Annotated in this window: 53 protein-coding genes and 3 pseudogenes (1 of these 56 only partly in view); 17 read left to right on the forward strand and 39 right to left on the reverse strand. The window is 60.7% G+C overall.

Annotation, left to right across the window (positions count from 1 at the left end):
• Positions 1 to 115: 115 nt before the first annotated feature.
• From ACFSOZ_RS16420 to ACFSOZ_RS16490, 15 genes and pseudogenes are all read left to right on the forward strand, one after another.
• A pseudogene (locus ACFSOZ_RS16420) lies at positions 116 to 439 on the forward strand (hypothetical protein); the annotation flags it as partial.
• Between the two features lie 142 nt (positions 440 to 581).
• Complete coding sequence (locus ACFSOZ_RS16425) at positions 582 to 785, forward strand: hypothetical protein (protein WP_379100012.1); 204 nt, start codon at positions 582 to 584, stop codon at positions 783 to 785.
• A 90-nt stretch (positions 786 to 875) separates the two neighbouring features.
• Complete coding sequence (locus ACFSOZ_RS16430; RefSeq protein WP_379100014.1) at positions 876 to 2,036, forward strand: coiled-coil domain-containing protein; 1,161 nt, start codon at positions 876 to 878, stop codon at positions 2,034 to 2,036.
• 154 nt (positions 2,037 to 2,190) lie between these two features.
• Positions 2,191 to 2,475 (forward strand): flotillin domain-containing protein, encoded by a 285-nt coding sequence (locus tag ACFSOZ_RS16435; RefSeq protein WP_379100471.1) that lies wholly within the window; start codon positions 2,191 to 2,193, stop codon positions 2,473 to 2,475.
• A complete protein-coding gene (locus ACFSOZ_RS16440) occupies positions 2,472 to 2,639 on the forward strand; it encodes a hypothetical protein (RefSeq protein ID WP_379100016.1) in 168 nt (55 codons plus the stop codon). Before ACFSOZ_RS16435 ends, ACFSOZ_RS16440 begins: the two co-directional genes overlap by 4 nt.
• A 102-nt stretch (positions 2,640 to 2,741) precedes the next feature.
• The gene (locus ACFSOZ_RS16445; protein ID WP_379100018.1) at positions 2,742 to 3,116 is read left to right on the forward strand and encodes a hypothetical protein; all 375 of its coding nucleotides are present in this window, start codon (positions 2,742 to 2,744) and stop codon (positions 3,114 to 3,116) included.
• The gene (locus ACFSOZ_RS16450) at positions 3,113 to 4,990 is read left to right on the forward strand and encodes a hypothetical protein (protein ID WP_378921778.1); all 1,878 of its coding nucleotides are present in this window, start codon (positions 3,113 to 3,115) and stop codon (positions 4,988 to 4,990) included. Before ACFSOZ_RS16445 ends, ACFSOZ_RS16450 begins: the two co-directional genes overlap by 4 nt.
• A 12-nt stretch (positions 4,991 to 5,002) precedes the next feature.
• Complete coding sequence (locus tag ACFSOZ_RS16455) at positions 5,003 to 5,584, forward strand: LysR family transcriptional regulator (RefSeq protein WP_379100020.1); 582 nt, start codon at positions 5,003 to 5,005, stop codon at positions 5,582 to 5,584.
• Between the two features lie 803 nt (positions 5,585 to 6,387).
• Positions 6,388 to 7,887 (forward strand): IS21 family transposase, encoded by a 1,500-nt coding sequence (istA, locus tag ACFSOZ_RS16460; protein ID WP_095085188.1) that lies wholly within the window; start codon positions 6,388 to 6,390, stop codon positions 7,885 to 7,887.
• Complete coding sequence (gene istB, locus ACFSOZ_RS16465; RefSeq protein ID WP_206073656.1) at positions 7,877 to 8,653, forward strand: IS21-like element helper ATPase IstB; 777 nt, start codon at positions 7,877 to 7,879, stop codon at positions 8,651 to 8,653. The genes istA (ACFSOZ_RS16460) and istB (ACFSOZ_RS16465) overlap by 11 nt, the downstream gene beginning before the upstream one ends.
• Entirely contained in the window at positions 8,650 to 8,871 is a 222-nt protein-coding gene (locus ACFSOZ_RS16470) for a hypothetical protein (protein ID WP_379016657.1), read from the forward strand. Before istB (ACFSOZ_RS16465) ends, ACFSOZ_RS16470 begins: the two co-directional genes overlap by 4 nt.
• A gap of 131 nt (positions 8,872 to 9,002) precedes the next feature.
• Positions 9,003 to 9,326: a LysR substrate-binding domain-containing protein gene (locus tag ACFSOZ_RS16475; protein WP_379100473.1), complete on the forward strand. Its 324-nt coding sequence runs from the start codon at positions 9,003 to 9,005 to the stop codon at positions 9,324 to 9,326.
• 153 nt (positions 9,327 to 9,479) lie between these two features.
• The gene (locus ACFSOZ_RS16480) at positions 9,480 to 10,235 is read left to right on the forward strand and encodes a LysR family transcriptional regulator (protein ID WP_379100022.1); all 756 of its coding nucleotides are present in this window, start codon (positions 9,480 to 9,482) and stop codon (positions 10,233 to 10,235) included.
• 335 nt (positions 10,236 to 10,570) lie between these two features.
• Positions 10,571 to 10,939 (forward strand): CoA transferase, encoded by a 369-nt coding sequence (locus ACFSOZ_RS16485; RefSeq protein WP_379100024.1) that lies wholly within the window; start codon positions 10,571 to 10,573, stop codon positions 10,937 to 10,939.
• A 259-nt stretch (positions 10,940 to 11,198) separates the two neighbouring features.
• Positions 11,199 to 11,498 (forward strand): CoA transferase, encoded by a 300-nt coding sequence (locus tag ACFSOZ_RS16490; protein WP_379100026.1) that lies wholly within the window; start codon positions 11,199 to 11,201, stop codon positions 11,496 to 11,498.
• Positions 11,499 to 12,381: 883 nt separating this feature from the next.
• Here ACFSOZ_RS16490 and ACFSOZ_RS16495 read toward each other — a convergent pair.
• The 31 genes from ACFSOZ_RS16495 to ACFSOZ_RS16645 all read right to left on the reverse strand — a co-directional run bounded on the left by ACFSOZ_RS16495 (position 12,382) and on the right by ACFSOZ_RS16645 (position 46,856).
• Positions 12,382 to 13,548, reverse strand: a complete 1,167-nt coding sequence (locus ACFSOZ_RS16495; RefSeq protein ID WP_095090511.1) for a CaiB/BaiF CoA transferase family protein — start codon at positions 13,546 to 13,548, stop codon at positions 12,382 to 12,384.
• Between the two features lie 120 nt (positions 13,549 to 13,668).
• Complete coding sequence (locus ACFSOZ_RS16500; protein WP_378921782.1) at positions 13,669 to 14,631, reverse strand: LysR family transcriptional regulator; 963 nt, start codon at positions 14,629 to 14,631, stop codon at positions 13,669 to 13,671.
• A gap of 77 nt (positions 14,632 to 14,708) precedes the next feature.
• Positions 14,709 to 15,137, reverse strand: a complete 429-nt coding sequence (locus ACFSOZ_RS16505; protein ID WP_379100475.1) for a LysR substrate-binding domain-containing protein — start codon at positions 15,135 to 15,137, stop codon at positions 14,709 to 14,711.
• Positions 15,138 to 15,238: 101 nt separating this feature from the next.
• Positions 15,239 to 15,460 (reverse strand): hypothetical protein, encoded by a 222-nt coding sequence (locus ACFSOZ_RS16510; RefSeq protein ID WP_379016657.1) that lies wholly within the window; start codon positions 15,458 to 15,460, stop codon positions 15,239 to 15,241.
• Positions 15,457 to 16,233: an IS21-like element helper ATPase IstB gene (istB, locus tag ACFSOZ_RS16515; protein ID WP_206073656.1), complete on the reverse strand. Its 777-nt coding sequence runs from the start codon at positions 16,231 to 16,233 to the stop codon at positions 15,457 to 15,459. Before istB (ACFSOZ_RS16515) ends, ACFSOZ_RS16510 begins: the two co-directional genes overlap by 4 nt.
• Positions 16,223 to 17,722: an IS21 family transposase gene (gene istA / locus ACFSOZ_RS16520; RefSeq protein WP_095085188.1), complete on the reverse strand. Its 1,500-nt coding sequence runs from the start codon at positions 17,720 to 17,722 to the stop codon at positions 16,223 to 16,225. The genes istB (ACFSOZ_RS16515) and istA (ACFSOZ_RS16520) overlap by 11 nt, the downstream gene beginning before the upstream one ends.
• A gap of 803 nt (positions 17,723 to 18,525) precedes the next feature.
• Entirely contained in the window at positions 18,526 to 19,107 is a 582-nt protein-coding gene (locus ACFSOZ_RS16525) for a LysR family transcriptional regulator (protein ID WP_379100020.1), read from the reverse strand.
• A 12-nt stretch (positions 19,108 to 19,119) separates the two neighbouring features.
• Positions 19,120 to 20,997 (reverse strand): hypothetical protein, encoded by a 1,878-nt coding sequence (locus ACFSOZ_RS16530; RefSeq protein ID WP_378921778.1) that lies wholly within the window; start codon positions 20,995 to 20,997, stop codon positions 19,120 to 19,122.
• Positions 20,994 to 21,440: a hypothetical protein gene (locus ACFSOZ_RS16535; protein ID WP_095090196.1), complete on the reverse strand. Its 447-nt coding sequence runs from the start codon at positions 21,438 to 21,440 to the stop codon at positions 20,994 to 20,996. The genes ACFSOZ_RS16530 and ACFSOZ_RS16535 overlap by 4 nt, the downstream gene beginning before the upstream one ends.
• Positions 21,441 to 21,468: 28 nt before the next feature.
• Positions 21,469 to 23,664, reverse strand: a complete 2,196-nt coding sequence (locus ACFSOZ_RS16540; protein ID WP_095090197.1) for a flotillin family protein — start codon at positions 23,662 to 23,664, stop codon at positions 21,469 to 21,471.
• Between the two features lie 60 nt (positions 23,665 to 23,724).
• Positions 23,725 to 24,414 carry a bacteriorhodopsin gene (locus ACFSOZ_RS16545; RefSeq protein WP_095090198.1) on the reverse strand — a complete coding sequence of 230 codons (690 nt, stop codon included), beginning with the start codon at positions 24,412 to 24,414 and terminating at the stop codon, positions 23,725 to 23,727.
• 9 nt (positions 24,415 to 24,423) lie between these two features.
• Complete coding sequence (locus ACFSOZ_RS16550) at positions 24,424 to 25,827, reverse strand: ABC transporter permease (RefSeq protein WP_095090199.1); 1,404 nt, start codon at positions 25,825 to 25,827, stop codon at positions 24,424 to 24,426.
• Positions 25,824 to 27,200, reverse strand: a complete 1,377-nt coding sequence (locus ACFSOZ_RS16555) for an ABC transporter permease (protein ID WP_379100028.1) — start codon at positions 27,198 to 27,200, stop codon at positions 25,824 to 25,826. The genes ACFSOZ_RS16550 and ACFSOZ_RS16555 overlap by 4 nt, the downstream gene beginning before the upstream one ends.
• Positions 27,201 to 27,223: 23 nt before the next feature.
• Positions 27,224 to 28,180, reverse strand: coding sequence for an alpha/beta fold hydrolase (locus tag ACFSOZ_RS16560; RefSeq protein ID WP_095090200.1), 957 nt, complete (start codon positions 28,178 to 28,180; stop codon positions 27,224 to 27,226).
• A gap of 21 nt (positions 28,181 to 28,201) precedes the next feature.
• Positions 28,202 to 28,489, reverse strand: coding sequence for a hypothetical protein (locus ACFSOZ_RS16565; RefSeq protein WP_095090201.1), 288 nt, complete (start codon positions 28,487 to 28,489; stop codon positions 28,202 to 28,204).
• 153 nt (positions 28,490 to 28,642) lie between these two features.
• Entirely contained in the window at positions 28,643 to 30,817 is a 2,175-nt protein-coding gene (locus ACFSOZ_RS16570) for a YbhB/YbcL family Raf kinase inhibitor-like protein (RefSeq protein WP_379100030.1), read from the reverse strand.
• A 97-nt stretch (positions 30,818 to 30,914) separates the two neighbouring features.
• A complete protein-coding gene (locus tag ACFSOZ_RS16575) occupies positions 30,915 to 32,075 on the reverse strand; it encodes an ABC transporter substrate-binding protein (RefSeq protein ID WP_095090203.1) in 1,161 nt (386 codons plus the stop codon).
• Between the two features lie 470 nt (positions 32,076 to 32,545).
• On the reverse strand, positions 32,546 to 33,649 hold the full coding sequence (locus ACFSOZ_RS16580) for a cyclase family protein (RefSeq protein WP_143748876.1): 1,104 nt from the start codon (positions 33,647 to 33,649) through the stop codon (positions 32,546 to 32,548).
• 208 nt (positions 33,650 to 33,857) lie between these two features.
• Positions 33,858 to 34,082, reverse strand: coding sequence for a hypothetical protein (locus tag ACFSOZ_RS16585; RefSeq protein WP_095090206.1), 225 nt, complete (start codon positions 34,080 to 34,082; stop codon positions 33,858 to 33,860).
• A gap of 4 nt (positions 34,083 to 34,086) precedes the next feature.
• The gene (locus ACFSOZ_RS16590; RefSeq protein WP_143748878.1) at positions 34,087 to 34,332 is read right to left on the reverse strand and encodes a hypothetical protein; all 246 of its coding nucleotides are present in this window, start codon (positions 34,330 to 34,332) and stop codon (positions 34,087 to 34,089) included.
• Positions 34,333 to 34,428: 96 nt separating this feature from the next.
• Complete coding sequence (locus tag ACFSOZ_RS16595) at positions 34,429 to 35,853, reverse strand: amidohydrolase family protein (protein WP_167392288.1); 1,425 nt, start codon at positions 35,851 to 35,853, stop codon at positions 34,429 to 34,431.
• A gap of 199 nt (positions 35,854 to 36,052) precedes the next feature.
• Complete coding sequence (locus ACFSOZ_RS16600; protein WP_379100032.1) at positions 36,053 to 37,972, reverse strand: TRAP transporter large permease; 1,920 nt, start codon at positions 37,970 to 37,972, stop codon at positions 36,053 to 36,055.
• A gap of 7 nt (positions 37,973 to 37,979) precedes the next feature.
• Positions 37,980 to 39,032, reverse strand: coding sequence for a TRAP transporter substrate-binding protein (locus ACFSOZ_RS16605; protein ID WP_095090209.1), 1,053 nt, complete (start codon positions 39,030 to 39,032; stop codon positions 37,980 to 37,982).
• Between the two features lie 431 nt (positions 39,033 to 39,463).
• On the reverse strand, positions 39,464 to 40,540 hold the full coding sequence (locus tag ACFSOZ_RS16610) for an SDR family oxidoreductase (protein WP_379100034.1): 1,077 nt from the start codon (positions 40,538 to 40,540) through the stop codon (positions 39,464 to 39,466).
• A 29-nt stretch (positions 40,541 to 40,569) separates the two neighbouring features.
• Complete coding sequence (locus ACFSOZ_RS16615; RefSeq protein ID WP_378976998.1) at positions 40,570 to 41,457, reverse strand: carboxymuconolactone decarboxylase family protein; 888 nt, start codon at positions 41,455 to 41,457, stop codon at positions 40,570 to 40,572.
• 63 nt (positions 41,458 to 41,520) lie between these two features.
• Entirely contained in the window at positions 41,521 to 42,360 is an 840-nt protein-coding gene (locus tag ACFSOZ_RS16620; protein WP_095090212.1) for a fumarylacetoacetate hydrolase family protein, read from the reverse strand.
• A 53-nt stretch (positions 42,361 to 42,413) separates the two neighbouring features.
• Positions 42,414 to 43,823 (reverse strand): FAD-binding oxidoreductase, encoded by a 1,410-nt coding sequence (locus ACFSOZ_RS16625; protein WP_379100036.1) that lies wholly within the window; start codon positions 43,821 to 43,823, stop codon positions 42,414 to 42,416.
• A gap of 99 nt (positions 43,824 to 43,922) precedes the next feature.
• Positions 43,923 to 44,720, reverse strand: a complete 798-nt coding sequence (locus ACFSOZ_RS16630) for an IclR family transcriptional regulator (RefSeq protein ID WP_379100038.1) — start codon at positions 44,718 to 44,720, stop codon at positions 43,923 to 43,925.
• A 26-nt stretch (positions 44,721 to 44,746) separates the two neighbouring features.
• Entirely contained in the window at positions 44,747 to 45,631 is an 885-nt protein-coding gene (locus ACFSOZ_RS16635; protein ID WP_379100040.1) for a beta-keto acid cleavage family enzyme, read from the reverse strand.
• 500 nt (positions 45,632 to 46,131) lie between these two features.
• Complete coding sequence (locus ACFSOZ_RS16640) at positions 46,132 to 46,497, reverse strand: hypothetical protein (protein WP_379100042.1); 366 nt, start codon at positions 46,495 to 46,497, stop codon at positions 46,132 to 46,134.
• A gap of 92 nt (positions 46,498 to 46,589) precedes the next feature.
• Positions 46,590 to 46,856 carry a hypothetical protein gene (locus ACFSOZ_RS16645; protein WP_379100044.1) on the reverse strand — a complete coding sequence of 89 codons (267 nt, stop codon included), beginning with the start codon at positions 46,854 to 46,856 and terminating at the stop codon, positions 46,590 to 46,592.
• Between the two features lie 325 nt (positions 46,857 to 47,181).
• Here ACFSOZ_RS16645 and ACFSOZ_RS16650 point away from each other — a divergent pair, with 325 nt between their 5' ends.
• On the forward strand, positions 47,182 to 48,357 hold the full coding sequence (locus ACFSOZ_RS16650; RefSeq protein ID WP_379100046.1) for a Fic family protein: 1,176 nt from the start codon (positions 47,182 to 47,184) through the stop codon (positions 48,355 to 48,357).
• 223 nt (positions 48,358 to 48,580) lie between these two features.
• Here ACFSOZ_RS16650 and ACFSOZ_RS16655 read toward each other — a convergent pair whose 3' ends face one another.
• Positions 48,581 to 49,705: an IS630 family transposase gene (locus ACFSOZ_RS16655; RefSeq protein WP_095081716.1), complete on the reverse strand. Its 1,125-nt coding sequence runs from the start codon at positions 49,703 to 49,705 to the stop codon at positions 48,581 to 48,583.
• 45 nt (positions 49,706 to 49,750) lie between these two features.
• Here ACFSOZ_RS16655 and ACFSOZ_RS16660 point away from each other — a divergent pair, with 45 nt between their 5' ends.
• Positions 49,751 to 50,056: a LexA family protein gene (locus tag ACFSOZ_RS16660; protein WP_245330990.1), complete on the forward strand. Its 306-nt coding sequence runs from the start codon at positions 49,751 to 49,753 to the stop codon at positions 50,054 to 50,056.
• A gap of 27 nt (positions 50,057 to 50,083) precedes the next feature.
• Here ACFSOZ_RS16660 and ACFSOZ_RS16665 read toward each other — a convergent pair.
• From ACFSOZ_RS16665 to ACFSOZ_RS16695, 7 genes and pseudogenes are all read right to left on the reverse strand, one after another.
• Positions 50,084 to 50,344: pseudogene (locus tag ACFSOZ_RS16665) on the reverse strand (transposase); the annotation flags it as partial.
• Positions 50,345 to 50,718: 374 nt separating this feature from the next.
• On the reverse strand, positions 50,719 to 51,888 hold the full coding sequence (locus ACFSOZ_RS16670; protein WP_095081722.1) for an IS110 family RNA-guided transposase: 1,170 nt from the start codon (positions 51,886 to 51,888) through the stop codon (positions 50,719 to 50,721).
• Between the two features lie 179 nt (positions 51,889 to 52,067).
• Positions 52,068 to 53,435 (reverse strand): annotated as a pseudogene (locus ACFSOZ_RS16675) (ISKra4 family transposase); the annotation flags it as partial.
• A gap of 406 nt (positions 53,436 to 53,841) precedes the next feature.
• Positions 53,842 to 54,879 (reverse strand): maleylacetate reductase, encoded by a 1,038-nt coding sequence (locus ACFSOZ_RS16680; protein ID WP_379100048.1) that lies wholly within the window; start codon positions 54,877 to 54,879, stop codon positions 53,842 to 53,844.
• Positions 54,876 to 55,892, reverse strand: a complete 1,017-nt coding sequence (locus ACFSOZ_RS16685; RefSeq protein ID WP_095090220.1) for a branched-chain amino acid ABC transporter permease — start codon at positions 55,890 to 55,892, stop codon at positions 54,876 to 54,878. The genes ACFSOZ_RS16680 and ACFSOZ_RS16685 overlap by 4 nt, the downstream gene beginning before the upstream one ends.
• Positions 55,889 to 56,755: a branched-chain amino acid ABC transporter permease gene (locus tag ACFSOZ_RS16690; RefSeq protein ID WP_379100050.1), complete on the reverse strand. Its 867-nt coding sequence runs from the start codon at positions 56,753 to 56,755 to the stop codon at positions 55,889 to 55,891. The genes ACFSOZ_RS16685 and ACFSOZ_RS16690 overlap by 4 nt, the downstream gene beginning before the upstream one ends.
• Positions 56,756 to 56,759: 4 nt before the next feature.
• Positions 56,760 to 57,333 carry the 3' portion of an ABC transporter ATP-binding protein gene (locus ACFSOZ_RS16695; protein ID WP_206073793.1) on the reverse strand. It continues 131 nt past the right edge of the window, so the window shows 574 of its 705 coding nt (coding positions 132-705); its start codon lies beyond the right edge, outside the window; the stop codon is at positions 56,760 to 56,762.

Below are 57,333 nucleotides of genomic sequence, written 5' to 3' on the forward strand. Positions count from 1 at the left end.
CGGTGTCTCTGGCGGACACTGGCCGCGCAATCTGATGGTGCTTGCTCGCTACCTCGTGATGCACGGCTTTTCCACCCCAACCCTGGCGTAGCTACGCTGTCGAGTCGCGTTCTGGCTTTATATCATGGCGAATTGTATTCGCGCCATGGCAGATGCCGTTGGCAAGTCCGACGCGCCCAGCACGGCTCGGTTATTCTGGATCAGGCTGATCATGACCATCGGTTGGGTGATTTACCCGATCCTGCATTTCGTGGATGTCGTTATCGGCACGGGACACGTGGCACCGATCATTGTGCTCTACACCGTTGCTGACCTTATCAATCTCATCGCTGTCTCAATGATCGTCCTCGCCGTCGCGGCGAGGAGCGTTTCTGAAGGCTGTCAATCTTTCGCGCCAACCTGCTCGGCGCCCGCGGTTAAGTGGAGGATCGTCCCATGAATGGCTCTGATGTGATCGCAGTCGTTATTCTCATAAACGATCATCATCGCGATCGGTGTCTATCTGCTGCACTGGCTTTACAGACACTCGTCAAAAGACCAGTCCTTCGTCCGAACCGGCCTCGGCGGCGAGCGGGTTGGTCATGGGCGGTGGTGCGCTGATCATCCCGATTGTCCACGACATCACGCGCGTCAACATGAACGCGATCCCGGTGGAGATCCGGAGGCTCGGCGAGCAATCCCTGATCACCAGGAACAAAATGCGCATCGACATCATCGCCGAGTTCTTCGTGCGGGGTGGTGCCGACGGAAGCCGGGGTGTCGACTGCGGCCCGCACCCTCGGTGACCGCACCCAGAAACCCTGCCGCGCTGAAGGAGATCGTTCAGGGCCGGTTCATCGATGCGATGTCGGCCATCGCCTCCACGATGACCATGGATGAAATCCACACCAATCGCGGGCCGCTACATGAGTGAGGCGGCCGCCCTGGCGGCGACGACCCTGGGGTCGAATGGCCTCGAGCTTGAAAATGCCTCTCTGACGAGCCTCAACCAGACCGACATCTCCGTATTTGATCCCTCCAATGCGTTCGATGCCGAAGGCCTGACGCAGCTGGACCGAGCAGATCGAAGAGCGCCGCCAGCTTCGCAACCGCATCGAAAACGAATCGCGGGATCGGCATCAAGCTCAAGGATTTCGAGACCGAGCAGCGGTCTCTGGAGATCGAGCGTGACCTCGAATACGCCCGCATCGAAACAGACGCAAGCGATCGAAATCCGTAAAGCCGCCCAACTGGCCGAGATTGAGGCCGAGAGATCTAGTTCCACAATCAGTATTCAGAACGCCAGGATCCGCAGCGAACAAGAAGGCGAGCGGATTCGTATCGCCAAGGACCGGCTCATCGATTCCGAACGGATCAACACTCAGTCGGAGGTGCGGTCATTGGAGATCAGGAAACAGCAAGAGACCGAATTGACGGAGATTATGTCGCGCCGTGAGCTCGAGATGCAGAGGATCCAGAACCGCCGGGAAGTTGAGGCGGAGCGGATCGACAACGAGCAGCATGTGAAGGAGTTTGAAATCCGTTCGCGTCAGGAGCTGTCGATCATCGAGACGACGTCATCGGCAGAGATCGACCAGGCCAAACTGGAGAACCAGCGGATAACCGAGTCGCACCGTATTGAAACCGATAAAACCATTGAATTGCTCGCCGTGGCGAAGTCGAAAGAGGTTCGCATCAGCAACGAACTTGCTGAGGCTGACCAGGAAAAGGCGCGCCTGAAGAAACGTTACGATGTCGATGTCGAACGCTTGAGGGTCGACGAGGAAATCGTGCAGCTCGAGATCGAGAAAAACCAGAAGATCAAGCTCGCCGAAAACAAGGCGTTTCAGGAGATTCAGGACGCGTCGATCGCCGCCAACCGCCAGATCGACGAGTTGCGCATCGCTGCGCGGAAGTTTGTCGATAAGTTTGAGATCGAGCAGCAGAAGGAAGTCGAAATCATCGACAAGGAGCGCCTGATCGCGGTGATCAACAAGTCGATCGAGGAAGCCTACGCAAAGACCGAGGCTGCGGAAGCCCTGAAAAAAACAGGTTGAACAGGAAGAGCAGGTCAACAGCGCACGCGAAGAAGAGGTGGCCGAACGCATCAAGCGGATCGAGCTTCATTCAGTCCTCGTCCAGGGTCGAGCGTGACGCCCAACGCGTCGTTTCTTCGGCAAAGGCGAGAAGGAAGCCACGGAACTCAGGGCGCTGGCGGAAATCGCCGACTCCAATGCGGCCGAGGTCCGCTATGCCAAGGACGCCGCCGGGAAGCGCATGCTCAACGAGTCCGAAAACACCCGTTCGGATGCCAGCAGACGCAGTGCCATCTACGAAAACCTCGTCAGCAATCTGCCGAGCATCATCCGCGAAACGGTCAAGCCGATGGAAAACATCGAATCGATCAAGATCCTCCAGGTCGACGGGCTGCCGGGTCTCAACAGCCGTCCGAGATGGGTGGCGGGGGAGAGGGCGGCTCTGGCGGCGGCAACATGACAGACCGTGTGGTGAATTCCGCCATGAAGTATCGCACTCAGGTCGCCTTCGTAGACGGTCTCATGAAGGACCTGGGACTGCCGATCGAAAACCTCGGAAGCGCCGGCGGCATGTCGTTCCGGAACTTCCAGGGTCCGGATGCGCCGAAGGACAAGGACGACTGAGCGCGTACGAAACTAGCGAGAGCAACCGATGACCCCGCTCGGCAAAAAAACGAAGCGCTGGACCGCCACGCCTTGGTCATGGCCTGCTGGTTGGCAGCGGCCATGCCCGCCGCGATCCTGTTTGAGTATGGATTTGGCCGGGGCGGAACACCCTATATCCTTGCCGGGTTCGCGGCCATTCTGGCAGGCTTTGTCGCCCACGTGATCGTCAATGTGGTCTACGGGACGGGTTTCTCGCCCCGAGAACTGGGGCTCGGCCTGGTCATCTACGGACTCGCGCTTGTGTTGTTCGTTGTCCTCTCGCTGGTTAGCGCGTCGTTTGCCGCGCACAACTTCTTGCCGCTGAGCATCGGTTTTATCACAACGGGGGCCGTGGTCGTTTTCTACCTGATCACCCGGTACGGGGCACGGCAGGCCTTCGCAGCGTTCGACGTTATCCGGGACTTCCGCTCACGCTCGCCGGGAGACCATATATGACCCCGCTCTTGGTTTCCGTGCTCGGCATTGTCGCGGTCCTGGGCCTTTACCTTGCGACCATCAGCGGCCGTCACACCCAGCAACCCGGTGATTTCGTCGACGCGGGCCTGGCATTGCCGCCATGGGTGACCATCTTCGCCGGCGCCGGCATCACCTTGGCCAGCCTCAGCCTTCCCGATCACCTGCTTTTACTCGCCACCTTCGGCCTTCAATATAACCAGGTTGCAGTCGGTCTCATCTGTATCGCCCTTTGCGCTGCCATCACGCAGAAGCGGGTCTGGCTTGCCGCCCGGCTGACCTCGCTGCGCACGCTTGGTGACCTGCTGGGCGATTACTTCGGTAGCACGACCCTTCGCATCTATTTGCTGCTCGTGCTGTTCCTTTTCAGCATCCCCTTTGCAGCGATGTGCCTGTCTCAGGCGGGTGCCCTGGTGAGCGCCGCGACCGCCAACGACGTTCCGTCCGGTCTCGCAATCTGGTCGATCGCGTTCGTCCTGTTCCTCTGCAGCGTGATCGGAGGCTGGCGCGGGATTGCCTATCTTGTCGCCGCCCAGTCCCTGCTGGTCCTGGCCCTCATGGTATTTTTCGGCGGGTTCACGGGCATTACGCTCGACAAATTGGCATTCGCCGTCAACGGGATTGGTACAGCCAGCGGTGTGCTGCCGGACAAGATCCCGGGCGTGATCCAGTTTAGCGCCGGCATTGGCAAGGAGCTGCCGGCCGGGGGGCTCTGGACCACCTTCGCGGGACTGACGTTCGCCCTGTCTCTGGGCGGCATCGCCATCAGTCCCGGCTTCAGCTTTCTGGGCGTGACAAGTGCGCCGCGCCGCGGCCTTGCATTTGGCCAGGTCTGGATGATCGCGGGCCTCGCGGCTGGCACCCTGATACTGATCGGGCCGGTTCTGGCCGCGGAGATTGCGGCCAGTGGCTCGCTGACAGCCTTCACGACACGACTGGCAACGCTCGATCCGATGGTGGCGGTGGGCTTTACACTTCTTCTGGTCGCGTCGAGCCAGATCGCCGTCGCATTCTTTGCCGGATCAGGTGCATCGGTGTGCACCATCGAGCTGACGTCACGATACATTATCCCGGGCATGGACCAGCGTTCGACGCGGTTTGCCGCGCGCGTGACCCTGGCGCTCGTCTACGGAGCAGTCGCTGCCGTCGCGAGCTTTGCGCCCCTCAGCGCTACAATCTTCTCATCCCTCACGCTCAGCCTGTCCATGCAGCTGCTGCCTGCGGTGCTCGGGTTGTGCTGGATGCGTTGGATCAGCCGCAGCGGTGTTCTGGCCGGTTTGATTGTCGGAAGCCTTTGTGTGGTGTTCACCGAGAGCTTTGGGCTGGTGCTGTTCGAGCGGCTCTTCGTCGACCTGCCATGGGGTCGCTGGCCCTTGTCGGTCCATTCGGCGGGATGGGGACTTGCGACCAATTTTACGGCGTGCCTCCTTGTGTCCCTGTTTACTCGCAGCGGCGCCGAGCGGGATCGCAGGGATCGCCTCCATGACGCCTTTGAGGAGAGCCAGCCGGCGCGTAACGGGAGCCAGGCGGCCACAACGGCCAAATGGGCCCTGACACTTCTGTGGGCGTTTTTCGCGCTCGGCCCCGGTGCAATCCTCGGCAACACATTTTTCAGCGAGCCGATTTTTGCTGGCACGGTGGTGGCACCGGGAGTGCCTTCGCTGCTGATCTGGCAGGTCCTGTTCTGGTTTGTCGGCGTATTCATCGTGTGGTGGTTGGCCTATCAAGGACGCCTGTCCGTTATCGATGAACGTCCTAGCCACGGGATCGTCCTCGTGCCGGAGGTGAACCCATTGTTAGAGCCAGTTTCGACCCCGTGGATCGCACGGCTCCTCGACCGCGTGACCGGCCGGTAACCGGGGCAGGGCATGGAAGGCATCGACCTCAGGCGTCTGCGCTATTTCATCGCGGTTTGCGAGCACGGCGGCTTCTCCCGCGCGTCCCAATCCATAGGGGTCGCCCAGCCGTCCCTGACGCGACAAATCAAGCTGCTCGAAAAGGAAGTCGGTATCTCGTTGATTAACCGAAGTGGGCGCGGTGCCGAGCCTACGGCCGAAGGACGGTTCCTCCTTGGCCAGTCGCGCCTGCACATCGATGGGCTCGATCATGCGGTCCGTGAGGTGCGCCAGCGCTCGGATAAGCTCAAAGGCGAGATCTCACTTGGCATATGCCCGACCATTGTGCCGCTGTTTCTGGAAGACATACGCAATTTTGTTGAAGCCCAGTATCAGGGTGTGACGCTGAATGTTGTCGAAGCCTACAGCGGCGACCTTGCCAGTCTCATGCGCGGCGGCCCGCCTCGACGCTGCGCTCACCTATCGGCCGAGTGCGCCGGATCAGCTCGACATCGTGGATCTGTTCGCAGAGCGCCTCGTGCTGGTAACCTCTTATACCCGCGCTCAGGTGTCGAAGACGGTCGAAACCCGCTGATAAACGACGACAAGATCTGAAGCGCTGGAAGAGCAAAGGCGGCCGCCCGCGCGCTCTTCAACTAGCGCTGTAGCGGGCGGCCGCCTTTGCGGCGCGGTGCTGATCATGGGAGGTTGAAGGGATAGACGCGGGGCACGTCTCCAGCCGCCCTGAGGCGGCTTTCGACGTACCCCGCCATGCGCGTGCCTTGTGGTAGATCTGCGGGTAATCAGCGCCGCAGAAACAATCCGGCGTAACACCGATCTCAACTGGCAAGTCCGGGCTCGGTGTCACGCTCCACTGACGGTGCGCGACTGCATTATCGCATTGTCAGCGCATTCCGTCGACCTTTTCCCCGAACTCCCCGCGGCGCTCCGAAAGGATCGTCGCGGATGCTCATGGGCCGCTTCTTTCTGTGCGGCCGCTGCCGTTCGCAGGTAACGATCTGCCGCAGCTGCGACCGGGGACAGCGCTACTGCGGCCAGGACTGCGCCCGTGCTGCCCGCCGCGAGAGTGTGCGCGAGGCGGGGCGACGTTATCAGCGCAGCCGCCGGGGACGCCTGGCTCATGCGGTCCGGGCCCGACGATATCGGGCTCGGCACAATAAAGTGACGCATCATTCTCCACCTGCATCTCCTGCCGGTTCACTACTGGTCAGTCCCTCGAACGATGTCGTCGCTGCTTTTGCTGACGTCGCCGGGCGGGCGACGACATCGGTCATGCCCACGCCGTGCTGTCGGCGCTGCGACTGTCGACTGTCGCCGTTCGTTCGCACCGGCTTCGTGCGTCGCCGGGGGCCTCGTTATGCCCGTGAAGCTGACTACGCAGACGGAGAGCCCGTATCATGACCATCAGCCCCGAACTGGAAGCGCAGATCCTGCGCCTGTATCACGCCGAGAAGTGGCGCTGCGGCACCATCGCCAGGCAATTGCATGTCCATCACACGACGGTGCATCGCGTTCTGGCCCAGGCGGGATTGCCCCGGCACAAGCCGCTGCAGAGAGCCTCAATTATTGACCCGTATCTTCCATTCATTGAGCAGACGCTGGAAAAGTTCCCCTCGCTGACCGCCAGCCGCCTTTATGCGATGGTGCGCGAGCGCGGCTACCGGGGCTTGCCGACGCACTTTCGGCACCTGGTCGCCCTGCACCGTCCCCGCAAGCCGGCCGAGGCGTTCCTGCGGCTGCGCACATTGCCGGGCGAGCAGGGACAGGTCGACTGGGCCCACTTCGGTCACATCGAGATCGGCAACGCCCGCCGGCCGCTCATGGCGTTCGTGATGGTGCTTTCTTACTCACGCGACATCTACCTGCGCTTCTTCCTCGACGCGCGCATGGAAAACTTCCTGCGCGGTCACGTCGGCGCGTTCAACACATGGTGCGGGCTGCCCAGGGTCCTGCTCTACGACAATCTCAAGAGTGCGGTGCTCGAGCGCCAGGGCGATGCGATCCGCTTCCATCCGACGCTGCTTGCCTTCGCCGGCTTCTATCGGTTCGAGCCACGTCCTGTCGCGGTTGCCCGGGGCAACGAAAAAGGCCGCGTCGAGCGCGCCATACGGCATATAAGGGAAGCATTCTTCATCGCCCGCAAGTTCACCGATCTCGACGATCTGAACGCCCAGGCCGAACAGTGGTGCCGCAACCAGGCAGCCGACCGGCCATGCCCCGAGGACCGGACGATGACGGTCCGCCAGGCGTTTGCGCAAGAGCAGCCACTGCTTCTGCCGCTGCCCGCCAACCCATACCCCGTCGAGGAGCAGGTCGCCGCCAAGGTTGGCAAAACGCCCTATGTGCGCTTCGACCTCAACGATTACTCGGTACCGCATGCTCATGTCCGGCGCACGCTCAGCGTGCGCGCCGATCTCGGCCTGGTCCGCGTCTTCGACGGCGCAAAGATGATCGCCAGTCACCGTCGCAGCTATGATCGCGACCAGCAGATCGAGGACCCTCAGCACCTCAAGGCACTCGTCGCAATCAAGCGCGAGGCGCGCCAGCATCGCGGCCTCAACAGCCTGACCCGCGCCGTGCCGGCCTGCCAGACCCTGATGATCCGGGCCGCCGAGCGTGGCTCCAATATCGGTGCGATCACAAACGCGTTGCTGAAACTGCTTGACCTGTACGGCGCGCAGGAACTGCAGGCCGCCGTCGAGGAAGCTTTGCATGCCGGCGCCTCCCATTCGAGGTCGGTTCGCGACGTACTGGAACGCCGCCGGGTCGCCCGCGGTGCTCCGCCGCCGGTCGAAACGAGCCTGCCCGAACACGTGCGGCGCAAGGATACGACGGTACGGCCGCATCGCCTCGACAGCTACGACCAACTGACCCTTGGAGGCAAAGATGATGAATAATCCCGACATCCTGCTCAACCGGGCCAAGGCGTTGCGCCTCAATGGCCTGATCACCCATTGGGACGAAATCGCTGACGCGGACTGGCTGGCCGCCGTCCTTCAATGGGAAGAAGAGGAGCGCTCCGACCGTTCGATGCGGCGACGCACGCGTGCCGCCAGGCTCGGCCACTTCAAGCAACTGTCCGATTATGACTGGCACTGGCCTCGCCGCATCGACCGCGCCGCCGTCGAGGATCTGATGACCCTGTCCTTCATGAACGATGCCGCCAACATCGTCTTTATCGGCCCCAACGGCGTCGGGAAATCGACACTTGCTCGCAATGTCGCTCACCAGGCGCTCATCTGCGGTCACACCGTCGTCTTCCGAACCGCCAGCGAGATGCTCGGCGAACTCGCCGCCCTCGACAGCGACGCAGCCTTGCGCCGACGCCTTCACCACTACGCCGCCGCCGACGTTCTTGCGATCGACGAGGTCGGGTATCTGTCCTACTCGAACCGTCATGCGGACCTGCTGTTCGAACTCATCAGCCGGCGCTACGAAAAACGCTCAACCATCATCACCACCAACAGACCCTTCGCTGATTGGTCGGAGGTCTTTCCCAATGCCGCCTGCGTCGTCAGCCTCGTCGACCGCCTCATGCACCGATCCGAGGTGATCTCCATCGAAGGCGATTCCTACCGCTTCAAGGAAGCGGCCGAGCGATCAAAGGCACAGCGCGAAAAACGCACCAGCCGCTCCTCCGGCGAAAAGGTGCCCGCAGCATGAAACCAGATCCTCAACCGTCCGGCCTCAGTCGTGGTATCCACTTCCTCATCAATCCCGAATGGACACCCGAACAGGCGCTCGCTGTCTTCGAGCTCCTCAACGATCTCGCCGATAGCATCTGGTCTCACTACGGCGTCCAACTCCAGGAACTTATCCAGGAGCAGCAACGAACACCGACCGATCACAGCGATATCGAAAAAACCCCGTCCTCGCTCTAAAGCACACATCCTCCACACTCGGCGGCCTGCAAAGGCCGCCTTTTTGTTCCGTCCACAAGCACCAAACGCTTGTCGTCGTTTAGACGCGCTTTTGAAAAGCCATCAACACTCAGGTCGACGCGCCGCGCCAGCTGAGTGACATCAGCCGGTTAAAGTTGATATTGCCGAGCGAAATCCATGAACTGCGGCGGATCATCGATCGGGTCTATCGCGAGCGTGGCATCGCGCTGCAGCCGGAACTCGAACTCGACTCGCTCAACGCCGTAAAAGCTGTCATTGCGGACAAAACCACCCAGTACGCAACCATTCTGCCGCACTCGAGCGTCACGCGTGAACTGGCCGGGCACGTGCTGAGCGCTTATGCGATCGCCGACAGCGCCATGGTCCGCACTATAGCCGTGGTGCGGCCCCAGGGAGGCAGCCCCCCGGAAAGTGGTGCTCACCGCCTTGATTGACGAAGTCCGCCGGCAGGCGGGACGGATCAAAAGATCCATGGGCAGCGCCGACGTGGTCTTGTTGGGACAGGGATAGACGGACCGCCGGTTTTTGTCGTTCCCTCAATAACGAAATGTTATACGCTAGCCCTCCGTAGAGCGTAGGGAGGCGTTTTGGATCTTCGGCAGCTAAGATATTTTTCCAAGGTCGTCGAGAGCGGCTCGTTCTCGAAAGCCGCGACGCAGCTTCATGTAGCACAACCCGCGTTGAGCCAGCATGTCAGGCACATGGAAGAGGAGCTTGGCCTTGCTCTCCTGCATCGCGGGCCGCACGGCGTCAGTGCGACCGAAGCGGGCACGCGGCTGATGGTGCATGCCAAGCGCATCCTTGCCGAGTTTGCCGAAATTAACGACAGTGTCCGGGGCGCCGCCATAGCCCCTCGCGGCGAAGTGCGTTTCGGCCTACCGGGTACAGTGAGCGAGCTTCTTGCGGCGCCGCTGATCGAGGCCGCCCGCGAGCGGTTCCCCGAGGTGCGCATCCGCATCGTTGAGGCGATGAGCGGCTACATTCTGGAATGGTTGAAGCGCGGGGAGGTTGACCTCGCGATGATTTATGCAACTTCGGATCCCCGGGGGCTCGCGGTACATCACGGCTTGTCCGAGGAAATCTGTCTCTTTGCCGCGCCCGTCGATAGCAGGCCAGCGCCGACTTGCCAGGCTCTTCTGTGGAGCTTCGTGACGTCGCTCGGACTGCCCCTCGTTGTGCCGGGCCCGGGCCACGGCCTGCGAGAACTGATCGAAGCCGTGGCCAACGTCAGTCCAGGTCGCCATCAACCCGGCGATCGAAATCGACTCCTACACCAAATCAAGAGATTGGTGGACACGTTGCATCGGTTACGGGATCCTGCCGCGGATGGCGATCAACGCTGAGGCGCAGGCCGGCTTGTTTCGGGCGTGAGTTCCAAACACCCGCCAATTACACGTAAAGTGTACCTGGCTTACTCGACCGAACGGGCGTTGCAGACAGCGCCCCGCGCCGTCGGGCAGCTATCGTGGGAGATCCTTCGCCAGCTGGTCCAAGGACCAGGTCTGGAGCCGCCAGAGCTACCCAACGAAAACCAGCGACCCCAACCTCTTCGGCTAGGGTGCTGCCAGGCGGGCGGCCGACTGTACCGTTTCGCTATACCTCCCATTACAAACGCTCTATTGACGGAAGGACCCCTTCGGTGCGATGGTATCGGAAAAGCAGCATAAGGAGCTGAGCCATGCCAGGCGCGCTGGAGGGAACGACCGTCATCTCGCTGCGAGCAAGCCGTGGCGCCGCGCCTTTGGCGACGTCCCGTCTGGCCGACGTCGGGCGCGCGGTCATCAAGCTCGAGCGCCCCGAGGGCGACTTCGCGCGCGGCTATGACGATTATGTTCACGGCCTCTCCAGCTATTTCATCTGGAACAACCGCGGCAAGCAATCCTGCACCGTCGATCGAAGCAGCCGGATCTTGCGCTGGTCGAATTCCCACCCACCCCCCCCATGCTTCGCCACCGCCGACGTGTTTCGTCCAGAACCTCGCACCTGGCGCAACCGACAGGTTGGGCATCGGCAGCGCCGACCTCAGGCGCGGGTTTCCCCAGGCTAATCGTGTGTGACATCGGGGCTACGCACCCGGAACACCCGACCACGAGGCGAAAGCCTACGATCTGCTGATCAGGCGGAAGCGGGCTTGGCGGGGGTCACTGGGTCCGCAACTTCTGGCCCGACCCGGGTCGGCATATCCGATCTCCGATATCGCTACGGGACGGGGGCCTACGCCGCTATCCTCGAAGCCTGATCATGCGCAGCCGAACTGGGGACGGGCTCACCTGCAGCTTTCCCTTTTCGACACCCTCGCCGAATACATGAACGTGCCATATCTGGCGCGCCACTACGGTGGCAAGGAGCCGCGGCGGCTTGGGCTCGCCCACCCTTCGATCGCGCCCTACGGGCTGTTTCAGGTGAGTGACGGGGAAATCCTGATCGCCGTCCAGAACGAACGCGAATGGGGTCGTCTTCTGCGACAGTGTCCTGCGCCGGCCGTCGGTTGCAACGACCCGAGATTCGAGCGCAACGTGCTTCGCATCAAAAACCGCGAGCCGCTTGACGCATGCGTGCACGATCTTGGCGACTTACACCATGTCTGCATTATGCGAATTGCTTGACAACGTCAGAATTGCCTATGGCCGTGTGTCGACCATGGCGGAACTGGCGGTGCATCGCAGTGCCACCAAAGTATCGGTTGAGACCGCAGTTGGTCCGGTTGAGCTGTTGCGCCGCCGGTCACTGTCAATGGCATGCGTCCCGTGCTTGGCAGTGTGCCTTCGCTCGGGGAACACGATGGGGCTTTGCGGCAAGAGTTCGGTCCTCCAGATATGGTAGGTCCCAAACGGATAGAAATGCAGCACTATGAGCTTGTGAGCCTCTCTCAACTTGTCCACTCTGACCGTTGATCCGTGAAGAAGGAGGCGGGAGATAGGGAGAGTCTGAGTCTATCTATGCCGGGGAGATGGGGGTGCTATGGTGTTGCTCTCTTTCCTGTTCTTTCTCACGAAAACGTTGGAAGAGTGGGACGGGGGGGGAGGGCCTTCTCACGGGGACAGCGAGGGGAGAGGGAAGATTCCGAGTTCTCGGAACCAAGCCAGTGGACCGCCGTGCGACCTCGAATGGCATCGCTATTCGTCCCCTGGATACTCTCGGCTGCCGCTCGCGCATTGTGTCTCGGCGCTGGCCGACCCTGCCCCGCATTAAGCGGGAAGTTGTCGACTCACTGTTAGTATACTCCTCCTCATTCGATGGCTCGTACGGCAGTGTGTGTGGTTGGTTCTCTAGCGGGTGTGTGGTTTGTGTCGAGAGTGTGGCACGCCGCATTCGTCTTACGTTCTACAGTGGAGTCTGCTCTCGCCACCTTCAGCATGCGGGCGGGCTCGGTTGGCAATGCGCCGAGGGCGCAGCCGAGCGTATCCAGGACGAATAGCGATGCCCATTCGAGGTCGCGGTCGGTCACTGGCTTTTCACGGATCAACCGTGTCAGGTCGCGGGTCAAGCTCATAGTGCTGCATTTCCTATCCGTTTGGGACCTACCATATCTGGAGGACCGAACTCTTGCCGCAAAGCCCCATCGTGTTCCCCGAGCGAAGGCACACTGCCAAGCACGGGACGCATGCCATTGACAGTGACCGGCGGCGCAAACAGCTCAACCGGACCAACTGCGGTCTCAACCGATACTTTGGTGGCACTGCGATGCACCGCCAGTTCCGCCATGGTCGACACACGGCCATAGGCAATTCTGACGTTGTCAAGCAATTCGCATAATGCAGACATGGTGTAGGTCGCCAAGATCGCCTGCACGCATGCGTCAAGCGGCTCGCGGTTTTTGATGCGAAGCACGTTGCGCTCGAATCTCGGGTCCGTTGCAACCGACGGCCGGCGCAGGACACTGTCGCAGAAGACGACCCATTCGCGTTCGTTCTGGACGGCGATCAGGATTTCCCCGTCACTCACCTGAAACAGCCCGTAGGGCGCGATCGAGGGGTGGGCGAGCCCAAGCCGCCGCGGCTCCTTGCCACCGTAGTGGCGCGCCAGATATGGCACGTTCATGTATTCGGCGAGGGTGTCGAAAAGGGAAAGCTGCAGGTGAGCCCCGTCCCCAGTTCGGCTGCGCATGATCAGGGCTTCGAGGATAGCGGCGTAGGCCCCCTGTCCCGTAGCGATATCGGAGATCGATATGCCGACCCGGGTCGGGCCAGAAGTTGCGGACCCAGTGACCCCCGCCAAGCCCGCTTCCGCCTGGATCAGCAGATCGTAGGCTTTCCGCTCGTGGTCGGGTGTTCCGGGTGCGTAGCCACCGATGTCACACACGATTAGCCTGGGGAACCGCCGCCTGAGGTCGGCGCTGCCGATGCCCAACCTGTCGGTTGCGCCAGGTGCGAGGTTCTGGACGAACACGTCGGCGGTGGCGAGCATGGATTCGACCAGCGCAAGATCATCCGGCTGCTTCAGATCGACGGTGCAGGATTGCTTGCCGCGGTTGTTCCAGATGAAATAGCTGGAGAGGCCGTGAACATAATCGTCATAGCCGCGCGCGAAGTCGCCCTCGGGGCGCTCGAGCTTGATGACCCGCGCGCCCGCGTCGGCCAGACGGGACGTCGCCAAAGGCGCGGCCACGGCTTGCTCCAGCGAGATGACGGTCGTTCCCTCCAGCGCGCCTGGCATGGCTCGCTCCTTATGCTGCTTTTCCGATACCATCGCACCGGAAGGGGTCCTTCCGTCAAATAGCGTTTTGTAATGGGAGGTATAGCGAAACGGTACAGTCGGCCGCCCGCCTGCAGCACCCTAGCCGAAGAGGTTGGGTCGCTGGTTTTCGTTGGGTAGCTCTGCGCTCCAGACCTGGTCCTTGACCAGCTGGCGAAGGATCTCCCACGATAGCTGCCCGACGGCGCGGGGCGCTGTCTGCAACGCCCGTTCGGTCGAGTAAGCCAGGTACACTTTACGTGTAATTGGCGGGTTTTGGAAACTCCACGCCCGAAACAAGCCGGCCTGCGCCTCAGCGTTGATCGCCATCCGCGGCAGGATCCCGTAACCGATGCCACGTGTCACCAATCTCTTGATTTGGGTGTAGGAGTCGATTTCGATCGCCGGGTTGATGGCGACCTGGACTGACGTTGCCACGGCTTCGATCAGTTCTCGCAGGCCGTGGCCCGGGCCCGGCACAACGAGGGGCAGTCCGGCGACGTCACGAAGCTCCACAGAAGAGCCCTGCAAGTCGGCCTGGCCCTGCATCGACGGGCCGGCAAAGAGACAGATTTCCTCGGACAAGCCGTGATGTACCGCGAGCCCCCGGGGATCCGAAGTTGCATAAATCATCGCGAGGTCAACCTCCCCGCGCTTCAACCATTCCAGAATGTAGCCGCTCATCGCCTCAACGATGCGGATGCGCACCTCGGGGAACCGCTCGCGGGCGGCCTCGATCAGCGGCGCCGCAAGAAGCTCGCTCACTGTACCCGGTAGGCCGAAACGCACTTCGCCGCGAGGGGCTATGGCGGCGCCCCGGACACTGTCGTTAATTTCGGCAAACTCGGCAAGGATGCGCTTGGCATGCACCATCAGCCGCGTGCCCGCTTCGGTCGCACTGACGCCGTGCGGCCCGCGATGCAGGAGAGCAAGGCCAAGCTCCTCTTCCATGTGCCTGACATGCTGGCTCAACGCGGGTTGTGCTACATGAAGCTGCGTCGCGGCTTTCGAGAACGAGCCGCTCTCGACGACCTTGGAAAAATATCTTAGCTGCCGAAGATCCAAAACGCCTCCCTACGCTCTACGGAGGGCTAGCGTATAACATTTCGTTATTGAGGGAACGACAAAAACCGGCGGTCCGTCTATCCCTGTCCCAACAAGACCACGTCGGCGCTGCCCATGGATCTTTTGATCCGTCCCGCCTGCCGGCGGACTTCGTCAATCAAGGCGGTGAGCACCACTTTCCGGGGGCTGCCTCCCTGGGGCCGCACCACGGCTATAGTGCGGACCATGGCGCTGTCGGCGATCGCATAAGCGCTCAGCACGTGCCCGGCCAGTTCACGCGTGACGCTCGAGTGCGGCAGAATGGTTGCGTACTGGGTGGTTTTGTCCGCAATGACAGCTTTTACGGCGTTGAGCGAGTCGAGTTCGAGTTCCGGCTGCAGCGCGATGCCACGCTCGCGATAGACCCGATCGATGATCCGCCGCAGTTCATGGATTTCGCTCGGCAATATCAACTTTAACCGGCTGATGTCACTCAGCTGGCGCGGCGCGTCGACCTGAGTGTTGATGGCTTTTCAAAAGCGCGTCTAAACGACGACAAGCGTTTGGTGCTTGTGGACGGAACAAAAAGGCGGCCTTTGCAGGCCGCCGAGTGTGGAGGATGTGTGCTTTAGAGCGAGGACGGGGTTTTTTCGATATCGCTGTGATCGGTCGGTGTTCGTTGCTGCTCCTGGATAAGTTCCTGGAGTTGGACGCCGTAGTGAGACCAGATGCTATCGGCGAGATCGTTGAGGAGCTCGAAGACAGCGAGCGCCTGTTCGGGTGTCCATTCGGGATTGATGAGGAAGTGGATACCACGACTGAGGCCGGACGGTTGAGGATCTGGTTTCATGCTGCGGGCACCTTTTCGCCGGAGGAGCGGCTGGTGCGTTTTTCGCGCTGTGCCTTTGATCGCTCGGCCGCTTCCTTGAAGCGGTAGGAATCGCCTTCGATGGAGATCACCTCGGATCGGTGCATGAGGCGGTCGACGAGGCTGACGACGCAGGCGGCATTGGGAAAGACCTCCGACCAATCAGCGAAGGGTCTGTTGGTGGTGATGATGGTTGAGCGTTTTTCGTAGCGCCGGCTGATGAGTTCGAACAGCAGGTCCGCATGACGGTTCGAGTAGGACAGATACCCGACCTCGTCGATCGCAAGAACGTCGGCGGCGGCGTAGTGGTGAAGGCGTCGGCGCAAGGCTGCGTCGCTGTCGAGGGCGGCGAGTTCGCCGAGCATCTCGCTGGCGGTTCGGAAGACGACGGTGTGACCGCAGATGAGCGCCTGGTGAGCGACATTGCGAGCAAGTGTCGATTTCCCGACGCCGTTGGGGCCGATAAAGACGATGTTGGCGGCATCGTTCATGAAGGACAGGGTCATCAGATCCTCGACGGCGGCGCGGTCGATGCGGCGAGGCCAGTGCCAGTCATAATCGGACAGTTGCTTGAAGTGGCCGAGCCTGGCGGCACGCGTGCGTCGCCGCATCGAACGGTCGGAGCGCTCCTCTTCTTCCCATTGAAGGACGGCGGCCAGCCAGTCCGCGTCAGCGATTTCGTCCCAATGGGTGATCAGGCCATTGAGGCGCAACGCCTTGGCCCGGTTGAGCAGGATGTCGGGATTATTCATCATCTTTGCCTCCAAGGGTCAGTTGGTCGTAGCTGTCGAGGCGATGCGGCCGTACCGTCGTATCCTTGCGCCGCACGTGTTCGGGCAGGCTCGTTTCGACCGGCGGCGGAGCACCGCGGGCGACCCGGCGGCGTTCCAGTACGTCGCGAACCGACCTCGAATGGGAGGCGCCGGCATGCAAAGCTTCCTCGACGGCGGCCTGCAGTTCCTGCGCGCCGTACAGGTCAAGCAGTTTCAGCAACGCGTTTGTGATCGCACCGATATTGGAGCCACGCTCGGCGGCCCGGATCATCAGGGTCTGGCAGGCCGGCACGGCGCGGGTCAGGCTGTTGAGGCCGCGATGCTGGCGCGCCTCGCGCTTGATTGCGACGAGTGCCTTGAGGTGCTGAGGGTCCTCGATCTGCTGGTCGCGATCATAGCTGCGACGGTGACTGGCGATCATCTTTGCGCCGTCGAAGACGCGGACCAGGCCGAGATCGGCGCGCACGCTGAGCGTGCGCCGGACATGAGCATGCGGTACCGAGTAATCGTTGAGGTCGAAGCGCACATAGGGCGTTTTGCCAACCTTGGCGGCGACCTGCTCCTCGACGGGGTATGGGTTGGCGGGCAGCGGCAGAAGCAGTGGCTGCTCTTGCGCAAACGCCTGGCGGACCGTCATCGTCCGGTCCTCGGGGCATGGCCGGTCGGCTGCCTGGTTGCGGCACCACTGTTCGGCCTGGGCGTTCAGATCGTCGAGATCGGTGAACTTGCGGGCGATGAAGAATGCTTCCCTTATATGCCGTATGGCGCGCTCGACGCGGCCTTTTTCGTTGCCCCGGGCAACCGCGACAGGACGTGGCTCGAACCGATAGAAGCCGGCGAAGGCAAGCAGCGTCGGATGGAAGCGGATCGCATCGCCCTGGCGCTCGAGCACCGCACTCTTGAGATTGTCGTAGAGCAGGACCCTGGGCAGCCCGCACCATGTGTTGAACGCGCCGACGTGACCGCGCAGGAAGTTTTCCATGCGCGCGTCGAGGAAGAAGCGCAGGTAGATGTCGCGTGAGTAAGAAAGCACCATCACGAACGCCATGAGCGGCCGGCGGGCGTTGCCGATCTCGATGTGACCGAAGTGGGCCCAGTCGACCTGTCCCTGCTCGCCCGGCAATGTGCGCAGCCGCAGGAACGCCTCGGCCGGCTTGCGGGGACGGTGCAGGGCGACCAGGTGCCGAAAGTGCGTCGGCAAGCCCCGGTAGCCGCGCTCGCGCACCATCGCATAAAGGCGGCTGGCGGTCAGCGAGGGGAACTTTTCCAGCGTCTGCTCAATGAATGGAAGATACGGGTCAATAATTGAGGCTCTCTGCAGCGGCTTGTGCCGGGGCAATCCCGCCTGGGCCAGAACGCGATGCACCGTCGTGTGATGGACATGCAATTGCCTGGCGATGGTGCCGCAGCGCCACTTCTCGGCGTGATACAGGCGCAGGATCTGCGCTTCCAGTTCGGGGCTGATGGTCATGATACGGGCTCTCCGTCTGCGTAGTCAGCTTCACGGGCATAACGAGGCCCCCGGCGACGCACGAAGCCGGTGCGAACGAACGGCGACAGTCGACAGTCGCAGCGCCGACAGCACGGCGTGGGCATGACCGATGTCGTCGCCCGCCCGGCGACGTCAGCAAAAGCAGCGACGACATCGTTCGAGGGACTGACCAGTAGTGAACCGGCAGGAGATGCAGGTGGAGAATGATGCGTCACTTTATTGTGCCGAGCCCGATATCGTCGGGCCCGGACCGCATGAGCCAGGCGTCCCCGGCGGCTGCGCTGATAACGTCGCCCCGCCTCGCGCACACTCTCGCGGCGGGCAGCACGGGCGCAGTCCTGGCCGCAGTAGCGCTGTCCCCGGTCGCAGCTGCGGCAGATCGTTACCTGCGAACGGCAGCGGCCGCACAGAAAGAAGCGGCCCATGAGCATCCGCGACGATCCTTTCGGAGCGCCGCGGGGAGTTCGGGGAAAAGGTCGACGGAATGCGCTGACAATGCGATAATGCAGTCGCGCACCGTCAGTGGAGCGTGACACCGAGCCCGGACTTGCCAGTTGAGATCGGTGTTACGCCGGATTGTTTCTGCGGCGCTGATTACCCGCAGATCTACCACAAGGCACGCGCATGGCGGGGTACGTCGAAAGCCGCCTCAGGGCGGCTGGAGACGTGCCCCGCGTCTATCCCTTCAACCTCCCATGATCAGCACCGCGCCGCAAAGGCGGCCGCCCGCTACAGCGCTAGTTGAAGAGCGCGCGGGCGGCCGCCTTTGCTCTTCCAGCGCTTCAGATCTTGTCGTCGTTTATCAGCGGGTTTCGACCGTCTTCGACACCTGAGCGCGGGTATAAGAGGTTACCAGCACGAGGCGCTCTGCGAACAGATCCACGATGTCGAGCTGATCCGGCGCACTCGGCCGATAGGTGAGCGCAGCGTCGAGGCGGGCCGCCGCGCATGAGACTGGCAAGGTCGCCGCTGTAGGCTTCGACAACATTCAGCGTCACACCCTGATACTGGGCTTCAACAAAATTGCGTATGTCTTCCAGAAACAGCGGCACAATGGTCGGGCATATGCCAAGTGAGATCTCGCCTTTGAGCTTATCCGAGCGCTGGCGCACCTCACGGACCGCATGATCGAGCCCATCGATGTGCAGGCGCGACTGGCCAAGGAGGAACCGTCCTTCGGCCGTAGGCTCGGCACCGCGCCCACTTCGGTTAATCAACGAGATACCGACTTCCTTTTCGAGCAGCTTGATTTGTCGCGTCAGGGACGGCTGGGCGACCCCTATGGATTGGGACGCGCGGGAGAAGCCGCCGTGCTCGCAAACCGCGATGAAATAGCGCAGACGCCTGAGGTCGATGCCTTCCATGCCCTGCCCCGGTTACCGGCCGGTCACGCGGTCGAGGAGCCGTGCGATCCACGGGGTCGAAACTGGCTCTAACAATGGGTTCACCTCCGGCACGAGGACGATCCCGTGGCTAGGACGTTCATCGATAACGGACAGGCGTCCTTGATAGGCCAACCACCACACGATGAATACGCCGACAAACCAGAACAGGACCTGCCAGATCAGCAGCGAAGGCACTCCCGGTGCCACCACCGTGCCAGCAAAAATCGGCTCGCTGAAAAATGTGTTGCCGAGGATTGCACCGGGGCCGAGCGCGAAAAACGCCCACAGAAGTGTCAGGGCCCATTTGGCCGTTGTGGCCGCCTGGCTCCCGTTACGCGCCGGCTGGCTCTCCTCAAAGGCGTCATGGAGGCGATCCCTGCGATCCCGCTCGGCGCCGCTGCGAGTAAACAGGGACACAAGGAGGCACGCCGTAAAATTGGTCGCAAGTCCCCATCCCGCCGAATGGACCGACAAGGGCCAGCGACCCCATGGCAGGTCGACGAAGAGCCGCTCGAACAGCACCAGCCCAAAGCTCTCGGTGAACACCACACAAAGGCTTCCGACAATCAAACCGGCCAGAACACCGCTGCGGCTGATCCAACGCATCCAGCACAACCCGAGCACCGCAGGCAGCAGCTGCATGGACAGGCTGAGCGTGAGGGATGAGAAGATTGTAGCGCTGAGGGGCGCAAAGCTCGCGACGGCAGCGACTGCTCCGTAGACGAGCGCCAGGGTCACGCGCGCGGCAAACCGCGTCGAACGCTGGTCCATGCCCGGGATAATGTATCGTGACGTCAGCTCGATGGTGCACACCGATGCACCTGATCCGGCAAAGAATGCGACGGCGATCTGGCTCGACGCGACCAGAAGAAGTGTAAAGCCCACCGCCACCATCGGATCGAGCGTTGCCAGTCGTGTCGTGAAGGCTGTCAGCGAGCCACTGGCCGCAATCTCCGCGGCCAGAACCGGCCCGATCAGTATCAGGGTGCCAGCCGCGAGGCCCGCGATCATCCAGACCTGGCCAAATGCAAGGCCGCGGCGCGGCGCACTTGTCACGCCCAGAAAGCTGAAGCCGGGACTGATGGCGATGCCGCCCAGAGACAGGGCGAACGTCAGTCCCGCGAAGGTGGTCCAGAGCCCCCCGGCCGGCAGCTCCTTGCCAATGCCGGCGCTAAACTGGATCACGCCCGGGATCTTGTCCGGCAGCACACCGCTGGCTGTACCAATCCCGTTGACGGCGAATGCCAATTTGTCGAGCGTAATGCCCGTGAACCCGCCGAAAAATACCATGAGGGCCAGGACCAGCAGGGACTGGGCGGCGACAAGATAGGCAATCCCGCGCCAGCCTCCGATCACGCTGCAGAGGAACAGGACGAACGCGATCGACCAGATTGCGAGACCGGACGGAACGTCGTTGGCGGTCGCGGCGCTCACCAGGGCACCCGCCTGAGACAGGCACATCGCTGCAAAGGGGATGCTGAAAAGGAACAGCACGAGCAGCAAATAGATGCGAAGGGTCGTGCTACCGAAGTAATCGCCCAGCAGGTCACCAAGCGTGCGCAGCGAGGTCAGCCGGGCGGCAAGCCAGACCCGCTTCTGCGTGATGGCAGCGCAAAGGGCGATACAGATGAGACCGACTGCAACCTGGTTATATTGAAGGCCGAAGGTGGCGAGTAAAAGCAGGTGATCGGGAAGGCTGAGGCTGGCCAAGGTGATGCCGGCGCCGGCGAAGATGGTCACCCATGGCGGCAATGCCAGGCCCGCGTCGACGAAATCACCGGGTTGCTGGGTGTGACGGCCGCTGATGGTCGCAAGGTAAAGGCCCAGGACCGCGACAATGCCGAGCACGGAAACCAAGAGCGGGGTCATATATGGTCTCCCGGCGAGCGTGAGCGGAAGTCCCGGATAACGTCGAACGCTGCGAAGGCCTGCCGTGCCCCGTACCGGGTGATCAGGTAGAAAACGACCACGGCCCCCGTTGTGATAAAACCGATGCTCAGCGGCAAGAAGTTGTGCGCGGCAAACGACGCGCTAACCAGCGAGAGGACAACGAACAACACAAGCGCGAGTCCGTAGATGACCAGGCCGAGCCCCAGTTCTCGGGGCGAGAAACCCGTCCCGTAGACCACATTGACGATCACGTGGGCGACAAAGCCTGCCAGAATGGCCGCGAACCCGGCAAGGATATAGGGTGTTCCGCCCCGGCCAAATCCATACTCAAACAGGATCGCGGCGGGCATGGCCGCTGCCAACCAGCAGGCCATGACCAAGGCGTGGCGGTCCAGCGCTTCGTTTTTGCCGAGCGGGGTCATCGGTTGCTCTCGCTAGTTTCGTACGCGCTCAGTCGTCCTTGTCCTTCGGCGCATCCGGACCCTGGAAGTTCCGGAACGACATGCCGCCGGCGCTTCCGAGGTTTTCGATCGGCAGTCCCAGGTCCTTCATGAGACCGTCTACGAAGGCGACCTGAGTGCGATACTTCATGGCGGAATTCACCACACGGTCTGTCATGTTGCCGCCGCCAGAGCCGCCCTCTCCCCCGCCACCCATCTCGGACGGGCTGTTGAGACCCGGCAGCCCGTCGACCTGGAGGATCTTGATCGATTCGATGTTTTCCATCGGCTTGACCGTTTCGCGGATGATGCTCGGCAGATTGCTGACGAGGTTTTCGTAGATGGCACTGCGTCTGCTGGCATCCGAACGGGTGTTTTCGGACTCGTTGAGCATGCGCTTCCCGGCGGCGTCCTTGGCATAGCGGACCTCGGCCGCATTGGAGTCGGCGATTTCCGCCAGCGCCCTGAGTTCCGTGGCTTCCTTCTCGGCCTTTGCCGAAGAAACGACGCGTTGGGCGTCACGCTCGACCCTGGACGAGGACTGAATGAGCTCGATCCGCTTGATGCGTTCGGCCACCTCTTCTTCGCGTGCGCTGTTGACCTGCTCTTCCTGTTCAACCTGTTTTTTCAGGGCTTCCGCAGCCTCGGTCTTTGCGTAGGCTTCCTCGATCGACTTGTTGATCACCGCGATCAGGCGCTCCTTGTCGATGATTTCGACTTCCTTCTGCTGCTCGATCTCAAACTTATCGACAAACTTCCGCGCAGCGATGCGCAACTCGTCGATCTGGCGGTTGGCGGCGATCGACGCGTCCTGAATCTCCTGAAACGCCTTGGTTTCGGCGAGCTTGATCTTCTGGTTTTTCTCGATCTCGAGCTGCACGATTTCCTCGTCGACCCTCAAGCGTTCGACATCGACATCGTAACGTTTCTTCAGGCGCGCCTTTTCCTGGTCAGCCTCAGCAAGTTCGTTGCTGATGCGAACCTCTTTCGACTTCGCCACGGCGAGCAATTCAATGGTTTTATCGGTTTCAATACGGTGCGACTCGGTTATCCGCTGGTTCTCCAGTTTGGCCTGGTCGATCTCTGCCGATGACGTCGTCTCGATGATCGACAGCTCCTGACGCGAACGGATTTCAAACTCCTTCACATGCTGCTCGTTGTCGATCCGCTCCGCCTCAACTTCCCGGCGGTTCTGGATCCTCTGCATCTCGAGCTCACGGCGCGACATAATCTCCGTCAATTCGGTCTCTTGCTGTTTCCTGATCTCCAATGACCGCACCTCCGACTGAGTGTTGATCCGTTCGGAATCGATGAGCCGGTCCTTGGCGATACGAATCCGCTCGCCTTCTTGTTCGCTGCGGATCCTGGCGTTCTGAATACTGATTGTGGAACTAGATCTCTCGGCCTCAATCTCGGCCAGTTGGGCGGCTTTACGGATTTCGATCGCTTGCGTCTGTTCGATGCGGGCGTATTCGAGGTCACGCTCGATCTCCAGAGACCGCTGCTCGGTCTCGAAATCCTTGAGCTTGATGCCGATCCGCGATTCGTTTTCGATGCGGTTGCGAAGCTGGCGGCGCTCTTCGATCTGCTCGGTCAGCTGCGTCAGGCCTTCGGCATCGAACGCATTGGAGGGATCAAATACGGAGATGTCGGTCTGGTTGAGGCTCGTCAGAGAGGCATTTTCAAGCTCGAGGCCATTCGACCCCAGGGTCGTCGCCGCCAGGGCGGCCGCCTCACTCATGTAGCGGCCGCGATTGGTGTGGATTTCATCCATGGTCATCGTGGAGGCGATGGCCGACATCGCATCGATGAACCGGCCCTGAACGATCTCCTTCAGCGCGGCAGGGTTCTGGGTGCGGTCACCGAGGGTGCGGGCCGCAGTCGACACCCCGGCTTCCGTCGGCACCACCCGCACGAAGAACTCGGCGATGATGTCGATGCGCATTTTGTTCCTGGTGATCAGGGATTGCTCGCCGAGCCTCCGGATCTCCACCGGGATCGCGTTCATGTTGACGCGCGTGATGTCGTGGACAATCGGGATGATCAGCGCACCACCGCCCATGACCACCCGCTCGCCGCCGAGGCCGGTTCGGACGAAGGACTGGTCTTTTGACGAGTGTCTGTAAAGCCAGTGCAGCAGATAGACACCGATCGCGATGATGATCGTTATGAGAATAACGACTGCGATCACATCAGAGCCATTCATGGGACGATCCTCCACTTAACCGCGGGCGCCGAGCAGGTTGGCGCGAAAGATTGACAGCCTTCAGAAACGCTCCTCGCCGGCGACGGCGAGGACGATCATTGAGACAGCGATGAGATTGATAAGGTCAGCAACGGTGTAGAGCACAATGATCGGTGCCACGTGTCCCGTGCCGATAACGACATCCACGAAATGCAGGATCGGGTAAATCACCCAACCGATGGTCATGATCAGCCTGATCCAGAAATAACCGAGCCGGATGGGCCGCGTCGACTTGCCAACGGCATCTGCCATGGCGCCGAAATACAATTCGCCCAGGATATAAAGCCAGAACGCGATCGACAGCAGCACGCCAAGGGTTGGGTTGAAAAGCCGTGCATCACCGAGGTAGCGAGCAAGCACCATCAGGATTGCCGCGGCCAGTGTCCGCCAGAACACGCCCACGGGCACTTTCCCTGCAATGCAGGTAAAGAAAAACACCGATGCGACCTGCATCGGCTGGACCACGAACCACGCGACGTAGCGTGAGGCGGCGCTGAGCTGCTGGCCCACCAGCCAGATGTTGGAGGCAGCATAGTATTCAAGGCCCGACGCCAGGAGCGCAACGGCTGACAGCGCCAGGGGAACCCGCCAGCGCTCTGACGTCCATGTCAGGCCCAGCATTGCCAGGGCAGCTGTGGCAAACATGGCAAGGGTTGCAACGCTGAGCGCGGTGCTGACCACGGCGCTGGACTGAAAGAGTGTTCCAAACATGGGCTTTCCCTAGACCTGGGCTCTGATGTGAGGGGCGCGGCCGTAGAGCGCGACCATCGGCAGGATCAGAAGACCGAAAATGAATTGTTGCCATTCGTATTTGAGCCCGATGCCAATCAGGAAGGCGCTCAGGACTTGCAGGACGAGTACCCCGATCACGGTGTAGCCATAGCCGCCATATCCGCCCATGAGCGACGTCCCGCCGATCACGACTGCGGCCAGGGTTGTGAAAAGATACTGGTCGCCGACCCCGATGAAGCCACCCCCGCTCCAACCGAGCAGGAGCGCCCCGGTCAACGCCGCGGAGAAGCCGCTGATGGTGTAGGCGAGTGTCCAGTATTTGAACTCGGAGACGCCGATCAGCTTGGCCGAGCGGCGATTGCCGCCCAGGGCGTAGATGTAGCGGCCGAAGGCGGAATAACGCAGGCCAACGATGACTATGACCGCGATGACAATCCACAACAGGATCGTTGGCGGGACAGCCAGGCCGAAGGTACGACCGTTCATGGCGGCGAGATTTTGCAGCCATTTCGGAACGGTCCCAAAGACGTTGCCGCCAAAGGACGATCCAATGCTGGTCAGAATCTGGACAAGCCCAGCGATTGCAAATCCCATTCCGAGGGTGAGGATCAATGCCTGACCTTGCAGGCGGTAGGACAGAACGCCGTTCAAGAAACCCAAGGCACCGCCGATGATCAGCACGAACACCACCGCGAGCCAGGGCGGTACGCCAAGACCGATCAGGAACAAAAGCCCTATGTTGGACGCGCCGATAACAAACGGGATCGAGAGGTCCAAGCCGCCGAGCAACGCCACCAGCGTTTGCCCGACGCAGGCAATGCCCAGGAAGGCTGCAAACAGCAAAATTGCTTTGATGTTGGCTGCGGAGAGGAACCCGTTGATCGTAAAGGAACTGATCACAATCAGCGCCAGCAGCACAATCAGTCCAATAAAGGCGCTGCGGCCATGGGCGAAACGGTTACCGACCTTGAACGCAAAGACCAGGATCGCTTCCAGCAGCAGGAAGGCTATCAGGTTGCCAAGGGATCTGAAGGACGGGACCGTGGCCGTGATCAGCAGATACACGATCAACATCACCGCCATGGTGATGATCAGAACTCGGTTGCCGGCCCAGACGCCACCGGCGCCAGCCGGGGCTGCAGTGTCGGTTTCAAGAGACGAAGATCGGGACTCGAAGATGACGGCGACGTAGTTGATCAGCCAGAACAGCACGGCGGCCAGAACGATGGTGTAGAGGATGACGATCTGGGCGCTGAGCCCCTGCCAAAAACCCAGGCTGAAGCTGATCGCCGCCACCACGAACGTGACGGCGAGGTTAAGCCACACCAAGGCGCGCGAATGGGGGATGAAGAGACCGCCATTGCGGCCGCCGTCGCCGAAAGTCTGACTCATGGCCCGATCCCCAACGATTGTCCTGTCGCCAGAATTCCGGCCGCGTGGCTTTGCTGGCCGACGACCAGGAAGAGGAGCAGGATGAGTGCCGAGACGAAGACATAGATGAAGGCGCCAAGGCGCACGGAAACCGCTTCAGCTACGATGACGCGGACAGTGAACGTCAGCACGGCCAAGATGACGGCGAAGCCGAAGACGATCTTTTGCAGCGGCGTGAGATCGGGCAGAGCCGGCCCGCTTCCCGACTGTACGGGCAGCAGCAGATAGCGGGTCATCACGTCCGGATTGGACTTGAAGGCCTCGCCGGCGACGGCCACGCCATAGGTATCGCGGGTGCTGATGTACAGCATGATCCCGACGACCACGCAGCCCAGGACCGCGAAGGCCGCAAAGGGTGAAATGAAGTGGAGGTATCGCCCGATGATGGGGACCAGAAGGGTCAGCAAGAGCGACAGAACGAGGATCAGCCCGTAGAAAAGCTGCGTCACAAAGGCTTGCGTGGAACCGAAATTGAACGTGGCAAGAACATAGCCGATAAGAAAGAGGTTGAGCGCGCCCAGCAGCCCGCCAGCCACGCCACCGCGTCCACCGGACAGGCTGACCCCGCCCAGCACCAGGACGGTCACTGCCGTCAGCGTCATGGTGGTGCCCTGTGTCGGATCTCCTGACGAAATCAGGGCGGTATAGCAGATCGCGCCCAAGCCAACGAAGAGACCTGCGATGATGTGAGCCCCAATACGCACCACGTTGATGCGGACGCCGCTCGTATAAGCCGCACGCTCATCGTAGCCCATCAAACGCAAATTCGCGTAAAACGACGTCGTGGTGAACAGCAGCCAGGCCGCGATAGCCAGCAGCACGATCAGCAAGATCGGTGAAAAGATCGTGTTGCCGAGGCCCCAGGACGACATCCAGTCCGGTGCGGTGCCGCCAGGTCTTGGGAGGATGACGAGGTTGATCCCGGTCAGGGCCAGAAAGCCACTGAGCGCTACAATGATCGGCTGGACGCGCACGAAAATGATGATGAGGGCAAAGAAGAGCTGATAGAGAACGCCAATCCCCAGGGCGACCAGAAAGACGCCAAAGGGACCCGTGACGATGCCAAGGCCATTGAGCTTGACGATCGTGACGTTGATGAAGGCGAGCAAGGGTCCGACCGCAAGGTCGACTGTCCCACGTCCCGCCACAGCCAGGGCCATGAGTGAGAATGTCGCCAGGATCAGGGGCGCCGACACGATGATCGCGCTACCGAACCCCGACAAGGACACAAGGTTCGGCCCCCTGATGACCGCGGTACTCAAGAGCAGCGCGATCAGCAGGATCGGGACCAACAGGTAGGTGTTCTGGGAACCCCTGGACTGGGACATCAACATTTGTCTTTCGTTGCTAGCGCAACCTAGAACTCGATGACCTTCCGGCCTTCACTGGTCCGCTCACTGCGAGCGGTCGACCGAGTTTCGGAAATGCTCCGTCCGGAAAGGGCGTTGCTGCCCTGGCCGCGCCGTTCGGGATCCGCACCAAGGATCTTCTTCAGCACCGGCGTGATCACTTCCTTGAATTTTGCCGGGTCTTCCGAGGTCGGGAAGTGGCCGCCGCCAAAGATGATGCATTCCGAATTCTTGACTTTTTCGGCCGTGCGCTGGGTCATTTCCGGCGTGCAGGCGAAGTCATACTCACCGGTAAGGAAATAGATCGGCACCTTCCCAGAAATCTTCTGGCATTGATCCCGGAAGTCAGAATCGACGCTGTAAAAGTACAGATCGCCCTTGAAGATGCCGGGACCGCCCTGCGCGTAGTACCACCAGGTTTCCCACCGATAGTCGTCCGGCGAGAGCGGTGCCATGAGGCCGAACACCGAAGTCGCAACCACCTCGCCGCCATGGATATGGGGGTGATGCAGCGCGTCGATCCACCATCCCGGCGAGTAGTCGCATGCCTCTAGCGCGATAAAGGCCGAAAACTCGCTCTCATAGCGCAATGCCAGCGCCAGGCAGATGTTGCCGCCCATCGACTGGCCCATGAGGACCGGCTTGCGCAGTTCGAGGGCCCGACAGAACGCCACGATGAACTCGCAGTAAAATTTGGTTGTGAGTTTGTACTCGTCTTCCATCAGGTGAAAGTCTGCAGGCGGGATCGACTTGCCGTGCCAGGGCATGTCGAAAGCGATAACGCGGAAATTCAGGCTGATGTCCGGGTCGCACAACTGGTGCCGATACTGGCGCCCGTCCGTGCCGGCCGTGTGCAGGCAGACCATCGGAATGCCCTCGCCGTGTTCCTCGTAATAGGTGCGGTACGTCTTGCCTTCGCACTGGACGTAGACGTAGCGCCCAACGATTGGATCGTGTGTATTCATGACAACTCTCCTGCGCTGCCGTTAAACTTGTCGCATCAGCGAGAGCATGCGCGTCAGCGCCCGCAGATTTTGCCAGAAGGGGAGCGAATTGCCCTCGATAATCAGCTGCTTGTGCAGCGGATGCGCCATCGCCCATATGTCGTTGAACATCGGCGGTGGGATTTCCTGGGCAAATTTCGACCAGGCGCTGCTCGGCGCCTTGAGCCAAAATTCGACTCCCATGTCATTCGGAGTGAGGCCTTGCGCAATCTTCTGGATCTTGCCGCCCCGGACGTCGACGAGATACTCCGTGTCGTCGAAGCCGAGCACGAACTTACTCGTGAAAAACCGCCCTACTACCGGCAAAATGCGGTCGTCATTGACCTTCCTTGCCCATCGCTCGATCCACTCCAGATCAAAGCTGCTCCTGCTTCCATATCTACTCATGCGATCCTCCTGATTGGGGAATTACTTGCCCGGTTTTTACGCGGGCAGAGACTTCTTTGCTGGCCCGTAGACTGCCACGAACGACGCTGCATCGATGGCCACCGGCATGACCGCAGCCGCAAATGCGCCAAGATCGGCGTCGGCCGGCAACTCGACCTTGTCCGCCTTGAGCGCATAGAGCGTGAAAAAGTACCGGTGAGCCCTGTCCGGTGGCCAAGGGCCGCCATATCCCTTGCCGAACCCTGGGATCTTGAATGTCACGAAGTCGCTGTTGAACTCAGCGGCGCCGTGCGTCAGCCGCAAGCTGCCGCTGGCGCCTTCTGGGAGCTCACGAACCTCGACCGGAATGTTCGCCACCAGCCAGTGCGCAAACGAGCGGGGGAAATTAAATGCTTCCGGCAGATCAGGATCGGTGACGGCCAAGGCAAAGCTGCGCGTGCCTTCCGGCGGCCCAGACCAAACAAGTCTCGGCGAAAGCCGGTTGTCCTCGGTGAACCGGTCCGGGATGACGCTACCAGGCGCGATATCAGGACAACTCAGCATGAAAGATGGGGTTGCCGCCATATGGTTTACCTCCTTGTTCAGCAGCGTCACAGGCCTCGGCACCGGCCTGCCCTGCTCAAGTCTGGGATTGTGACTCTCGGCGACAGTCGCCGGCTTGCCTGGGCCATTCTCGTTGGCGGCCTCGCCGGGCAAGCGCGCCGTCGCGCGGCGGCCGAACATGGCGTTGAGGATGGCATGGCCATCGAAAGGCGGTTCGAAATCCGCCGATATGGCGCCATTGCGAAACACGTGAACCCGCGTGCACAGGTTCAGAAATTCCTCCAGTTCACTGGACAGGAAAACCACGGCGTTGCCGCGCGCAGCGAATTCCTTCAGGTTGCGGTAGAGATCGAGCTTGGCCCCGACGTCGATGCCGCGGGCAGGATCGTTGAGCACCAGAACCACCGGTTTTTCCGCGAAGGCCCTGGCAATCAGTACCTTCTGCTGGTTACCGCCGGACAGCGACGTGATGAGGTTCTCCGGGCTCCCCATCTTAACGGCCAGTTTGCTGGATTCCCACTCAAACACCGGCGTCAGCTTGGTGCGGTTAATGAAGTTGAGCACCCCGCCCGAGCGGAATTCGCGATACACCGGAAGCAGCAGGTTCTCGTAAATGCTCAGATTGGGAAAGGTGCCCTCTTTCTTGCGATCGCCGCTGACATAGCTGATGTTATTGCGTCGCGCCGATGCGAGATCCGTGACCTCACTGGCCTTGCCGTCGTTGACCACCACCAACCGGCCGGCGATCGGAGACTGGATGCCAGCGATGCATCTTACGAAATCCGCCTGCCCCTGCCCATCCAGCCCGGTAATCCCGACGACCTCGCCAGGATACACGGTGAATCTCACGGGGGCAGCGTCTGACCAGACCCGAAAATCGGTTGCGCGGAGGACCGGCCGATCGCCGCGCCGCGTCGGCAACGGCTGATCACGATTTGTGCCGCTGCGCTCGGCACCGGCAATCAGTTCGAGAATCCTGGCCTCGGTAATCTCTTCCTTCGCCAGCCTGCCGACATCCACGCCGTCGCGCAAAACCGTCGCACGGTCGGCGATACGCACCAGCTCGGCGATCCGGTGGGTGACGATCAGGATGCTTGCCCCCCGTTGCTTGAGCTGCCGCATCTTGCGGAACAGCCTTTCCGTGGAATCGAAGTCGAGCGCGGCCGAGGACTCGTCGAGAATCAGGACTTTGGGATCAGTCAGGAGAGCCCTGGCTATCGTCACCCATTGTTTGACGCTCAGGGGTAGTTCGCCCACCAACCCGGAGAGATTGATGTCAAAGCCGAGGAGTTCGCGCATCAATGCGGATGCCTTGGCTTCTTTTTCTTCCCGGTTCATGGACGCACCCAAAAGGCCATCCGCGCCCAGATAGAGGTTATCCAGCACCGAGCACTCGTCCGCGACGAGCACCTCCTGAAAGACATTTGAGATGCCCAGCTGGCGCGCCTCGTGCGGAGACGTTGCCGACTTTCCGAGTATCGACACCTGGCCACTGTCCGGTATCAGTACGCCGGAGATGACCTTCGCCAGCGTGCTCTTGCCCGAGCCGTTGCCGCCAATGATCGCATGAACCTCCCCAGCGTAGGCCGTCAGGTTGCAACCGCCGAGCGCTACAGTCGGCCCGAAGGTCTTCCTGACCGATGAGAGTTCAACCGTGGGGTACGACATCATAGGTCCAGTTGGCCGACGTTGGTCGGCTAGACTTGCACGGAATGAAGGAAATGCCACCCCGTCACCGCTGACGGGGTGGCCAGACCTCTTTCGGTCAGTTCGCCTTGAAGGCTTCGGGATCGGCCGGACGTAGGAAAAACTGGTCCAGGTAATCCTTGCTTGCCCAGTTTTGGGCACCAACGTTGTACCAGCCATCGGAATCTTCGCTGCAATCAGCCGGGACGGCCTTTTCAAGCTGGTCGTAGGTCATGGTCTGCGGCTTGGTCAGGATCGACTGGATCTTCGGGCCTTGGCCCTCGAGCGTGCGCATCATGACATTCCAGCCGAACTCGAAGTCGTCCCCCGGAGGCCAGGCATGGATCGCCTGCGAGATGAAATCCTTGTTGTTGCGCCAGTAGCAAAGCGCGCCGATCTCACCGCCGATCGAGAACGGGACCATATCGCGGCCGCTTTGCTGCAGTGCGCGCAAGGCGCCCAGTTCAGATGCCGACTGTATGATGATGCCGTTCAGATCGCCTGGATTGGTGGCCAGCCACTTCTGGATTTCCGACTGGGCAACCTGATCGGTCCACATGCCGGCAACCTGGCCCACGACCTTGATGTCCGGGTACTTCGCCAGGGCCTTCAGAACGCCGACGTTCTGTGAGTCCGAAGCAGACGCGCCCGGAATGCCTTCGACCACCAGGACATTGCCCTTGCCGTTGATCTGCTTGGCCATCCATTCGCCGAGCATGCTGCCACCCACGACGAAGTTCGCCGAAGTGTTCACCGCATAAGGCGAGGTGAGATAGCCAACGGCAGAGAAAACCGGGACGTCACGCTGGTGGGCATATTCGACGGTCTGGTTCAGTGACGTCGGGTTCGAGCAGCAGACGATGATCGCGTCGACGCCCTGGTCAACCAACTGCCGCATCTGCTGAATCTGCGTGGAGTCGTTCAGATTGGACTGGGTGATGATCACGTCCTTGATCAGGCCGAGCTTCTTCCATTTCGGAATAATCTCTTCCTGGAGCCGCTTCATGACGTCGGCGCGCCAGGTGTTACCAGCATAGGAGCTGGCGTAGCCGATCGTCCAAGGCGGACCCTTCTTGGGCTTCCAGTCGCGGTAGGCGCTTTCCGCGAGCGGCTGCATCGGATCCATCATGTCTTTGCTATAGAGCTCATCCTGGATGCTCTTGGGCAGCTCATCCACGCCACCGGCAAATGCAGGGGTGACGCTAGCGATCGTTGCGACAACGGCAAGCGATCGCAACATGGTTGCGAATGTCGTCAATTTATCCTCCCTTAGTGCCGGGCGTTGAGCCGTGGGCACGCTGAGTTCAGTGGAACCCGTGGGGGACTATCGGGCAATCAGGACTTTGGAGGTAATACATTTTTCAAATGCGCTCTATACGCTTTCGCTATGGACCTGCCCCCGCGTCGCGGCTCTCGTTTCAGGGAGAGGCCGGGCACTTACACCACCCGCATGGAGGCCTGCTCACCTGTCGCGGAGGTCGACGAGATGGTACGTGAACTCGATGCAGAAACCGACTGCCGCTGGTATCGATTTGCTTCGTCATTCGTGACCTTTGAGATGGGGCAAGGGTAGCTTGGGTGAGGTCGGAGCGTCGCACCTGTCGCTTGCTGACCCAAGATAAGGGCGTGCGAAGCTGGTTTCAGGCCGGCAGCGATCCGATTTGAGCGGTTGGATGAATGCTGCTTGCGGGGCCTCAACACCTCCCGGAGTTACTTGATCGCCAGCGCGTTCGGCGGCGAACCAACGCCTCCGACAAGGTTCAACGGCTTGGCTGTCAGCAGGAACTCATACACGCCATCCCGCGCGCAATCCGCGGCCAGCTCGTCAAGTTTCCACATCTCGCCGAGACAGACGCCGAGAAGCGCAATGAGATCGGGATGCATCAGGCGCCCGACATTTGTTTCGAATGGCGACGTCGGGATGCTCGGCATCACCTCGACCACGACGGTATCGCTTGCGAGGACTGAGAAGTGGTTGTCCCAAATCCAAGCCAGCATCTCGCGCGACTGTTCGACACCGCAGAATGTGCGCTCCTTGATGATCCAAGCCCTATCCTCCGTCGTCAGATCGTTCAGGAAATGTCTGGCCCAGCCGGTATGCAGCAGAAGGATATCGCCTCGTTCGAACGAGATGCCCTGGGCCTCGGCCGCTCCCTCCAGATCACTGAGCGCAATCACGGAGTTGGTGGCGAGATCCAGAGGTCGCCCTTGCTCCTCAAGATATCGCTGGACATCGAGAAGCACGCCCCGGCCCGCAATTCCTTTCTGGGCAATGTGCTGAACCCCGAGCGCCGGCGAGCCCGCCTCCACTGCTGACGCTGGCACGTTTCCATAGAATCCGTGGATCTTGTGGCGATGGTGCCGCAGACCGTCGATCTGCGAGCTGCCTTGCAAAAAGAAGTCGCTGACGAAATCGTCATAGACTTGACCGTCATGACGCGACACGACGGTGTGCTGAATTCCTCGACGGTAGGGGGAAACCGGCGGCGCGAACGCGTTCAACTCGTAGTCCAGATTGAAGGTTGCGCCACGCTTCACCAATGAGGCGGCGCTGACGACGGCCTCCGGAGACAGAAGATTGATCGTCCCGATATGATCATCGTCACCGAAGACGCCCCAGCCCGAACCAGCCGGGCCATCCGTGCGAGCCATGATCTCTGAGTAACTGGGCAAATTCGGATAGGGTGCTCTCATCGGTCTTTCCTCCTCGCGGGTGGCTGATGCATTTTTATCTTGGCTGTCGAGCGCGTACGCGATCCCGCGGATGCGCTCTGAGCATTCGGCACAATCAAGCGCCTTTGCCGACAGTCCCACGACCAGCGCTTCGAGCGATCCCGCACCTTGATCAAGTTTTGACTAAACTGTCCCTTTAGTCAAGACAGTGTCCCACTTAATGCCGTCGAAAAGACTGAGGTGGCGGCGCCGCGGCCGCTTCCCAGTGGTGGCTCCAGCAGCCCCATGACTCGAAGCCAGCCGCTTCGCCCCCTGCCCATGCCGGGCCAACAATTCTGAGCGACATGCGTTAGAGCGACAGGAGCTCACCCAGGGTCACATTGACCCGGATGATTGCGTATCCTTCGCTGTCAACCTGATCTCGACCGTCGACCGAAAGCTGTGATGCCGATCTGTTTCTGATCAGTTGCCAGTCGTCCGCGGTGGTGGCGGGCGGCATGGGGCCGTCCTTTGGAATCACAAGTCTGAATGCCGGCAGATGTTTGTAGAGATAGTCGCAATAATGTTCGGCCATTCGCCTATCTCCTTGACGACGCAGCGATACGCGCACCAGGAATGTCTTCTGACCGTATATCCTGTTGATAGGCGCCAAAGCCCTGACGCTCGATGTCCTTCATCACCTCGGCATGGACTTTGTCATAAGGCCGCTCCTCCTTGAACTTCCAGTCAATGGGATCCAAACCCGAGGGAAAGGAGCTGCCGCTCTTCAAGACCAGGCGGAAGCTCGGCCGCCTGAGGTGAAGGAAATAGCTGTAGGTGGACATGTCTTCCTCCATAGTTGTTCGTTTTCATCTCTACGCTGCCCAGGCGGGCCGACGGGTCGCGTGCTCCCTGTACGCAGGTACTCAGTCAGTCGGTGATCACAGGTGGTCGAATCCACTGTCTGCCAGCCGTCTCTTCACCGCAGGACCAAGCTGAGAGCCCCCTTTTGCGACGAGCCAGTCTCGGCTTTTTGTGACACCATCGATGACTGCGTTCAGATCGAAATTCGTGAGGACACCATTCTTCTTCACGATCTTGCCGGCGATCAGGACAGTCTCGACATCGGCGGGGGTGGCTAAAAGGACGATCGTCGACAGGGGATTGTTGAGGGGCGAAAGGCGGACCGATCGGGTATTCAAAAGCACGATATCGGCTGATTTGCCGACTTCGAGCGTACCTGTCCTGTCCGACAGGCCGAGGGCGGCAGCTCCCCGCGCTGTCGCCATCTCCAATATGTCGGCCGTTGTGATGTCCCAAGGCTCGACACCCTTGTCTGCAAGGGTTGCCTCATATCCCAACATCCCCCGCAGTGAGCTTAACGTCGACCGCATCGTGCCGAACATGTCACCTGCTACGAAAATCACGGAGTCCGTTGATAACGCCGGCCTTGTCCCGTGGCTCAAGGCGTTTTGAGTCGCGGGCATTCCAAATCCGACAAACATTTCAGCGCAGGGAGAAATCGAAATATGGCCACCTGTACCAGCGATAAGATCGTACTCGTCGGGGGCTAGATTGTTGCAATGAATATAAACCGTGCCCGGCCACAGAAGATCGTCCTGCTGTAGCAATCTGATCGGGTAGGTGCGTCCTCCCCAAAGCCCTCCTCCGATCCCGCCATCCGTGGCGATCCGCAGGCCGAGTTCACGTGCCAGGTGCCAGTCATGAACTCGCACCACGCGCTGGACGAGCTGTGGCGCCCGAGCAGCGAAGGCCATGGTCACGAGCGCCTCGTCATCCGAAAGCTTCTTGCGCAGACGTCGCACGTCGGAAGGATGCTTACGATCGCTGTTCGACCACCAAAGCGGCGCATCGGTGTCATTTGGTGCGCTGTGCGCGAAAACGGCTCGCATGCCCGACGCCTGCAAGGCCGCGACCGAGGCGTCGGCATGTTCGGGGCTGTTCAGAATATGAACCCAGTCCAACACAGTTGTGATGCCGCAGTCGATCAGTTCCAGGGCGCCGGCCAGGGTCGCGGCGTAGACATCTTGCGGACGGAAAAAAGGAACCAGCGCTTCGCGGAGCTGATGTCTGTACTCCGGCGCGATCATGTCGGAACACATTCCCCGCAAAGTCGTCTGCCACAGATGCCGGTGTGAATCGATCAGCCCTGGCATGACGATTGCGTGGCGCGCATCGACAACATCGCACTCTGCCGGCACGCTTCGTTCGCCGGAGGGCGCAATGGCCACGATCTTTTCACCGCTCAGCCAGACATCGTGACTTGGCAAGGGAGCTTGTGCCGAGCGGCCAGTCACAACCGTTCCGCCAAGAATAACCCTGGTCATTTTGTCTTGCACAAGCATCTCATTCTGCTCCATTGCCGCCGGCGAACCATTGTGTGTGCGAGCGCCGAGCCGGGCCGCTGTTGTGGAGGACGATGTGCCTCGCGCCAACGAATGCGTCGCAGCAATGCAGTCTCGCGGCCGGCCAAGCCAAAATCCCCAACCCACCTCCTGAAATCATTGCGACACCTGGGGAACCGGCAAATCTTTAGAATTTCGGCTACCAGATCACGCCAATTTCTTCGACGACAATTGGACCAACCGCGACCAGGACAATCCCCACAAAGATGACACCGAGATAGGGCCATATCGCTTTCATGACCACGGCCGGTTCGACGCGGCAAATGGCGCAGGCCGTGTAGAAGCCGACGCCAAAAGGCGGGGCGAAAAGCCCAAGGCCCATGGCCATCACCGTAACCAGCGCAAAGTGCACCTCGGATACACCCAGGGACTTGGCAACCGGGAAAAGCAGAGGTCCAAGGAGGACAATGGCCGGAATGCCCTCCAGGATGCTCCCCAGAATGATGAACACGATGATGGATATCACCAGGAACCCGTAAGTTCCGCAAGGGAGTGTACCCGCCACGCCGGCAAGGATCGATGAGAAGCCGGACTGGACGAAGCCCCAAGCCATGGCGTTCGCGGAGGCCAAGATTATGAAAATGACCCCCGTCAACGCCGATGCGTCCTTTAGCGACGCATAGAGGCGGCGCCAGTCGAAGCGGCGTTCGATCAGCAGAGTCAGGATCAGGACATAGGCAATGCCGACCGTCGCCACCTCGGTCGCGGTGGCGATGCCCTCGACCACCGCGCCTCGGATCAGGAATGGCAGAACCAGCACGGGCACTGCGACGATCGCCAGTTTGCCGATCTTGCCCCAGCTTGCCTTCTCGGACTGGTCCTCGCCCGATCTTGCGGCCCGGAACCGGGCCAGCACACAAAGAAGGGCCGCGAGGGCAAGCGCCGGATACCAGCCGGCCGCAAACAAGGCGCCGATCGAAACGCCGGTTACGGCCCCGGTCATGATGAGGATCAGGCTTGGCGGAATTGTCTCCGACATGGCGCAGGATGCGGCGAGCAGACCGACGATTTCGCCGTCATTGGCGCCGCGGCGGCGCATTTCCGGCACGAGGACCGGGGCGATCGCCGCCATGTCGGCAGCCTTCGACCCGGAAATGCCTGACAGAAGAGCCATGCCGCCGATAAGCACATAGGATAAGCCGCCCCTCACATGGCCGACCAACGCCACGAGAAGCTTGACCATGTTGTTGGCCATGCCGGAAATGACCAGCAGCGCACCAAGCGCGATGAACAGCGGAGCCGAAAGAAGCAGGATGTGAGCCATCCCCGTTTCCATCCGGGCCGGCACGATGTCGAGTGGGGCGTGTGTGGCAAACAAGACATAGGCCATTGCCGCAATCGCGAAGCAGAAAGCGATTGGCAGGCCAATCGCTATGCAGGCCCCGACGAGCCCGATGAAGAAGACGACCAGGTTCAGATTGCCCAAGCCAGAAAATTCGTCTTGGAGCATCCAGGCTGCCGCCATGACGGCTGCGACCGTTCCAAATGCCGCAAGCGTCGTCGACCGATTGTCAGCCGTGATTTTCTGGATCAGGGTACCAAGAGCCAGGGTCGCGATCAACCCGAGCCCGACAATCAACGCACCCGTTTGCCAGGCGGGTGAGATCTCAAGCACGGGCGTCATCAAGCCAAGGTCCGCTCTTGCATCCTTGAGCGCATAGAACGCCAAAGGCCCCGCCACGAGCGCCGTGAGGATGAGACATACCATTTCGAGGAACGCCCTCGCCCTGATCGGCAGCGCGTCCGACAGAACGCTTAGCCTCAGATGCTGACCGGCATGAAAGGCAACTACCGCACCCAGCATGGCTTGCCAGATGAGAATGAGCTCGGCCAGTTCGTCCGACCAGATCAGCGGCGAGCGAAGGACGTATCGGAAGAAGACCGCGGCCGACAATAGGACGATCTCGCCAATCAGGAGGATGGCGCCTGCATGGGCAGCCAACGCCACCACCAGATCCAAAATCCTGGACAGCGAGTCTCTCTTGGGCATGCCGACGGTTTTTGCCTCATGGCATTGAACGATTGCGTCGAGTGTCTTTCCGTCGTCGGCCGCGGTCATGGTCATCTCATCCCAGCTTTCCGACTGCGCCTTCGAGGACACCCCATGCCTCCGCGCCGATTTGTTTTTTCCAGTCTGAATAGAACTGGGTTCCTTGCAGTGTCTTGCGATACACGCCCGGGCCAGGGCTGCCGAACTGCAGCCCTTTCTGATCGAGATCCGTCCGCACCGCGGCGACCTGCGTTGCTATGTCCTTGCGCTGTTGCAGAGCGGCCTTCTGGAAATTGCGAGCCACCACCTGACGAATATCCTCCGGCAGTCTCTCCCAAGCGGCGCGGTTTGCCACAGGCACCCAGCCGTCCCAGGTGTGGGAGGTAAGCGTGCAGAACTTCTGTACCTCATAGAACTTGTAGCTGGCGACCACCGTCAGCGGATTCTCTTGCGCATCCACCGTCCCGGTCTGCAGCGCTGAATAGAGATCACCGAAAGCGATCGGAGTGGGCGAGGCGCCGAGCGCACTGAACAGCGACGTCAGGAATGGAGTTGGGGGCGTCCTGATCCGGACCCCTTTCAGGTCTGCGGGCTGCGCAAACAATCCGTTGTTCGACGTTACATGGCGAAAACCGATGTCATGGATGCCATCCACGACGGCCAGTTCGCCGTGCTCGGCGATCACTTTGGCCACATATTTGCCCAGATCACCGTCGATGGCCTTCCAGACTTGGTCGTAGTTCTCGAAAATGAATCCCAACGTCGGCAAACCGGCTCGCCGATCGAGCGTGGAAAGTATCCCGAAGGACGAGGTCAGGAATTCAAGGGCGCCGGACCTGACCTGATTGAGCGTCTCGACTGGGTTACCCAAGGCGCCATTGGGAAAGCCCTGGATCTGCAACCGGCCATTCGTCTCCTCGGCAATCGTCGCGGCGGCTTCCAACATCCGCTTCGGCAGCGGCTGATCGTCGCGAAGCTCGAGGCCAAGCTTGTAGTTGAACTCGGCCGCACGTGCGTTGCGGATAATGAACGGACTGGCAATGGCTATGCCACCCAGCTTCAGAACGTTCCTTCGAGACATTGTTTGCATTGACAGTCCTCCCTTGATCGCGAGCGACATGCCCGCCATTTCTGTTTCTAGATGGCGCGGCGCGGTCTACGGCGCCCTACCCGCATCCAGCTCCTCCGTGCAGGCCATGAAGTCACCCCTGCGGGTCCAAGCGGCTCTGCGGCTCACTGCCAATTCGATTTTCCGTGCCAATCCCGAAGTCGGGCACCAGGTCTCGGCCTCATGCCAGGCGGCAAGGTCCTTCGATGAAACCAAAGGCAGTTAGCCCGGCGTCAGCCGACAAGCCGGCAGCGTTGACCTTCGGTTTGACCAAGCGGGATACAAATCACCGCGCTCCTCCCTACTTGTCCCACATACCGGGACGATGACCCAATTTAGCAGATAGGCACGAAAACGTCAACGTTCTTGGATTGAAAGAACCACCGGAGTAACTGAAAAGTGCAGAGCATTCGCGGGCGCAGGCACGAGCCAAAAAGCTGCCCTCGGGTGCGTCAGGGGGGTAGAATACGTGCCGTTTGCATTCGCTTCAGCCAGTGCAAAATGGCGTCTTCCGTGTCCGTACAGTCACTAAAACCGGCCTTGCGCAGCTTGATTGGGCTCATCAGCCTGTCGAAGGGGCGCTCGCGCCCATAGCCCAGAGTCAGATCCGCAGTCTGCCAGGAAGCACCGACGATTTCGTTCATGGACAGGATTTTGAGGCTGTGAGCTGCCACAATGCGATCCCACCAGTCCGAAAAGAGCGGCATCTGCTCGCTTAGCTTCATAGGCTCGTCATCGCCGACCGGCATGTTGAAGTGGGCGGCGATCGAGGGCCAGAGGTCACGCCAGACGACGGCGTCTCCATTGACGACATTGAATGTCTCGCCCGCCGCCTCAGGCCGTGTGGCGCAGAACTCCGCAGCGCCCGCAATGAGCCGGCTGTCGGCACAGGCGGTCACATAGGCGCCGCCGCCTGGGAACGTCAATGGCCGTCCCATCTCGCGCATGACGCTGGCATAGACACCCAGCGCCGCGACAATGTTCATTGGACTGCGCAAGGCATCGCCGAGAATAAGCTGCGGCCGCAGGACCGAGAAGGCCCAACCCGCCTCGGCGGAGCGAGCCCGCAAATAGTCCTCCTGCTGCCAGTAGAAGATATGATGCGACATCCGCGGCCAGCGTTCCTTGGCCGGAACCGGCACCCGCCCGAGGTGCGAACCATAGGCCTTGCCGCCCTGCAGGATCGTGACGTGGCTCAGTTCGGATGTCGCCTCGACGCTTTCCACGACGTTCTGCAGCATCTGCAGGTTGATGCCCGCCTGCGACGTGCTGCGCCAGCCCGTCTCCAGATCCTCCTCTTCGTAGAGAGCGGCATAGAGGATATGGGTGATCCTTGGTGCCCCCTTGAATGCGTTGAGGCAGGCGTCGCGGTCGGTCAGGTCGACCGCAATGTGATAACTCGCCTGCGCCAACGGAGGGCGGCGGGACAAAGCCACAACGTCCCATCCGGGCAAGAACGAGAAATGTTCGGTGGCGGCCGCCCCCACAAGGCCCGTTGCCCCAACGATCAGTATCCTGCGCTCGCCCACTGTCATTTCTCCCGTTGGTGCTCCGACGCCTAGAACGAGGCGCCGGATTCCTCTTCGACGATCTTCGCGAGATCGCGGAACCGCTCCGGCACGATGTTCGGATGGCCGACCGTCACAACGGACTGGAACAGCACCTCAAGAACCTCGCGTGCCGAAGCGCCTTGCTTGATGGCCGTGCGCATGTGGTGGCGGGTCTGGACGATTTCTCCAATGGCGAGAGTGTTGCCAACCATGCACAGGAGCCGGGTCCGGTGATCGAGAACCTGTCGACCGTACATGTCGCTGTAGCCGAAATCGTAGAAGGCGTGCGTGAAGTTTTCGTCGAGAGATTCGAGGAAGGTCGCGTTGTTCAGCGTGTGTAGCGGCCGAAGCACCAGCGCGATGCTGATCCCGTGCCAGCCATACTTCTTCAACAGGGAATCTGCCCGTGGATCCTTTGAATCGACCGGATGCCAGGTTTGGCGCTCGGCCTCCAGGCTTCGTTCCGCATTGCGTTGGCCCGGTTGCAGGGCCTTCGCGCTGACGCCGTCGAGCAGACCGCGTGCGCCGGCCTCCTCGGCGAATATCTCCAGCGGCTCGTCCACGATCGACTCGCCGCCGTAGATCGAGCACTGGAGTATGACCTCGAGAACTTCGTTGAGATTTAGTCCGTGGTTGCAGGCGGCAATCACGGTTTCGCGCAGTCGGGCGTGCCGGCGGGACATGGTGAACTGGCCGACCATGACGAGCAGCCGGGTGCGGACGTCCAGCACCGGGCGGCCAAACAGTCGGGCGGCATAGGTCAATACAGCCTCTGCGAAGGCAGGGTCGATGCGACGGCGCAGTTCAAAGCGCTCGCGCACGCCCGGCTGGAATTGTTCGACCACAGCAAGCAGGGCCTCGATCTTGGAATCGCCCTTATTGTGTCCTTGCGCCATCACATCGTCCTCCATCTGGCTTTAGGCAGCAGGTTCGACCGCCCGAAATATGTTGACCTGGATTCACGCTGCGTCCTCGACTGGGTTGCGCAGCAGGCCAACGCGGTCGATCTCGACTTCGACCACGTCACCCGCCTTCATCCACAGGGGAGGTTCCCGCTTCATGCCCACCCCGCCGGGTGTGCCTGTTACGATGACGTCGCCGACCTCGAGCCGGGTGAAGGTGGAGCAGTAGGCGATGATCGTAGGGATGTCGAAAATCATATGGCCGAGGGTCGACTTCTGCACCGTTTCGCCGTTCAGGCGCGTTTCGATCTGCAGGTTGTCGAGCGGGCCGACCTCGTCCGGTGTCACAAGCCAGGGTCCGAAAGCGCCTGTGCCGATGAAGTTCTTTCCGGGCACGAATTGCGAGGTGTGGCGCTGCCAGTCCCGGATCGATCCGTCATTGTAGCAGGCATAGCCAGCAATATGACTGAAGGCATCCTCCTCACGAATGGATCGGCCGCCCTTTCCGATCACCAGGGCCAGTTCGCCCTCATAGTCGAATTCGATCGACTCTTTCGGGCGAAGCAGTGGCCTGCCATGCCCGACTTGGACATTGGCAAAACGGGTGAATAGCGTCGGATGTCCCACGACGGCCCGCCCCGCTTCTTTCCTGTGCTCCTCGTAATTCAGCCCGACGCAGATGATCTTGTCGGGGTCGGGGATAACAGGAAGGTACTCGATATCTGCTAGGGGCAGACGGCGCGCAAGGGCGCCGAGAGATGCCAGATCGCTCTTGTCCGACATGGCCTGTCGAAGTGTCGAGGGAGCACCATCGACCAAGCCAATTGCCAATGCATAATCGCCAGAAACGACGCCCCAGGTCGGCAATCCGGAAGCAAAAAAACTGAGATACTTCATGTAGGCTCCATTCAGGTATTCGCGACTTCGCCAAGACCCGCCAGACTGTTTGGTCAGATAACTTTTCCAGGATTTAAGATGTTCATGGGGTCGAATGCCGCCTTGATGGAGCGCATCATTGCCAATTCGTGAGCCGTCTTGTAGCGCTTCAACTCACCCCGTTTCAGCTGGCCGATGCCGTGTTCGGCACTTATCGACCCACCGAGCGCATGGACGGCGTCGTGCACCATCACATAAATCCGATCATGGCTGCGCTGTAGGGCATCCTCTGCGAACCTCGGAGAGGGGCCGACGTTGTAGTGAAGGTTACCGTCGCCAAGATGCCCAAACGGCATTACCGACAGGCCAGGGAATGTCGTCGAAAGGTTTCGGTCCATTTCCTCGACGAATTCGGGGATTTTCGAGATCGGAAGCGCGATGTCGTGCTTGATGCCTTTGCCGCCCTTGGCCTGCGCTAGCGTGATGCTTTCGCGAAGATGCCAAAAGGCCCGCTCCTGTTCCACGCTCGTCGCAATGGTCGCGTCGCAAATCTCACCCGCCTCCAAAGCGTCGCCCAGCATGGTTTCTAGGCACTCGCCCAGCCCTTCCCGGTCCTGGCTGCCGGACAGTTCCAGCAAGGCGAACCAGGGCGCATCGACTGAGGAGCCGTCGAAAGGCAGATGTTGCTGCGGAAATTGTGATGTGACCAGTTTCAGGCACTCATTCGCCATGACCTCGAATGCCGTCAAACTCGACCCAATTTGCGTCTGAAGTCGGATGAGCAGCTGGACACAGCTCGCCATCCCTTTTGTCGCCACAAGCGCCGTCTGGGTCATTCGGGGCAGCGGGAAAAGCTTCAGCGTAGCGGTCGTGATAATGCCTAGCGTCCCTTCGCTGCCCACGAACAATGACTTCAGGTCGTACCCCGTGTTGTCCTTTCGCAGGCCGCCAAGCCCGTTCCATATCTCCCCGTCAGCGGTGACGACTTCGAGACCCAGCGTCAGTTCGCGTATTGTGCCGTACCGCAACACCTGCGATCCGCCGGCATTGCTGGCAAGATTGCCACCAATTGTGCAGCTGCCTTCCGCCGCAAGCGATAGCGGGAACAATCGATCCCGGTCGCGGCAATATTCCTGAAGGGTCTGCAGCACGCAGCCAGCTTGGACGGTGACCGTGTTGTTTTCAGGATCGAAGCCGCAGACACGGCTCAACCGCGACATTGACACGACCACGGCCTTGCCACTCGCGTCAGGCGTGGCGCCACCTACCAGCCCGGTGTTGCCGCCCTGGGGAACGATCGGGATTTCCGAGCTGGCGCAAAGTGCCACGATCCCGGCCACTTGCTCGGTGGTCGCAGGCCGCACCACGCACTGCGCGGCGCCCTGATATACTCCTCGCCAATCGGTCAGGTAAGGTGCCGCGTCGTTGCCTGTTAGAACATTTGCGGCGCCGAGCATCGACCGGAAATTAGACAGTAAGTCCATGGTGCCTCGCCAAACTGTAGGCAAGCGTCGTCGTGCGACGCATTCTGAGGCGCATCGCAGTGACACCCGCCGATCATCCTTCGCTGGGACTGACCCTTGCTAAATGCGCTCCACGCCGATGGCAGTCAGCATGGATGAAAGCGCCTCGGCGTGCTTGCTCACGCAAAGGCCAATTTTGTCGAGCCCTTCTGGAGGTATCCGGTTCTTGGGAACCGAGACCGTCAGTGCTCCGATCACTCGATCGCCCGAACGAACGGCCGCAGCCGCTCCGCCGACGCCGACCACACGCTCTTCGATACTCGTCGCATAACCATTCTTCCTCGCCAGGGCGACACTGGCCTTCAATTCTGTCAGAGAGTTCTGAGTGTTCGGGGTGTAGACCTTCATATCGAGCTTACCCAAATCGAAGTCTGGCAAGGCCGCGAGAATAGCCTTGCCGACGGCACCCGCATGAAGCGGTATCGTCGAGCCAAGCGCCTGGATGTATCGCACCGGATGATCGTTCTCGATCCGGTGGACATAAGTGGCATGGCCGTCCGCCTCGGAAAACGTGGCGAGATAGCAGGTCTCACCCAGCTCCTGAACCAGGTCCTTCATGATCACATGTGCAATCTGAAGGACAGGCACGACACCGAACACCCGCGCCGCCAGCATCAGCATTCGCGGGCCGACGACATAACTGCCGCTCTCGGATTGTTGAACGAAGTCGCTACGAGAGAGGGCCTGGAGGATCCGGTGCGTCGAACTGCGGCTGTTGTCGGTCGCTTGCGCTATGGCACGGATGCTCAAGCCCTCGGATTTCTCCGTGAGGGCAAAGAGAGTATCCGCAACGAGATTGATCAGCCCGCCAGACTGGGCAGTCTCGTCCTGCGCCGTGCTCGTCCCGTCTTCGTCCAAGGCACTCCCTTTCTATTCCTTCGACCTCAAGCCGCCTTCAGCCCTATGATCTCACGGGCCTCTTGCGGACTGGCGATTTCGCGCCCCAGCATATGTGCCAGGGCAACCACCTTGTCCACTAGTCGCGCGCAGCTGTCGGCTAGCTCGCCGGGATTCAGATATGGGTTGTCCTCGTAACCTACCCGTACATGTCCGCCCATCGAAATCGCCATTGCAAGAATGTTCCAGTGACGCAGGGGATCCATGCAACTGACGTTCCACACGACGCCTTCCGGCAGGCAATCAATCAAATAGAGCAGGCCGCGCTCTGTGCATGGGGTCCAGGAGCCGCCGGACCATCCAATGAACAGTGTCGTCCAGATTCGCTCATCGAGCAGACCCTCTTCCATCAGCTTGCGCATGTTCCAAAGAGCGCCGGTATGGAAGGTTTCAAGCTCCATTTTTACGCCATGCTGCCGCGTCGCCTGGGCGTAGTCGCGCAGTTCGTCCAGCGGATGAAGAGCGTAAATCGCGTTCGGCGGATAATTCTTGTCAGGCTGAAAATATTCGTCGTGAGCATTGAACGCGACAGCCATCATGTCAGGCCCAAGCTTCATCAACGGAACCCGGTCGTCGAGCCTCGCGCCAGCAATGCCGTACTGGATGATGCAATCCGCCTTTTCTTTGATGCCTTCCGTCATCTCCCGCCAACCATCGACGTCAAGGCGGCTCAGCTTCTTGCCGTCTTCCTGGATCTTGTCTTCAAGCCGTCGCACTCCGTGAAGGTGGGCAACGGCTGCTCCGGCGTTCAGGCAGCGCACATACTCGTCGGCAATCAGCGGCACATTCTCGCGCGTCGACGGCATACAGAAATGATTTGCCGGATAAGAGACCCGCGAGTCATAGGCCGCCGTAATAATCAGTTTTTCCAAGTCGATCTCCTCCCTAGCTGCCGGGCTCTTCAGCAATTCAAGCTATGCGTCCGCACTACCAGATGGGACACTGTCTTGTCAACCGGGACATATGAAAAGTGACATAATCGATTGAGTGTAGGCGGAGAAGCCTCCGTCTCCTTAGCGCGGTTTCGCATTCTGCCTATCTTTGCCAGTGGTGTCCCAAAGGGTGACGAACAGTTTCAGAGCGCGTGAGACATCCTGCACCGTGAAAACGAGGCTTGGGACCCAGCACTCTGCCATTCGCCAACGGGAACCCGGATCGACCCAGCATGCTAGCTCAAGCACCGGTGCTTCAATTTTTGCTCAGGTTGCGGCTCCTGGGCGGATCAAAGGGGACTGAAAAGCTTGGTAGTTCGCCAGCGTTTCCCAGCAGGCGCGGTAGACTGTCTCTGCTTCACCTGCACATTTCTGGGTGAAAATCGCACCACAGGTTTGACACGATCTGATCGAGCTCACCGGCTACACAGCGGTCGGTCTCATCCGTTCCACATCGTCGAGCAGAGCAGAGCCTGCATGTGCTCTGCTAAGTCCATCTCGCCGCGCGCCGTGGTCTCCAAAAGAAATCGGGCCTTAGCCAATGGATCGCCTTCTCCGACTGCAGGATAAGCGAGTTCAAACAAGCCGAGCGAGCCGAGTAGTGCATTGGCGATCATGTCGACAGTGCCCTTCGTCTCCCTCAACCCGCGTCCGAAGTCGGTCAAATACCGTGGGGGATCAGGTTTCGAATAGAGGCCGGCGACGCCGGCCCAATTTGGATGAACGATTTCGCTCAGGCTGTCGTACCCGGCACGCACCCCCGGCACCGCCTTGTCCATCCTGTCGATGCAGCTCAGGATTTGCATGGCCTGTGGTCCGTCCGCCCATTTCCTCGAGCCAACGAGAAGCCCGTATCAGCAGATCGTTTAGCTGCTGTGGTGAATGGGTATGCCGCGCATCAAGAATCTCCCAGAGTCCATACAAGGGCAGCATTTTCAGTAAGGGAACGCGTCAATGGGGCCGCAACGCTCAGATCCTCACGCTCAAGCGCATTGCATGCGTTGCGCGCATCTTCGCTTCGCCAGATCAGCGCCTCACGTGCACAAAGCAATTGGAACAGCGCCTTTGAGCGCACGCCCAAGGCCGCGGCCTCGATACGACGCGGCAGATTATCGCCCAGCCTGGTCGCGAACTCGCGCGCTTCGACAATTTCAGCAGAAACCATGTTTGAGGCTGCCTCTATTTTCCTGCCTCTATTCTATCTGAGTCCCGCCAATCGGCGAAGATCGGCCAAAACATCGGCCACATGGTCCTCCCGATTGCAGTTTTGTGCATGGTTATCAGTGAAATAGGCGTCCCGAACATCGGCCATCATGATCATCATCGTCGGGCGGCATCAATGGTGTCCAAGTTGGCGGCGGTGATGGTGCCGAGGCCCGCGCAAGTCGGCAGGATGCCGATGATCGGCCAGAAGATCGGCCAAATGTTCTGGAATATTAGAAATATATATTTATAATTCCGTATTTAGCGGAAACCAAGATCGGCCAATTATGGAAGAGAGCGTACAGCGCATCGAACCGGCCCGCCTGACGGATGTATCCGAATCAATGTCGGATGCGCTGGCGGAGCTATCGGCTACATCGGCTATTTTGGGCCAAAGCTTGCACCCGCGTACCGCTGCCAATCTCGCCGATCTCGTGCGCATCATGAACACCTACTACAGCAACCTGATCGAGGGCCATGATACGCGCCCGCGCGACATCGAACGGGCGTTGGCCGGAAACTTCGATCGAGACGAGAATCGTCGCAACCTGCAGCTCGAGGCGGCCGCCCATGTTCGCCTGCAAGCGGAGATCGACCGTATGGCCGCCGAGGGGCGGTTGCGGGAGCCGGCATCGGTAGATTTTCTGCGATGGCTGCATGCGGAATTTTATCGCGATGCGGAAGCGCCCATGCTGACCATCAAGGGCGCCGGCCGTGAATTTGTCATGGCGCCAGGCGAGTGGCGATCGAAGCCAGAGCATGACGTCGCTGTCGGCCGGCATGAGCCGCCTTCGAGCGAGCGTGTCGACGATTTCATGCAGTACTTTGCCATGCGCTATCGCTTCGACAAGCTGGGCAAGGCCGGGCGCATCCTGGCCATTCCTGCTGCGCATCACCGTTTCAACTACATTCACCCCTTCCCCGACGGCAACGGTCGCGTCAGCCGATTGATGAGCCACGCCATGGCCCATGAGGCCGGGATTGCTGCGCATGGACTGTGGTCGATCTCGCGCGGTCTGGCACGCGGCGCGAAAAGCCGCACGGACTACAAGCGCATGATGGATCATGCCGATATGCCCCGCCAAGGGGATCTCGTCGGACGCGGCAACCTCTCCGAACGCGTGCTCGGTGATTTTACCTTATGGTTCCTGCAGGTGTGCATCGATCAGGTGAGCTTCATGACAGGTCTGTTCGATCTCGATACGCTTGCCAAGCGGCTGCATAGCTATGTGGAGCGCAGCGGCGTGAAGCCCGAAGCATCTCGTTTCCTGCAAGAAGCGCTTATGCGCGGCGAATTTGACCGCGGCGAAGCATCCCGCATAAGCGGACTGCCCGAGCGCACGGCGCGAAGGGTGTTTAATGAGGTGATCGGGCTTGGTCTGCTAGCGTCTGACACGCCCAAAGGTCCGGTTTCGCTGCGCTTCCCTGCGGACGCTCTGGACGCGCTGTTTCCGGAAACCTAGCCAACTTGCAACCAGAGGGATCAAATCGGACGCTTCTTGGTCATCCCACAATCCGGTGTGAACCGGTCGAAAGGCGAGCCGTCGCTGAAAGTCCATCTCTGCGACACCCACAACATGGCTCAGTGGGGTCAGAATATCGATGAATCCCTAGTATCCAAGCCTATGGGCTAAGTCCTGGGGAGACCTCAATATGGGCAATCCACCTAGTACCTCTGCACAGAGGTTATGACTCTTTGGAAGTCGGCTTGGGATAGGCTTTGGCCATCTTAAGGCGTGCGTTTTCGGTAGAGAACATCCAGTTGATGCGAGCGCCACTGGTGTTTCGCAGGTGCTCCCAGGCAGCGGTCTCCGCGACGAGGCGATCATAGCTATTGATGCGACGATCGAGGCACTGGCCGCGCAGGACGCCGATTTCGATCTCGACCATGTTGAGCCAGCTGGCGTGTTTGGGCGTGTAGTGGAATTCCAGCCGTCGAAGGACGCGTCGCGCCTCTGAAGCAGGCAGAGCCTGGTAGAGCGCGGCGGCCGAGTGGGTTGACAGATTGTCGAGCACCACCCTGACGCGTTCGGCCTGCGGGTAATGGATATCGACGAGGTCGCGCATGCAATGGGCAAAGTCTTCCGCGGCGCGCCGCTCGGTGACCTTGACTTTGCGCCAGGAGCGGTGTGCGTCGAGGAAGACGAACAGGTTGGCGGTGCCGTTGCGCTTGTACTCGCAGTCATACCGCTCAAGCCGGCCCGGTTCGGCCGGGATCGGCTGTCGCACCTCGCCGATGAGTTGGGTCGGGCTTTCGTCGAAGCACACCACCGGTCGCTTCGGGTCCGGTGCCTCGGCATAGAGGTCGAGCACGTCCTCCATGCGCGCGACATACTCGGCGTCGACCTTGGGGATGCACCACATGTCCTTGCGCCAGGGCTTGAGATCGTTGTCTGCCAAGCGTCGGCGCACCGTCTCGCGCGACAGTTCCTGGTGATCGGTCAGCTTGACGAACTCACCGGCCAGCAGTTCCAGGGTCCAGCGGGCGCGGCCCGGCGGCGGACTGGAACAGGCGGTGGCCACCAGCAGGGCTTCTTCCTTGCCCGTCAGCTTGCGTTGCGCGCCTGCGCGTGGCTCTTCGCTGAGCGCCGCCTCCAGACCCATCTCCACGAAGCGGCGCTTGGTGCGATAGACAGTGGAGCCGCCGACCACCACCGTCGCGGCAATGGCCTCGTCACCCAAGCCCGCGTCGACGGCGAGCAGGATCTGCGCCCGCTTGAGCTTGCGAGCCGGCTGCTTGCCGCCTGCCAGCATCGCTGTGAGTTCATCGCGTTCGGGTTGGTCGAGATCGACACGATAGCGTAGATTCATCCAGAAAGCCTCCTCGGTTGCCAAGGGTTCCGGATGAATCGAAAATTGAATCAATTACTTGACGGGCAAACGCCTGCGGGTCCCAGCTTCACCGAAAAACAGGGCCAGTACCTCGCCTTCATCTGGGCTTATATGCAGATCAACCGCCAGCCGCCGGCCGAACGCGACATGCAACGCTATTTCGGCGTCACCCCGCCGTCCGTCCACCAGATGGTGCTAACCCTCGAACGCTCCGGCCTCATCCGCAGGCAACCAGGTGTCGCGCGCAGCATCCAACTGCTCGTCGACCACGACATCCTACCCAAACTTCAGCCGGTTCAACCCGTCATAACCTCTGTGCAGAGGTACTAGTCTTAGTCTAGTACCTGTGCACAGAGATTATGACTCTTTGGCTGTTGGTTTTGGATAGGCCCGGGCCATTTTGGTTCGGGCCTGCTCGGTTGAGAACATCCAGTTGATGCGAGCGGCACTTGCGTTGCGCTGGTGTTCCCAAGCCGCGACCTCGGCGACGAGGCGGGAGCGGCTTTCGATGCGGCGGTCGAGGCACTGGTTGCGCAGAACGCCGATTTCGATCTCGACCATGTTGAGCCAGCTTGCATGTTTGGGCGTGTAGTGGAACTCCAGCCGTCTGAGGACGCGTTGTCGTACTGCACTTGTATGGGGATGTTTTTGTCAACGGTCTTTTTTGCGTCCATTCATTGGCCTCGTTTGCGTTTAGGGCAGCTGCTCCATCCACGACAGAAGCATCCGCCGGCTGGCTTATCGATCGCGGACGTCGATACCGAGGGAGCCTGCGCGTGGCGAGACAATGCTCTCGCGTACTTGTATGCGGCGGGTGCTTTGACCCAGCCATGATGCAGTAATGCGCATCGCGAGCAAGGCTCCGGGGCGGCGGGACCATTCTTAATTACGGTGCAAAGCCCATGTGCAGTGCCGGTTCGCCACCGCCTCGGATCGTTGGGAGTCTGGCGCTGTTGGCGCGTCAGGCCCCGATAGCTTGATCCTCTTCTTCGTTATCCAGCGGACCGCACTGCGACGCCCTGCGGGATCTCGCCCATGGTGGCCATGCGCCAGAGCGCGATGAGCAGGCGCCGCGCGACGGCCACGATCATGGTCTTGCGCGTGCCGCCCCGACCATCCTCGGTGCGCTTCCGAAACCACTGCGCCAAAGCGCTATCCTTCTGGAACCGGAGAAAGCGCCAGGCCAGTTGGATCATCCCGCGCCGTACCCGGGCATTGCCGGCTCTTGCGAGGCCTCTCTCGCGCCGTCGCGCGCCGCTCTCATCCGGAGAGCCGGTGAGGCCGGCATAGCGGGCGACCGCCTTTCGATCCCGGAGACGGCGTGACAGAATCTCGTTGACGAGCATATCCGCGGTTTCGACGCCGACGCCGATGACGCTCGAGATCAGGCGAACCATCGCGTGAGGTCCCTTCTCGACGGCCGAGGCCGTCTCCAGCTTGCGCAGGCGTTCCTGCTCGATGGCCTTGATCTGTTCGCGCACCAGACGCAGCCGGGCCATGTCGCGGCGAAACTCAGCCTGGGTATTTTCAGGGAGAGGGGAGCCTTCCGCCGTGCGCAACGCAGCAAGCTTCTCCTCCGCCTTGCGCAACGTCGGATTGAACCCACGAATTCCCAGGCGCGCGAGCGCCGCCTTCATGCGGTTGACGATGCGCGTGCGATCGCAGACCAGCTTTTCCCGCTCGCGGTTCGGCCGCTTGGCGTCTTCCTCTTCGATGGTCGGAATAGCCGCCATGCTGCAGTGGCGCTTTTCTCCGCGCAGCCAGCCGAGGAAGGCGCGCATCAGCAACTCCGTGTCGAGGCGATCAGTCTTCGCACGCCGGTGCTCACGTGACACGGCGACGCTCGATGGATGCATGACATAGGCTTCGATGCCGCGCGACCTGAGCCAGCGCGCCAGCCAAAAACCGTCACGCCCCGCCTCGAAGGCGACAACGATGCGTTCGATCTCGCGCTCCGCCTGGGCCGCTTCCTCGCGCCAGCGATGCAGGAGCCGCAGCAACCCATCCTCATCGGGCGCCAGCTTCTTCAGGTGGTGTCGTTCGACGCCCGGCAGCATTCCCGCGACAAGCCAACTCGATTGACTCATCTCGATGACGACAACGAGTGTGCTATCCTGATTCAGGGTGGCGACGGACCGGCTCAGATCGTTTGATTGCGGCATGGGGCTCTCCATCGGGTTGGTTGGAAGCGCCGAAAGTGCCACCTTCGCCGCCAGCCCCATAGCATCTTAAATGTGAGATTGCGGCGACTTCTCCAGAAAATGAGACCGGTAATTTCTCTGGGGATACTGCGGGCACCCTTCCGACAGCCAGAGCCAAACGTGCGCCCATTATTCAAGCCCAGCCGATCGCGAAGTTCGCAATTGATCTCCGCCGTCCGGACTTGCATGAGCATGTGGGCCCCGTAGGAGGACCTGCGCATCTGCTGCTTTTTGACCATCCGCTTGCCGACGAGTGAATTCACCGCCGACTCGGCCAGAGCGGAGGCAACGCGAAGCCCAGCCCGATAGCGCTTTCCATAGTTGACGATCGCGCCGCGATTTGAATGGATGAGCTGCGAGGCGAGGCTATAAAGCCGTGCGATCGAGAACTCGCCGTCCCTTTGCGAGTCTTTCAGTCTCGCCAGGAATTGCTCCAGGTCGCGGATCGCGCCATCGACCCGCCCGTGCCAGAGACGCCACTTCACGGCTCTGATGTCCCTGTCGATGGTTGGAAGCACTTCAAAAGGGTCGGACTGGGATCGCACTATGTGATCGGCGATCTGCTGCATGGGCTGGATCTTCATGGCAATGTGGAACCAGTCGATGATGTGGGCTGTCGGCTTCGGCATGGCGCGGGGCAGCCGCTTCAGGATTTCGGCGCCGTCCGAGATCACGGTGACGTTGCCAAAGCCGCAATAGCCTTCTTGCTGAAGTGCGTGGAGGGCTCGATCCCGGATTGCAGCCTGGTCGGTGTTGCTGGTCACGAGGTAGCGGCCACCGACATCACCCCGACCGCCGCGGCCGCATCGAGCTACAACGAGCTCGAAGTTTCGCGCGGAATTGGGATCGGCGCTGCGAACATGTGCCGTATCGATGCTGATGACGAACTCTTTGCGTCGGTCGCCGGGAAGCTGCATTTCAAGCTGGCTTCGATCGTGCCTTTGAGCTCGCGCGCGCCTTTCTTCCTTCGCGATCTGTTCATCGAGCCGTTCACCGATCCTGATGGTCCGCTTGCGCACGGTCACGTACGTCTCGGGGTGTTCAATCGGCAGAAATTCGCCAAGCTTCGCTGCCTGCCGATACGGCATCATGCTTCCCAATCGTGCCGTGAGTTCAATCAGTTCAGGCGTGGCTCGATCAGGGCAGATCTCGTTGAGTGGTGCGAAGGCAGCGACCATGCCAGGATGGCAATCCCGGCAGAGCATCCAACGGGGATTGCGAACCTCCACCGTGCCGAAGACAGTCCGGATTTTGCGCGTCGTATAGCCCTTGACCGGCCGGAACGTGTGGCAATCAGGGCAGACGCGGCGAAAGAGCGAGTAGGTCTCCGCCTCGTGGCTGACGACCGCGATCTGCAGGGCCGCCATGATTTTCTTTCCATCGTCGATCGAGAAGCCGATATCGCCGTCGAACAAGCCCTTCCAGCTCTTGTCGATGCGGACCTCCTTCCGGCAGGTGTCGCCAAATTCGTTCCTGCCCTCGATCGTGATCGTCCATTCCACTGCCATCGCTGCCTCCTTGAAGAAGCGACGGTGATGGACTGCTTGGGCCAAACAACCCGTATTCGACCCCAGAGAAATTACCGGTCTCGCGGCAATCGAGGCTGGCGATCCGGCCTTGGCCGCAGAAGGATGGCTGCCCATTTACAGGCCGGGATCGAGCGCATCTTCGGTAAGCGCAGCTGGTGATTCCAAGTCAAGGGCACCCGGAAGCATTCAAATGCCAACTTGCACTCGCATGGGATGGGACCGCTAATCGGAAGCCGGCCGCCTGCTACAGCAGGCAATCTCACGCCGGCATGCCATCGCATTTTCGATGAGGGGCCTGCCGGGATCACGTCATTTTACCATAAGGTTGAGGACGATCGGCGTATCTTCCTTGGTCGAGACCGCGAAGCCCGTCCCACGTTGACAATCAGCCGCGATCGGCCGGCAGGCCATGATAGGCGTTGTGGAGCAGAGTGCGGATTGCCGCGCGCTCGAGAGGGCGAGGGTTCGGATAGGGGCTCGAAACGGCGATATCTGCGGCCTTGTCCAGCCCGTCCTCCGGCATGCCAATATTTTTAAGGGCGACTGGCGCACCGATCGCTTTGGACAGACTATGAAGCCCATCAACGGCGTCTTTCACCCCGAGAGCGCGCGCGATCCGCCCCATGGCCTCGGGTGCTGACGTGGCGTTGTAGGCGGTCGCATGCGGTAGCACGATCGCATGGGTTTCGGCGTGCGGCAGATTGAATGAGCCTGCGAGCACGTGGCAGAGCTTGTGGTGGAGCGCCATCGCGGCACTGCCGAGCACTGATCCGCACAGCCATGCGCCATAGAGCGCATCGTCATGGCCGGCGTGGCCCTTCGGCAAGGCCGCAGCCAGCGCGCGAATGCCTTCCTCCGCCATCAGCGAGACGATCGGATTTCCGTCTGTAGCGAAGAGTCCCTCGACCGCATGGGCGATGGCATTCAGTCCGCTCGTCATTGCAAAGGCATCGGGCAGCGTCGTCAGCAGATCGGGGTCGTAGATGACGGCCTCTGGCTGGATGCGTGCGTCGCGTCTGGTGGTTTTCAGGCCACCTTCAGTCTCGCCGAGAATGTCGGTCATTTCCGATCCGGCGTAGCTGGTCGGAATAACGAGTTGATTGAAATCGGTCCTGAGCGCTATGGCTTTGCCGAGCCCGGTGGACGACCCGCCGCCCAAAGAGACTATGCCGTCGATACCATTTTCCAAGACAAAGGCGACGGCCTTCTCTGTGACATCAACGGGCGTGTGCATCACGGCATAGGGATACGCTGTGCCGCCGACGGCTCGCGCCAGCTCCTCGCACGAGGCCGCCTGATGTGGTGTGGCGACAGCCATCGGCCGCGCCATGCCGAGGCGCCTGGCCTCCGTTGCCGCTTCAGCAATTCGCCCACGTCCGAAGATCACTCGTGTGGGCAGCGGCACATGAACGAACGGCTTCATCGCAAGTCCTCTCTGGTTTCAACGCGATAGCCGACAGGAAGCAGCGATATGCCGAGACGATCGGATACCAGGCCCCAGATTCCCTTCGGAGAGATGACCATAATGACGATGGCGAGCACGCCGAGGATCATAAGATAAATGGAGCCGAGGTCGGCAAGGAACTCGCGCAGGATAAAAAAGAGGATGGTGCCGATAATCGGCCCCTCGATCGTGCCGATACCGCCGATTACCACCATGAAGATCACAAGCACCGTCCAGTCGTTAACGCTGAAGGCGGCATCGGGCGCGATGCGGAGCTTCTGCAAGAAGATCAGCGATCCGACCATGGCGGTCGCGGCGGAAACGCAGACATAGACGGCAAGCTTGATCCGAGGAATGGCGATGCCCAGGCTCAAGGACGCCGTCTCGCTGTCACGGATGGCTGTCAGCGCCAGGCCGATCCGCGAGCGTAGGAGCATATAGACGAATGCCACCGAACCGACGCCGAGCATCAATGCGGCCCAGTAGATAAGTGACTCTCTCATCGCTTTCGAACCGGCCATCTCCTTCATGATAGTGATCGGCAGGCTCGACCCTGACCCTCCCCCGAGGGAGGACATCTGGGCGAAGACGAGGCGGAAAACCTCCGCCACCACCCATGTTCCGATCGCGAAATAGGCGCCGTTGAGCCGGAACACGAGCTTGGCGACCGGAATGGAGACGAGTGCCGCGGCGATGCCCGCCGCCGGGATCGCGGCGAGCGGATGCATCCCGGCATGGATGGCAAGCGTGAACAGCATGTAGCCGCCGAAGCCGACATAAGCCTGCTGGCCCACCGAGACGAGACCCGTATAACCGGCGAGCAGATTCCAAAGGCTGGCGAGCGCCAGATAGATCATGACCTCGCCAATGAGGCGCAGCGTGGCCGTCGATGCCCATGCGGGTGCAGCCGCGAGCAAGACGACAAGAGCAATGGCAGTGACGAGCGCAAAACGGCTGAGCATCGTGGAGCGGGTGACATGGTGCGTGCTCATGTAACCCCTCTGGGGAAAAAGCCTTGCGGCCTGACGGCTAGGATGACGAGGAAGACGAGATGACCAGCCAGTACCTGCCAGCCGGGGTCGATCTGCGCCCCGACTGCCTGGGCGACGCCAAGGATGATCCCGCCGGCGAGCGTGCCCCAGAGATTGCCGAGGCCGCCGATGATGACCGCTTCGAACCCGAAGATCAGTCGGCTAGGCCCCATGAAAGGGTCGAAATTGGCGCGGACCGCGAGAAACACGCCCGCCATGGCGACCACGGCCATAGAGAGTGCCATCGCCCAGGCATAGACGCGCCGGTTGTCGCAGCCCATGAGCTGGGAGACCTCCGGATCATCTGACACGGCGCGAAAAGCCCGCCCCGCCGGGCTGTGGAACAAGAGGACTTGCAGTGCCCAGACCACGGCAATGGCGCTGAGGAAGGTGAGCAGCGGAAAATAGCCGATGTCTATCCCTGGAACGAGGCTAAAGCTCCCGATCTCGAGAGAGCCCGCATTCAGTTTTCGGCTGTCAGCGCTATAGATTTCCAAGAGAGCGTTTTGAATGATGACGGACAGGCCGAAGGTGACCAGCAGCGGCGGAAGAATATCCTTGTCGAGGGTCCTGTTCAGTATGCCGAGTTGCAGGCCGTAGCCGAAGGCCGCAGCCGCCGGTACCACGACGACAAGGCTCGCCAGCGGATGCAGTCCAGTCAACTGAATGACCGTGTAGGCAAGATAGGCGGCGCCGATGATCAGATCGCCATGGGCGATGTTGACCAGGCGCATGACGCCAAAAATCAGCGACAGGCCCGTGGCAAAGAGCGCATAGAGCCCGCCCACCAACATGCCCTGAATGACGATGTTGATCCATCCCATGGGGTCAGGTTCCGAAATAGGCGCTGGTGATTTGTTCGCCGGTGAAGGCGTCCGGCTTGCCCTCCAGCGAAACCTTGCCTTCCAGCATGCACATGAAGCGGTCGGCGACGCTAAGCGCCCGCTTCACGTCTTGCTCGACGAGGATCACGGAAAGACCATTGCCCACGACTTTTGGCAGCAATTCGTAGATCTGCTTGATGACCACTGGCGCCAGCCCGAGGCTAAGTTCATCGAGAAGCAGAATATCGGGATTCGACATCAGCCCGCGGCCGATCGCCAGCATCTGCTGCTGGCCCCCTGACAGTGAGGTCGAGGGTGCATGGCGCTTGTCCCGGAGAACCGGGAAGAGTTCGTACACAGCGGCGGTCGTCCAAAGACCTGGCCGTCCAACCTTGCCGCCTATAAGGAGGTTTTCTTCAACGCTGAGCGAAGGAAACAGGCGGCGGCCTTCCGGCACCAATGCAATTCCTTTCGCCACGATCTCGAATGCCGGGATGCGCAGCAGATCTTCGCCCTTGAAGCGAATGGCCCCTCGCCGGTTCTTCACCAAACCGGCGACGCATTTGAGAAGAGTGCTC

The sequence above is a fragment of the Mesorhizobium newzealandense genome (assembly GCF_042682145.1).
Classification (GTDB): Bacteria; Pseudomonadota; Alphaproteobacteria; order Rhizobiales; family Rhizobiaceae; genus Mesorhizobium; species Mesorhizobium newzealandense.

What these genes read in the sequence shown, in the direction of transcription:
- istA (WP_095085188.1), bottom strand. Translation starts at nt 17,722, where the DNA reads ATGACCATCAGCCCCGAACTGGAAGCGCAGATCCTGCGCCTGTATCAC.
- ACFSOZ_RS16450 (WP_378921778.1), top strand. Translation starts at nt 3,113, where the DNA reads ATGACCCCGCTCTTGGTTTCCGTGCTCGGCATTGTCGCGGTCCTGGGC.
- ACFSOZ_RS16590 (WP_143748878.1), bottom strand. Translation starts at nt 34,332, where the DNA reads ATGTCCACCTACAGCTATTTCCTTCACCTCAGGCGGCCGAGCTTCCGC.
- ACFSOZ_RS16485 (WP_379100024.1), top strand. Translation starts at nt 10,571, where the DNA reads ATGCCAGGCGCGCTGGAGGGAACGACCGTCATCTCGCTGCGAGCAAGC.
- ACFSOZ_RS16620 (WP_095090212.1), bottom strand. Translation starts at nt 42,360, where the DNA reads ATGAAGTATCTCAGTTTTTTTGCTTCCGGATTGCCGACCTGGGGCGTC.
- ACFSOZ_RS16655 (WP_095081716.1), bottom strand. Translation starts at nt 49,705, where the DNA reads ATGAATCTACGCTATCGTGTCGATCTCGACCAACCCGAACGCGATGAA.
- ACFSOZ_RS16570 (WP_379100030.1), bottom strand. Translation starts at nt 30,817, where the DNA reads ATGTCGTACCCCACGGTTGAACTCTCATCGGTCAGGAAGACCTTCGGG.
- istA (WP_095085188.1), top strand. Translation starts at nt 6,388, where the DNA reads ATGACCATCAGCCCCGAACTGGAAGCGCAGATCCTGCGCCTGTATCAC.
- ACFSOZ_RS16540 (WP_095090197.1), bottom strand. Translation starts at nt 23,664, where the DNA reads ATGAATGGCTCTGATGTGATCGCAGTCGTTATTCTCATAACGATCATC.
- ACFSOZ_RS16585 (WP_095090206.1), bottom strand. Translation starts at nt 34,082, where the DNA reads ATGGCCGAACATTATTGCGACTATCTCTACAAACATCTGCCGGCATTC.
- ACFSOZ_RS16535 (WP_095090196.1), bottom strand. Translation starts at nt 21,440, where the DNA reads ATGACCCCGCTCGGCAAAAACGAAGCGCTGGACCGCCACGCCTTGGTC.
- ACFSOZ_RS16440 (WP_379100016.1), top strand. Translation starts at nt 2,472, where the DNA reads ATGACAGACCGTGTGGTGAATTCCGCCATGAAGTATCGCACTCAGGTC.
- ACFSOZ_RS16525 (WP_379100020.1), bottom strand. Translation starts at nt 19,107, where the DNA reads ATGGAAGGCATCGACCTCAGGCGTCTGCGCTATTTCATCGCGGTTTGC.
- ACFSOZ_RS16670 (WP_095081722.1), bottom strand. Translation starts at nt 51,888, where the DNA reads ATGCCGCAATCAAACGATCTGAGCCGGTCCGTCGCCACCCTGAATCAG.
- ACFSOZ_RS16640 (WP_379100042.1), bottom strand. Translation starts at nt 46,497, where the DNA reads ATGCAAATCCTGAGCTGCATCGACAGGATGGACAAGGCGGTGCCGGGG.
- istB (WP_206073656.1), bottom strand. Translation starts at nt 16,233, where the DNA reads ATGATGAATAATCCCGACATCCTGCTCAACCGGGCCAAGGCGTTGCGC.
- ACFSOZ_RS16550 (WP_095090199.1), bottom strand. Translation starts at nt 25,827, where the DNA reads ATGAGTCAGACTTTCGGCGACGGCGGCCGCAATGGCGGTCTCTTCATC.
- ACFSOZ_RS16510 (WP_379016657.1), bottom strand. Translation starts at nt 15,460, where the DNA reads ATGAAACCAGATCCTCAACCGTCCGGCCTCAGTCGTGGTATCCACTTC.
- ACFSOZ_RS16495 (WP_095090511.1), bottom strand. Translation starts at nt 13,548, where the DNA reads ATGCCAGGCGCGCTGGAGGGAACGACCGTCATCTCGCTGGAGCAAGCC.
- ACFSOZ_RS16530 (WP_378921778.1), bottom strand. Translation starts at nt 20,997, where the DNA reads ATGACCCCGCTCTTGGTTTCCGTGCTCGGCATTGTCGCGGTCCTGGGC.
- ACFSOZ_RS16685 (WP_095090220.1), bottom strand. Translation starts at nt 55,892, where the DNA reads ATGAGCACGCACCATGTCACCCGCTCCACGATGCTCAGCCGTTTTGCG.
- ACFSOZ_RS16455 (WP_379100020.1), top strand. Translation starts at nt 5,003, where the DNA reads ATGGAAGGCATCGACCTCAGGCGTCTGCGCTATTTCATCGCGGTTTGC.
- ACFSOZ_RS16470 (WP_379016657.1), top strand. Translation starts at nt 8,650, where the DNA reads ATGAAACCAGATCCTCAACCGTCCGGCCTCAGTCGTGGTATCCACTTC.
- ACFSOZ_RS16650 (WP_379100046.1), top strand. Translation starts at nt 47,182, where the DNA reads ATGGAAGAGAGCGTACAGCGCATCGAACCGGCCCGCCTGACGGATGTA.
- istB (WP_206073656.1), top strand. Translation starts at nt 7,877, where the DNA reads ATGATGAATAATCCCGACATCCTGCTCAACCGGGCCAAGGCGTTGCGC.
- ACFSOZ_RS16645 (WP_379100044.1), bottom strand. Translation starts at nt 46,856, where the DNA reads ATGGTTTCTGCTGAAATTGTCGAAGCGCGCGAGTTCGCGACCAGGCTG.
- ACFSOZ_RS16615 (WP_378976998.1), bottom strand. Translation starts at nt 41,457, where the DNA reads ATGGCGCAAGGACACAATAAGGGCGATTCCAAGATCGAGGCCCTGCTT.
- ACFSOZ_RS16445 (WP_379100018.1), top strand. Translation starts at nt 2,742, where the DNA reads ATGCCCGCCGCGATCCTGTTTGAGTATGGATTTGGCCGGGGCGGAACA.
- ACFSOZ_RS16555 (WP_379100028.1), bottom strand. Translation starts at nt 27,200, where the DNA reads ATGTTGATGTCCCAGTCCAGGGGTTCCCAGAACACCTACCTGTTGGTC.
- ACFSOZ_RS16625 (WP_379100036.1), bottom strand. Translation starts at nt 43,823, where the DNA reads ATGGACTTACTGTCTAATTTCCGGTCGATGCTCGGCGCCGCAAATGTT.
- ACFSOZ_RS16605 (WP_095090209.1), bottom strand. Translation starts at nt 39,032, where the DNA reads ATGGCGGGCATGTCGCTCGCGATCAAGGGAGGACTGTCAATGCAAACA.
- ACFSOZ_RS16680 (WP_379100048.1), bottom strand. Translation starts at nt 54,879, where the DNA reads ATGAAGCCGTTCGTTCATGTGCCGCTGCCCACACGAGTGATCTTCGGA.
- ACFSOZ_RS16575 (WP_095090203.1), bottom strand. Translation starts at nt 32,075, where the DNA reads ATGTTGCGATCGCTTGCCGTTGTCGCAACGATCGCTAGCGTCACCCCT.
- ACFSOZ_RS16545 (WP_095090198.1), bottom strand. Translation starts at nt 24,414, where the DNA reads ATGTTTGGAACACTCTTTCAGTCCAGCGCCGTGGTCAGCACCGCGCTC.
- ACFSOZ_RS16425 (WP_379100012.1), top strand. Translation starts at nt 582, where the DNA reads ATGGGCGGTGGTGCGCTGATCATCCCGATTGTCCACGACATCACGCGC.
- ACFSOZ_RS16690 (WP_379100050.1), bottom strand. Translation starts at nt 56,755, where the DNA reads ATGGGATGGATCAACATCGTCATTCAGGGCATGTTGGTGGGCGGGCTC.
- ACFSOZ_RS16600 (WP_379100032.1), bottom strand. Translation starts at nt 37,972, where the DNA reads ATGACCGCGGCCGACGACGGAAAGACACTCGACGCAATCGTTCAATGC.
- ACFSOZ_RS16560 (WP_095090200.1), bottom strand. Translation starts at nt 28,180, where the DNA reads ATGAATACACACGATCCAATCGTTGGGCGCTACGTCTACGTCCAGTGC.
- ACFSOZ_RS16490 (WP_379100026.1), top strand. Translation starts at nt 11,199, where the DNA reads ATGAACGTGCCATATCTGGCGCGCCACTACGGTGGCAAGGAGCCGCGG.
- ACFSOZ_RS16595 (WP_167392288.1), bottom strand. Translation starts at nt 35,853, where the DNA reads ATGCTTGTGCAAGACAAAATGACCAGGGTTATTCTTGGCGGAACGGTT.
- ACFSOZ_RS16430 (WP_379100014.1), top strand. Translation starts at nt 876, where the DNA reads ATGAAATCCACACCAATCGCGGGCCGCTACATGAGTGAGGCGGCCGCC.